Below are 56,174 nucleotides of genomic sequence, written 5' to 3' on the forward strand. Positions count from 1 at the left end.
AAACCCGAGGTTTGCGTTGCCTCTGAGGCACCGCGTTGAATGGTTTTACGAGCGCTTCGCGCCCGGACGCAGCCTCGCACTACTCGTCAGCGACTACAGAAATGGCAACGATTGGCGTGGCCGTTGCCGAAGGCGACGTCCGATGGCGAAGCGATTGTAAACCCGAGGTTTGCGATGCCTCTGAGGCACCGCGTTGAATGGTTTTACGAGCGCTTCGCGCCCGGACGCAGCCTCGCACTACTCGTCAGCGACTACAGAAATGGCAACGGTTGGTTGCCGAAGGCGACGTCCGATGGCGAAGCGCTCGTAAACCCGAGGTTTGCGTTGCCTCTGTGGCACCGCGTTGTAGGGTTTTACGAGCGCTTCGCGCCCGGACGCAGCCTCGCACTTCTCGTCAGCGACTACAGAAATGGCAACGGTTGGTTGCCGAAGGCGACGTCCGATGGCGAAGCGATTGTAAACCCGATGTTTGCGATGCCTCTGTGACACCGCGTTGAATGGTTTTACGAGCGCTTCGCGCCCGGACGCAGCCTCGCACTTCTCGTCAGCGACTACAGAAATGGCAACGGTTGGTTGCCGAAGGCGACGTCCGATGGCGAAGCGCTCGTAAACCCGAGGTTTGCGTTGCCTCTGTGGCACCGCGTTGAATGGTTTTACGAGCGCTTCGCGCCCGGACGCAGCCTCGCACTACTCGTCAGCGACTACAGAAATGGCAACGGTTGGTTGCCGAAGGCGACGTCCGATGGCGAAGCGCTCGTAAACCCGAGGTTTGCGTTGCCTCTGTGGCACCGCGTTGTATGGTTTTACGAGCGCTTCGCGCCCGGACGCAGCCTCGCACTACTCGTCAGCGACTACAGAAATGGCAACGGTTGGTTGCCGAAGGCGACGTCCGATGGCGAAGCGATTGTAAACCCGAGGTTTGCGTTGCCTGATCGGCAACTGTGTAACCACAGGTTTTACCCTGGCCGATTACACACCCGACAACCCTTCAATCAACGCCGCGTTCTGCTGCGGCGTGCCGATGCTGATACGCAGGAACTGGGCAATTCGCAGTTGTTTGAAGTGCCGCACGATCACGCCCTGCGTACGCAATTTTGCGGCCAGCGCAGCCGCATCGTGCTTCGGGTGGCGGGCAAAGATGAAGTTGGCCGCTGACGGCAACACCTCAAAACCCAATGCCTTCAACTGCTTAACCATCTGCTCACGGCTGTCGATCACCGCCTTGCAGGTTTGCTCGAAGTAGTCGCGATCTGCGAACGCAGCTGCGGCCCCGGCGATGGCCACACGGTCCAGCGGGTATGAGTTGAAGCTGTTTTTGATCCGCTCCAGCGCCTCGATCAGGTCGGGATGCCCCACCGCCAGGCCCACCCGCAAACCCGCCAGCGAACGCGACTTGGACAAGGTTTGTGTCACCAGCAGGTTCGGGTAACGATCCACCAGGCTGATGGCCGTCTCGCCACCAAAATCAACATAGGCTTCGTCCACCACCACCACCGAATCCGGGCTGGCAATAAGCAGTTGTTCGATAGCGTCCAGCGCTAGCAAACAGCCAGTGGGGGCGTTGGGGTTGGGGAAAATAATTCCGCCGTTGGGCTTGGCGTAATCCGCAGGCTGGATCTGAAACTGCTCATCCAGCGGCACCGCGTCGAATTCAATGCCATACAGGCCGCAGTACACCGGATAGAAGCTGTAGCTGATGTCTGGAAACAGCAGCGGTTTGTCGTGCTGAAACAGGCCATTGAAGACATGCGCCAGCACTTCATCGGAACCGTTGCCGAGGAAGACCTGTTGAGTCTGCACCCCGTAATACTCGGCCACCGCCTGCTTGAGCAGCTCGCTGTTGGGGTCCGGGTACAGGCGCAGGTCATCGTTGATTTCAGCGCGCATCGCCGCCAGCGCTTTAGGCGACGGGCCGTAAGGGTTTTCGTTGGTGTTGAGCTTGACCAGCCGGGTCAGTTTCGGCTGCTCGCCCGGCACATAGGGTACCAGCGCTTTAACGAATGGACTCCAGAATTTGCTCATGCTTATTGCCCCTGTTCGTCGGCGATGATCCGGTATTCAGCACTGCGAGCGTGTCCGGTCAACGACTCGCCACGGGCCAGTACCGAGGCCGTTTTGCCCAGCTCGGATGCGCCCTGCTCCGAGCAGAAAATGATCGAGGAACGTTTCTGGAAGTCATACACCCCCAGCGGTGAAGAAAACCGTGCGGTGCCCGATGTCGGCAGCACGTGGTTGGGGCCTGCGCAGTAATCGCCCAACGCTTCTGAGGTGTGACGGCCCATGAAGATGGCGCCCGCATGGCGAATCTGCGGCAACCAGGCCTGCGGGTCAGCCACCGACAACTCCAGGTGTTCCGGGGCGATACGGTTGGCCACGTCGATGGCCTGCTGCATGTCGTTCACCAGGATCAGCGCGCCACGACCATTGATCGACGTGTTGATGATCTCGGCACGTTCCATCGTCGGCAGCAACTTGGCGATACTCGCGGCCACCTTGTCGAGGAACTCGGCGTCCGGGCTGACCAGGATCGCTTGCGCGTCTTCGTCGTGCTCGGCCTGGGAGAACAGGTCCATGGCGATCCAGTCCGGATCGGTCAGACCGTCACACACCACCAGAATTTCCGAAGGCCCGGCGATCATGTCGATCCCCACCTGGCCGAAGACGTGACGCTTGGCGGTGGCGACATAAATGTTGCCCGGCCCCACCACTTTGTCGACTTTGGGCACGCTTTCGGTGCCATACGCCAGTGCGGCCACCGCTTGGGCGCCACCGATGGTGAACACCCGGTCCACGCCCGCGATGCACGCGGCCGCCAGCACCAGTTCATTGATTTCGCCGCGCGGGGTCGGTACCACCATGACCACTTCAGCCACGCCAGCCACCTTGGCCGGGATTGCGTTCATCAACACCGACGAGGGATACGACGCTTTGCCGCCTGGCACGTAAAGACCGGCGCGGTCCAGCGGTGTGACTTTTTGGCCCAGCACCGTGCCGTCAGCCTCGGTGTAGGTCCAGGAATCCTGTTTCTGTTTTTCGTGATAGCTGCGTACACGCTGCGCAGCTTTTTCCAACGCTTCACGCTGCGGTGCCGTGATGCGCGTCAATGCCAGTTCCAGACGTTCACGGGGCAGGATCAAGTCTGCCATCGAGGCCACTTGCAGCCCGTCGAAACGCTCAGTGAACTCAACCAGTGCTGCATCGCCACGCTCGCGCACGGCCTTGATGATGTCGAGCACACGCTGGTTGACCGAGTCGTCAGACACACTTTCCCAGCTCAGCAAATGATCCAGATGCTGCGCGAAGTCCGGGTCAGCAGCGTTGAGACGACGAATAGCAGTGGGAGCGGTCATAGCGAGGGCCTCGGTAATTGGCGAATGCTTAGATTTCATAATGTTACACAGCGAGCACAGCAAGACTAACAAGCCATCCGCGCGGATACCTGAGATTTCTGGCGATTACGCGGATAGAGGGGCGCGACGTTAGGGTCAGTCGCGCAGGAGAGTCAGCCGCGGTGTCGAGATTCCACTGCTTGGCGCAGGGTATCGATCAGGGCTTGAATACGGGCGTGCTGCATTTTCATCGAAGCCTTGTTAACCACCAGACGGGAGCTGATGGCGGCAATGAATTCCTGAGGTTCCAGGCCATTGGCACGCAAGGTGTTACCGGTATCGACCACGTCGATGATTTTGTCGGCCAGGCCAATCAGCGGGGCCAGTTCCATCGAGCCGTACAGCTTGATGATGTCGACCTGGCGGCCTTGTTCGGCGTAGTAACGCTTGGCCACATTGACGAACTTGGTGGCCACGCGCAAACGCCCTTTAGGCTCAACGGCACCCACAGCGCCTGCGGTCATCAGCTTGCACTGGGCGATACGCAGGTCCAGCGGCTCGTACAGGCCCTGACCACCGTACTCCATCAGCACGTCTTTGCCGGCGACACCAAGGTCGGCAGCACCGTGCTCAACGTAAGTCGGCACATCGGTGGCGCGTACGATCAGCAAACGTACGTCTGGCTGAGAGGTCGGGATGATCAGCTTGCGGCTTTTGTCCGGATTCTCGGTCGGCACAATGCCCGCTTCAGCGAGAAGCGGCAGAGTGTCGTCAAGGATACGGCCCTTGGACAATGCAATGGTCAGCATGGGAAACGTAAGTCCTTATCAGGGTACTTATGCCCGGACGCAATCGGCGCCGGACAAACATCGAGCCTGATAATCAGGCTCGATTTGAACGATTCGAAGCCAGGTAAGGTAGCGCGTACAAGGCATTACGTCACCTGGCAGCTGGGCACAGTCCGTGTGCCCATGATGCCTGACACCAAAAACTAGCCCGGAACGCGGCGAATTTTGGCACCCAGCATTTGCAGTTTTTCTTCGATGCACTCGTAGCCACGGTCTATGTGGTAGATGCGATCGATCAAGGTGTCACCTTCAGCGACAAGCGCCGAGATCACCAGGCTGGCCGATGCACGCAAGTCGGTTGCCATCACTGGCGCGCCCTTGAGTGTTTCGGTACCGGTCACGATGGCTGTGTTGCCTTCGACCTGGATCTTGGCGCCCATGCGGTGCAGTTCGTACACGTGCATGAAGCGGTTTTCGAAGATGGTCTCGATCACAGCGCCGGTGCCTTCAGCAATGGCATTCAACGAGATGAACTGCGCCTGCATGTCGGTCGGGAACGCCGGGTAGGGAGCGGTACGCACGTTAACGGCTTTAGGACGCTTGCCGTGCATGTTGAGCTCGATCCAGTTATCACCGGTGGTGATTTCTGCGCCCGCTTCCTTCAGCTTCTCCAGCACGGCTTCAAGGATAGTCGGATCGGTGTCCTTGACCTTCACGCGGCCGCCGGTCACGGCAGCAGCTACCAGGTACGTACCGGTCTCGATACGGTCGGGCATTACGCGGTAAGTCGCAGGGTGCAGCTCTTTAACACCTTCAATGGTGATGGTGTCGGTGCCAGCACCGCTGACCTTGGCGCCCATGGCGTTCAGGAAGTTGGCCAGGTCGACGACTTCAGGCTCGCGCGCCGAGTTCTTCAGTACGCTGGTGCCATTGGCCAGTGCGGCGGCCATCATGATGTTTTCAGTGCCGGTCACACTGACGGTGTCAAAGAAGAAGTCTGCACCGCGCAGGCCGCCTTCAGGCGCCTTGGCCTTGATGTAACCGCCCTCAACGTCGATCACAGCGCCCATGGCTTCAAGGCCACGGATGTGCAGGTCAACCGGACGCGAACCGATGGCGCAACCGCCCGGCAAGGCCACTTCTGCGTAGCCAAAACGCGCCACCATCGGACCCAATACCAGGATCGATGCACGCATGGTTTTAACCAGTTCGTACGGAGCGATCAGGGTTTTGATGGTGTTGGGGTTGATTTCGACGCTGAGTTTTTCATCGATCACAGGCTCGATGCCCATGCGCCCGAACAGCTCGATCATCGTGGTGATGTCGTGCAGGTGCGGCAGGTTGGCAACCGTCACCGGGCCATTGCACAGCAGGGTTGCAGCCAAAATCGGCAGGGCAGAGTTTTTTGCCCCGGAAATGCGGATCTCGCCGTCTAGACGGGCACCGCCAGTAATAATCAATTTATCCATAACAATCTCGACGCCAATGGGCTCAGGGGGCTCAGGTGCGCTCGGCCCAGGCCGCGCTGCTGAAGAATTTCATAGTGACCGCATGGATGCTGCCATCAGCGATCCACGGGTTCAAATGGGCATAGATGCTTTGCTGACGTTTCACCGGGCTCAAGGCCACCAGTTCGTCACTGATCACATTCAGCTGAAAGTTGCAGCCTTCGCCCTCAACTTCTACCTGGGTACCAGGCAGCTTTCCCTCAAGAAAGCGCTTCACTTCTACGGCCTGCATGCTCAACCTCAATCGGCGCCTAACGCGCGCGGGTCGGCCATCATACAAAAAAGCCCCGCGCCTGCGAACCCCGTAAAACAGGACTCTGACGGGGGGCTTCTCTATAAATGGCGATTAATGATGTGCCAGCAGTTCAGTCAAGCCCGAAACCTGTGCGATTTCGCGCATGTCTTCGGGCATGGCACGAATGCTCAATGGCTTGTTCAGGGCTTGTGCGTCACGCATGAAGCACAACAGGAGCGATAAACCCACGCTGCTGGACTTGGTGACGGCCGAGCAATCGACGACCAAGGATTTGGCCAGCGCCTTTTTGATCAGGGCCTGGCCTTCCTTGCGCAACTGCGGCCCGGTCTGAAAGTTGAGCACACCGCTGAGGCGCAACTCGCTTTCACCGGCCAGGGTTACGGCACCCTCACTCATTTCTCGATGGCCTTGTCAGTCTCTTTCTTGACCTTGGCCACTTCGCCTGCCCAGTTATCAATGGTTTTATCCAGGTTGTTGCCATTTTTCTGCATGGCATCAGAGAACTGATCGCGGAACAACTTACCTATGTTGATACCGTTAACGATCACGTTGCGCACTTTCCACTCACCGTTAACTTTATTGAGGGTGTAGGACAGCGGGTAAGTGGCGCCGTTATCGCCTCTAACGGTCATGTCAACGCTGGTGCGATCACCACTTTCTTCCTTGGCTGGCGCCACGGTGATGCCCTGATTTTTAAACTCTAGCAAGGCGTTACCGTAGAACTGCATCAGGCTGCGCTTGAAGTTCTCTTGAAAGCGCTGCATTTGCGCAGGCGTCGCATTTCGCGAGTACTTAACGGTCATGATGCTTTTCGAAATACCTTCAACATCTACAGCCGGCCCGACAATGCTGTTCAAGGCATCGTAAAACCTGCTCGGGTCTTGCTTGTACTGCTCTTTATTGGCTTGAAGGTCAGCCAGCAAACGGGTGGTAGTGTCTTGAACGATGTCATGGGCAGATTGCCCCGGTGCGGCATTAGCCATCAGCGGAAGGGCTGCTGCCAACATCACCAGCAGGCCACGACGTAAAAGAGAAATCATCAAAACACTCCTTATTTGGCGTCTTTACTGACGGTATTGAGCAAGAACTTGCCGATCAAGTCTTCTAGAACCAGTGACGATTGGGTGTCGTGAATAGTTCCACCGTCTTTGAGCAGGGTGTCTTCCCCGCCCACGCTGATACCGATGTATTTTTCGCCCAACAGGCCCGCCGTGAGAATAGACGCAGTCGAATCGGTCGGCAGGTTATCGACCTTCTTTTCGAGTTGCAGCGTGACGCGGGCAGTGAAGTTGTCACGGTCCAGGTCAATCGCAGTAACTTTACCGATGGTCACGCCCGCCATCGAGACCTTGGCGCGCACGGTCAGGCCGGCAATATTGTCGAAATAGGCATACAGCTTGTAGGTGTCGTTGCTGGCGGTCGGGGACAGTCCACTGACCCGAAGGGCGAGCAACAGCAAAGCCAGGATGCCAGCCAGCAGGAACAGGCCGACACCGATTTCCATGGTGCGGTTTTGCATCAGAAATCTCCAAACATCAAGGCGGTCAAAATAAAGTCCAGCCCGAGTACAGCCAAAGAGGCATACACCACGGTCTTGGTAGTGGCACGGCTGATCCCCTCTGAAGTGGGCTCACAGTCATAACCTTGAAACACGGCAATCCAGGTCACCACAAACGCAAAGACGATGCTTTTGATGATCCCGTTAAGCACGTCACCACTGAAGGTCACGCTGTTCTGCATATTGGCCCAGTAGGAACCGTCATAGACGCCCAGCCAGTCCACCGCCACCCACGAACCACCCCAGATCCCGACCACGCTGAAGATCATCGCCAGCACCGGCAGGGAAATGAACCCGGCCCACAAGCGTGGCGCGATGATGTATTTCAGTGGATCGACGCCAATCATTTCCAGGCTGGACAGTTGCTCGGTCGATTTCATGTTGCCGATTTCAGCGGTCAACGCAGACCCGGCGCGCCCAGCGAACAACAGCGCGGTTACCACCGGCCCCAACTCGCGCAGCAAGGTCAAGGCTACCATCTGCCCGACCGCCTGCTCAGAACCGTAGCTGGACAGGATACTGAAGCCTTGCAGCGCCAGGACCATGCCGATAAACACGCCCGAAACCACAATAATCACCAGCGACATGACGCCGACGGAATGCAGTTGTTTGAGCAACAGCCCAAAGCCGCCGCCGAGACCGCCACGCCCCAGCAAGGCGTGAAACAGGAAAATCGTCGAACGCCCCAGCACCGAGACAATATCGATCCCGGCCCGGCCGAACAGTGCGACACGGTCCATTATTGATTGTTTGCGCATCAGCGCTTCCCCAGAAGATCGGTTCGGTAGTCCGACGCCGGAAAGTGAAACGGTACCGGACCGTCCGGATCGCCGGTCATGAACTGACGAATGCGCGGATTATCGGCGTTCATCAGCTCTTCAGGCGTGCCCTGCCCCAGCACCTGACCATCGCCCACTACATATAAATAGTCGGCAATGCTCGCTGTTTCGGCCAAGTCGTGAGAAACCACAATACTGGTGATACCCAGCGCATCATTGAGCAGACGAATCAGACGCACCAACACGCCCATGGCAATGGGGTCCTGACCGACGAACGGTTCGTCATACATCAGGATTTGCGGGTCTAGCGCAATCGCCCGGGCCAACGCCACACGGCGTTTCATACCGCCGGACAGCTCGTCCGGCATCAAGTCGATGGCCCCACGCAAACCCACCGCCTGCAATTTAAGCAGCACGATGTCGCGGATCATTTCTTCCGGCAACTCGGTATGAACCCGTAACGGGAAGGCAACGTTTTCGAACACGTCCAGATCGGTGAACAGTGCGCCACTCTGAAACAGCACACCCATATGCTTGCGGGCGTCGAACAGGTCACTGCGCGACAACGTAGGCAAGTTCTGACCGTTAACCCACACTTCTCCGCTAGTGGGACGCAGTTGCATTCCCATCAAGCGCAACAGAGTGGTCTTGCCGCAACCGGACGGCCCCATGATCCCCGTGACTTTGCCACGCGGGATACGAATATCGACGTTATTGAAGATGCTGCGCGCACCGCGCTTGAAGGAAACTCCCTTCAGCTCGACCGCGTAGGCGTTATCGGCACTCATCTAAACTCCTTGCGATGCAGCCTCTGCCTCTAACCGGACACCAAGCTTCTTTTCAGGAAGCGCGCGTTCCTTGAGCGGGCCGAACTGGCGGCGAACTATATCACTGCTGATACTGACCGCCCAAGGCCGAAGGAGTGCCCATTCAGGTTCAAGACAGTGAAAAAATTACAAATCATCCTAAAGTCCAATGACGCTTTGTTACCAGCGACAACAAAGCATGACGATCTAACGTGAGGGAATTGCACAGAACCGCTATAATCGCCGCCTTTTCTCAGGCTACCCGACTTCAAACATGAGCCAATCCAGCGACCTGATTCAATCTGCACAACGCACCATCCGCCTCGAACTGGAAGCCGTAGAAGATTTACTGCCCCGTATCGACGCTGATTTCGTACGCGCTTGCGAGATGATTCTGGCGAGCAAGGGCCGAGTAGTCGTCGTCGGCATGGGCAAATCCGGGCACATAGGCAACAAAATAGCCGCCACGCTGGCCAGCACCGGCACCACGGCTTTTTTTGTTCATCCCGCCGAGGCCAGCCACGGTGACATGGGCATGATCACCCGCGATGACATCATCCTCGCGCTGTCCAATTCGGGCTCGACCGCCGAAATCGTCACCTTGCTGCCGCTGATCAAGCGCCTGGGCATTCAATTGATCAGCATGACCGGCAACCCTGAATCACCCCTGGCCAAAGCCGCTGACGTCAGCCTGGATGCCCGCGTGGCCCAAGAGGCTTGCCCACTGAACCTGGCGCCGACCTCCTCCACCACCGCGACGCTGGTGCTGGGTGATGCACTGGCCATTGCCTTGCTTGAAGCGCGCGGTTTTACCGCTGAAGACTTCGCTTTTTCGCACCCTGGTGGCGCCCTCGGCCGTCGCTTGCTGCTTAAAGTCGAAAACGTCATGCACGCAGGCGAAGAGCTTCCGCAAGTGTTACGCGGCACGCTGCTTCGGGACGCACTGATGGAAATGACCCACAAGGGGCTGGGCATGACCGTTGTCACCGAAGCCGATGGCCGTCTGGCCGGGATCTTCACTGACGGCGACTTGCGCCGCACGCTGGATCGGGAAATCGATATCCGCAACGCAACCATCGACACCGTCATGACCCCGCACGGCAAGACAGCGCGTGCCGACATGCTGGCCGCTGAGGCCCTCAAAATCATGGAAGACCACAAAATCAGCGCGCTGGTTGTCGTCGACAAGGATGACCGCCCTGTCGGCGCCTTGAACATGCACGATTTACTGCGCGCAGGAGTGATGTAATGAGCAGCGATTTACTCAAACGCGGCAAAGGGATCAAACTCGCCATTTTCGACGTTGATGGCGTGCTGACCGACGGCCGGCTGTACTTCCTTGAGGACGGCAGCGAATTCAAAACGTTTAACACCCTAGACGGCCAGGGCATCAAGATGCTGATGGCTGGCGGCGTGCAAACGGCAATTATCAGCGGCCGCAAAACCCCTGTGGTTGAGCGTCGTGCGCAAAACCTGGGGATCCCGTACCTGTATCAGGGGCGTGAAGACAAATTAGTGGTATTGGACGAGCTTCTCGGCCAACTCAACCTAAGCTATGAACAGGTCGCCTATTTGGGCGATGACTTACCGGACTTGCCGGTTATCCGCCGCGTAGGTCTGGGCATGGCCGTGGCCAATGCCGCCAGTTTCGTGCGCGAGCACGCTCACGGCGTGACACAAGCGCGGGGCGGTGAAGGTGCCGCCCGAGAGTTTTGTGAATTGATCCTGCGTGCCCAAGGCCGCCTTGATGCCGCTCACGCTGCCTACCTATAGAGCTTTCTATGCTGAGTAAAAAAATTCGCAACTTCCTGTTATTCGGGGTCATTGCTGCGTTGTTTGCAGCCGTTGGCTACTGGAATATCAGCCCGGAGCGCTTCCTCGACAAACCCGCCGTGGCCGTCGATGAAACCGCTATCGACTATTACGCTATCAATGCGCACAGTCTTCAGTACCTGCCGGACGGCAAGCTGCAATACGAAATGACGTCCGACAAAGTGGAGCACCTCAAGGCCAGCGAAGTGACGTTGCTGACCAACCCGGACTTGCAGATGTACCGCGGAACCACCTTCCCGTGGCACGTTCAAAGCCTGCGTGGCGAAGTCAACCCGGATGGCACTGAAGTCGAATTGATCGACTCGGTACGGGTCGCGCGTACCGACGAAAGAAACCGCGAGCTGATCATCACCAGCTCACGCATGACAGTATTCCCACAGAAGCAATATGCGCAGACCGAGCAAGCCGTTAGAATCGACGGCGCTGGCGGTGTGACCACCGCCAATGGCATGAAAGCATATTTGAAAGACGGCAGGATGGACCTGCTGTCCAACGTAAGAGGACAGTATGAGTCTCGTTAAAACCCTCCCTTTATTGCTCAGCCTGAGCGCAGCACTGGGAAGCGTGAGCGCCTGGGCTCTGCCGAACGACAACGAACAGCCTATCCGCATTCAGGCTAACGAAGCGCAGCTGGATGATAAAAAAGGCGTCGCGACCTACAAGGGCGACGTAATCATCACTCAAGGCTCGATGAAAATTACCGGTAACACGGTCACTATCACGCGCAATGCTGCGGGCGAAATTGACGTGGTCACCTCGGTCGGCAACCTGGCCTACTTTGAGCAACTGCAAAAAGCCACAGACCCTAAACCGGTTCAAGCCTACGGCGTGACCATTCAGTACCATGCGCCGCAAAACCGCATCGTATTGATCGACAAAGCCAAGGTAATCAACGACGGCAACACCACCGAAGGCGAGAAAATCGTCTACGACACGGTCAAACAAGTCGCCAATGCGGGTCGCGCCACTGGCAGCAGCGTTACTGCGCCTCGCCCTCGTATCGACATGGTGATCCAGCCGAAGAAAAAAACTGACGCGCAGAAGGCCCAGTAATGGCAACTCTGAAAGCCCAGCATTTGGCTAAAAGCTACAAAAGCCGTCAGGTAGTGCGTGACGTCAGCCTGTCGATCGACAGCGGGCAGATTGTTGGCTTGCTCGGCCCGAACGGTGCCGGCAAGACCACCTGTTTCTACATGATCGTGGGCCTGGTGCAGGCCGATCAGGGCCGCGTGCTGATTGATGACCTGGATGTCAGCCATCAGCCGATGCACGGCCGCGCACGCGCCGGTATCGGTTATCTGCCGCAAGAAGCCTCCATTTTCCGCAAATTGTCGGTCGCCGATAACATTATGGCGATCCTCGAAACGCGCAAGGAACTGGATAAAGCAGGCCGTCGCAAAGAGCTGGAAAGCCTGTTGCAGGAATTCCATATCAACCACATTCGCGACAACCTGGGCATGAGCCTGTCGGGTGGCGAGCGTCGCCGGGTAGAAATCGCCCGCGCATTGGCCACTGCACCCAAGTTCATCCTGCTCGATGAACCCTTTGCCGGTGTCGACCCGATCTCTGTGGGCGACATCAAGCAAATCATCCATCACCTCAAGGCCAAAGGCATTGGCGTGCTGATCACCGATCACAACGTCCGCGAAACGCTCGATATTTGCGAAACGGCTTACATCGTTAACGACGGACAACTGATTGCTGAAGGCGACGCTGAAACGATTCTGGCCAACAAACTGGTGAGAGAAGTGTACCTGGGCAACGAGTTCCGCTTGTAAGCCCCCCCCTGCTTCAACCTGCCTTGCAGGCGTTCTCAATTTGCCGGCCTCACTCGGGCAAATTGAAAACGCCTCTAGGCAAACGCTACGGTTTCAGGCATATAATTTGCTTATGTTTGGCGCTCACGCGCCCTTGTAGTGGATGGCGCCATGTGCGCCGGCGAATAAGGTGTTAAGCCCCTGCCATGAAACCATCGCTAGTTCTGAGAATGGGCCAGCAGCTGACAATGACACCTCAGCTGCAACAAGCCATACGCCTGCTCCAATTGTCGACCCTGGACCTGCAACAGGAAATCCAGGAGGCCCTGGAATCCAATCCGATGCTCGAACGCCAGGAAGAAGGCGAAGATTTCGACAATACGGACCCCTTGGCTGACAACATCGAGCAAAAACCCACAAACGATATCAACGAGATCCAAGAGCCCTCTTACCAAGAGTCCGCACCCACTGTGGACAACCTGGAAGACGGTGAGTGGAACGACCGTATTCCCAACGAGCTTCCTGTCGACACCGCGTGGGAAGACGTCTACCAGACCAGCGCCAGCAGCTTGCCCAGCAACGATGACGACGAATGGGACTTCACCACGCGCACATCCGCTGGCGAAAGCCTGCAAAGTCATCTGCTGTGGCAATTGAACCTGGCGCCCATGTCGGACACCGACCGATTGATCGGTGTAACCCTGATCGACTGCATCAACAATCAGGGCTATCTGGACGAAACCCTCGAAGAGATCCTCGAAGCCTTTGATCCTGAACTGGACATTGAACTCGATGAGATCGAAGCCGTCCTGCATCGCATCCAGCAATTCGAGCCTGCGGGTATCGGGGCGCGCAACCTGAGCGAGTGCCTGCTCCTGCAATTGCGTCAGCTACCGGAAAAAACGCTTTGGCTGGCTGAAGCCAAACGCTTGATCACCGACTACATCGATCTGCTGGGCGCGCGTGATTACAGCCAGCTCATGCGGCGCATGAAGCTCAAGGAAGACGAACTGCGCCAGGTCATCGAGCTGGTGCAAAGCCTGAACCCGCGTCCAGGCTCGCAAATTGAATCAAGCGAAGCCGAATACGTCGTGCCGGACGTTATCGTGCGCAAAGACAACGAACGCTGGCTGGTGGAGCTCAATCAAGAGTCCGTGCCACGTCTGCGGGTTAACGCGCAATACGCAGGTTTTGTACGCCGTGCGGACACCAGCGCCGATAACACGTTCATGCGCAATCAACTGCAAGAAGCCCGCTGGTTTATCAAAAGCCTGCAAAGCCGCAACGAAACCCTGATGAAAGTGGCGACGCAAATTGTCGAGCATCAGCGCGGCTTTCTGGAATATGGCGACGAAGCCATGAAGCCACTTGTGTTGCATGACATTGCAGAAGCCGTCGGCATGCACGAATCAACGATTTCACGGGTCACCACCCAGAAGTTCATGCATACCCCGCGGGGCATTTATGAATTGAAGTACTTTTTCTCCAGCCATGTCAGCACCTCTGAAGGCGGCGAATGCTCGTCCACAGCGATTCGCGCGATCATCAAAAAACTGGTCGCGGCTGAAAATCAGAAAAAGCCGTTGAGTGACAGCAAGATCGCTGGTTTACTGGAGGCACAAGGTATTCAGGTAGCCCGTCGTACGGTCGCCAAGTACCGCGAGTCCCTTGGGATCGCGCCTTCGAGCGAGCGTAAGCGTTTGATGTGACGGGCCTGCCACCGCGTTCCAGTGGCGGGTATTCCCACCCGCCGCTTTATGCACTGGCAACGAAGGAGAAACTGTATGCAAGTCAACATCAGTGGACACCAACTGGAAGTGACTGAACCGCTGCGCGCTTATATCGGCGAAAAACTCAAACGAATTGAGGGGCATTTCGACAAAATCACCAACGTGCAAGTCATTATGACTGTCGAAAAGCTGAAGCAGAAAATCGAAGCCACCTTGCGTATACCCGGCGGGGAAGTAGTCGCCAATGCCGAGCATTCAGATATGTATGCAGCCATTGACGACCTGACCGACAAGCTGGATCGCCAAATCAAAAAGCATAAGGAAAAGCAGCAGAGCCTCCTTCAAGGCACTGGCCGCTAACACTCCCTACCCATGATTCGACTTGAAACCATCCTGACCCCCGGCCGTTCACTCGTGAACGTGCCGGGCGGCAGTAAAAAGCGCGCCCTCGAACAAATTGCCAACCTGATCGGCCGAGAAGTGCCTGAACTGGATACGCAAGCTGTTTACGAGGCCCTGATCGCCCGTGAAAAACTGGGTTCAACCGGTTTTGGCAACGGCATCGCAATCCCCCACTGCCGCCTCAAGGGCTGCGAGACGCCTGTCAGCGCCTTGCTGCACCTGGATGCCCCCATAGATTTCGACGCCATCGATGGCGCGCCGGTCGACCTGTTGTTCGTTTTGCTGGTGCCAGAAGCGGCCACCGACGCACACCTGGAGCTGCTCCGGCAGATCGCCAGCATGCTCGATCGCAAAGAAGTTCGCGAAAAACTACGCCATGCACCCAGCAACGAAGCGTTGTATCAGGTTGTTCTGGACGAACAGAACGGTCAATAAACATGCGCTTAATCATTGTCAGCGGACGCTCCGGCTCCGGTAAAAGCACTGCCCTGGCCGTCCTCGAAGACAACGGCTTTTACTGCATCGACAACTTGCCCGCCGGTTTGCTGCCTGAGCTGGCAGAGCGAGCGCTGATTCACACTGAATTGGCGCAGCCATTGGTGGCTGTGTCGATTGATGCGCGCAATCTGCCTAGCCATCTGTCGCGCTTTCCACAGTTGCTTGAAGAAGTGCGCAACCGCCATATTCAGTGCGATGTGCTGTACCTGGACGCTGACGAGGAGACGCTGCTCAAACGCTTCTCGGAAACCCGCCGCAGGCACCCGCTGAGCAGCGCCAGCCGCTCGCTGGCCGAGGCCATTCGCGATGAGACCCAACTGCTTGGTCCTATCGCAGATCTGGCCGACCTGACAATCAACACCACCAATCTGAACCTGTATCAGCTACGCGACACCATCAAACTACGTCTGCTGAACAAGCCTGAACCGGGCACCGCCTTTCTGGTCGAGTCGTTTGGCTTCAAACGTGGCATGCCGGTAGATGCTGACCTGGTGTTTGACGTGCGCTGCCTGCCCAATCCGTATTGGAAACCCGAGTTGCGTGAGCAGTCCGGGCTGGATCAACCGGTGGCCGAGTACTTGGCGGCACAACCGGATGTCGAGGAAATGTATCAGGACATCTCCAGTTATCTGCTCAAATGGTTGCCCCGCTTTGCTGCCAGTAACCGCGCCTATGTGACCATTGGCATTGGTTGCACTGGCGGGCATCACCGCTCCGTGTACCTGACTGAGCGCTTGGGCAAATGCCTGCAAGAAACCCTGAAAAACGTTCAGGTTCGCCACCGCGACCTTACTTGAAGGACCTACCCCGCGATGCCAGCTATGGAAATCGAAATCATCAACAAGCTGGGCCTTCACGCTCGGGCATCCGCCAAGTTCGTAGGTATTGCGGGCAAGTTCCCTTGCCAGGTGCGAGCAGGTCGCACGCCTGAGACCATGGTCGACGGCAAAAGCATCATGGCAATGATGATGCTCGCCGCAGGCAAAGGGACCCGAATCCATCTAAAAACTGAAGGTGAACAAGAACAGGAAGCGCTGGATGCGCTGGTCGCCCTCATCAACAACTTCTTCGATGAAGGCGAGTAGCTACTGCGCTGCATCACTCGTAACAGCTGACGAGTGATGCCAGGCTGCGTCCGACTGCGAAGCAGCCGTCATGCCATTAACCTCGTGAGTTCAGATACACCGCTGTTATCGGTTTTACGATCGCTTCGCGCCCGATCGCAGCCTCGTGCCTCGACAACGACTACAGACCGTGAATTATCCCAACGCCGTGTCCATCACCATCATCACGCAGAACCCCACACACAACCCCAGGCTGGCCAGCTTTTCGTGACCATTACGTCGCGATTCCGGGATCACTTCCTGCGTAACCACCAATAGCATCGCCCCCGCAGCCAGGGCCAGTCCCAATGGCAACAACAACTCAGCCAGGTTCACCAGCCAGGCGCACAGCACTGCAAACACAGGCTCGACCAGACCGGACGCTGCGCCAATCAAGAACGCTCTGACCCGCGACATGCCCGCACCCGCCAGCACCAGTGCAATGACCAAGCCTTCGGGCACATCTTGCAGCGCAATGCCCATTGCCAGACTGTCGGCATCCGGCATTCCACCACCGGCAGAGACACCTACAGCCATACCCTCAGGAATGTTGTGGGCCACAATCGCAATCACGAACAACCAGATGCGCGGAGCAATAACAGGCTCTCCAGGGCGACTGACAATGACTTCAGGCCCGGCCCCCGACACTTTCAAGTCCACCAGAAACAAGCACAGGGCACCCAGCAGAATGCCGCCGCTAACCAGCCCGCTTGACGCCCACGCCGACAGTCCAAGGCTTTGCGCAGCCGCGATGCCCGGCACAATCAGGGAGAAGGCCGTGGCCGCCAACATCACCCCGGCACCAAATCCCAACAGGGTATCGCTGACCGCCACCGGCATATTACGGATCACCAACACCGGCACAGCACCCAGCGCGGTTCCCAAGGCACACAAGGCCCCGCCTTGCAGGGCCCTGAGCATCTTGGGTTCGAGATCCAGCCACACCAACCCTTTGGCCACCAACAATGCAGTGCCCGCCAACAGCAACAGCGTGCCGAGGGCATAACGAAACATTCGCACGCCGCCGACCGCCAAAATTTGCGTGCCCATATCCGCCTAATCCTTTTGTGTAGGCTTAGACCATAGCTGCTTGATAGCGACGCGCTACTTCAGGCCAGTTGATGACGCTGTAAAACGCATTGATGTATTCAGGCCGTCGGTTCTGGTAACGCAGGTAATAGGCGTGCTCCCACACATCCAGGCCCAAAATCGGCGTGTTACCGCTCATCAGCGGGCTGTCCTGATTGCCACTGCTCTCCACCACCAGGGTGTTGTGCGGGGTGACGCTCAACCAGGCCCAACCGCTGCCGAAACGCGTCAATGCCGCTTTGGTAAACGCGTCTTTGAAAGCCTCCAGTCCACCCAGTTGCTCATCAATTGCCTTGGCCAAGGCACCTTCGGGCTTGCCACCGCCTTTAGGACTCATCACTTCCCAAAACAATGAGTGGTTGGCATGCCCGCCGCCCTGATTGATCACCGCTGCGCGCAGCTTTTCGGGCAACTGATGCACGCTGGCCACCAGTTTTTCGACGGGCCACTGTGCCCACTCGGTGCCCTCGACTGCCGCGTTCAAGTTGTTGATATAGGTCTGATGATGCTTGGTGTAGTGGATCTCCATGGTTTGCGCATCGATATGTGGCTCAAGCGCGTCGTAGGCATAAGGCAAGGCAGGCAAGGTGTACGTCATATCAATGGACTCCTGGAATATGGCCACTGGTTGTGGAGAGTTCGCGACTGGATTGGGCAGCCGTGTTTTTGAGCAAGAGATCAGAGCGCGGGTATTCGCCGTGTTCACTGATGAAATTCAACAGTTCCACGTAGGTTTTACTGCTGTGACGTAACGCGGCTTCACGCAGTTCGGACTTGAATCGCAGGTTCTGCATGGTGTGTAACAAGCGTTGATGAATCGAACACAGGTACTCGACGCTTTCTTCGGGCTGATTGAGGCGTAAATGCAAGTCCGCCAGGTTGTGATGTGAAATCACGCAGGCTGCCACTGCTTCGTCGGCATCACTCCAGCGCTCGAACAACACTTGAGCCAGCGCCAGCGCCTGCAAATAGTGCTCTCGCGCATCAACCAGCTCGCCCTCAGCGAAACAGCGATTGGCTCTTTCGATCGTGCGTTTCCAGTGTTCCATGTGCGCCTCCAAAACAGTGTCAGGGGGATTAAACGCCGCCAGCCGTCAGCTTTTCGGGGTCCAGCAGCGCTTCAAGCTGGCTGCGCGGCAGGTCCGTAAACTCAAGGGCGACGTCAATCACCGGACGACCTTGCTTGTAAGCGGTCTTGGCGATTTCAGCGGCCTTTTGGTAACCAATGATCGGGTTGAGCGCCGTCACCAGGATCGGGTTACGCGACAGCGCTTCTTTGAGTTTGGCCTCGTTGACCTTGAAGCTGGCAATCGCCTTGTCAGCCAGCAATCGGCTGACGTTTGCCAGCAGCTCGATGCTGCTCAGCAGGTTCTGAGCAATGACGGGCAACATCACGTTGAGCTCGAAATTGCCCGATTGCCCCGCCACCGTGATCACCGTGTCGTTACCGATCACCTGAGCCGCAACCATCGCCGTCGCCTCCGGGATGACCGGATTGACCTTGCCCGGCATGATCGAAGAGCCAGGCTGCAAGGCTTGCAGTTCAATTTCACCCAGACCGGCCAGCGGGCCAGAGTTCATCCAGCGCAAGTCGTTGGCAATTTTCATCAGCGACACGGCTGTTGCTTTGAGCTGGCCCGAAACCGACACCGCCGTGTCTTGGGAGCCGATCAGCGCGAACAGATCCTTGCCCGGCGTGAATTCAAGCTGCGTCAACGCACTGAGTTGCTGGCTGAACAGCCCGGCGAATTTGGGATGCGCGTTAATGCCGGTGCCCACGGCCGTACCGCCCTGAGCCAGCGATTGCAGCGCGGGTTGCAGATTATGCAAATGCTCAATATTGGCCTTGAGCTGCTGCGCCCAGCCGTTGAGTACCTGACTCATGCGCACCGGCATCGCATCCATCAAGTGCGTACGGCCGGTTTTGACGTACACATGCACCTGCTCGGCCTTGCGCTCGATCACCTGCACCAGATGCGTCAGCGCTGGCAGCAGTTGCTCATGCAAGCCGAGCGCTGCACTGACGTGGATCGTGGTCGGAATGATGTCGTTGCTGCTTTGGCCGCAGTTGACGTGATCGTTGGGGTTGACCGCTTCACCCAGCACCTGCGTGGCCAGGGTGGCGATCACTTCGTTGGCATTCATGTTGGAACTGGTGCCCGAGCCGGTCTGGAAAATATCCACCGGAAAGTGCTCCATGTAATCGCCTTCCAGCAGAATCTGCGTGGCTTCAACGATGGCTTTGCCCTGCGCTTCAGTGATTTGCCCCAATTCAACGTTGGCCTTGGCCGCTGCGGCTTTCGCCAAGATCAAGGCACGAATGAATTGCGCAGGCATGCGCTGATGGCTGACGGGAAAGTTGTTCACCGCACGCTGGGTTTGGGCGCCGTACAGCGCCGACTCAGGCACGTGCAACTCGCCCATGCTGTCACGTTCGATACGGGTATTACTCATCGGGAAATCCTTGCACCAGTTCGATTAAAGAAATTGACGGTTCGAGTTCGCAGGTTGCCAATTGCCAGGCAAAGCTTTGCCAGCGCTTGAGTCGGCACCCGCACAGAGATTGCGTTTCGAGGTCGCGCAGCGGTCGCCACGCATGGTCCAGACACACATTGCGCCAATGCCAGGGCAACGCAGTGTCGGCAGCGGTATCCAGCAAAAGCCGGAACGAGGTCACGGCAATCGTCCACGGGGAGGTTGACGTACAGCAGGCCAGATATCGGCCTTCTGCTAAATAGTGCTCAATCAGGCGCGGCTCGTCGGGCGCCAGCCCACAACGGATCTGGCGGCTCATCCAGCGCCAGCTTTCCAGATAAGGCCCTTCATGCAAGGCAGAACTCATGACCCTGGCTCACTCGATAATGAGATTCATTATTAAGCGATATTGATTATCAAAACAACCCCGACCAAAGCGCTCGTTTAAAGCGCCCGGGGCTAAAGGGTGCGATCAATGACCGCAACCTTGTTTAATCAAAACGTTGCGCCCTGGTGAACAGGTCATACCCTGAAAACGAAACCCACCGGCAATGCCGTTGGCGCACTGTGCTGCACGCCTCCCAGCAGAAAAAGCAGCTTGCCCTCCGCTCTCGCGCTGCTTAATGCCAAAGCAAGTGGCGAAAGAGGATTGTGGCGAATCAACTCATCGACCGTGTCACCCAGCGCTTTGGTCAGCAAAATTCGCGGCGAGTCTATTTTATGCAGTTGCATAAAGTTCATGGTCTTGGCGCCCCGTCGACGGAAAGCCATCACAGACAAATCCGTCATGCCTGGGTAAATCTCATACCCGAGCCGCCGCAAAAGGCTTGTCATGACCTCATTGAGGGCTAAAGAGGGGTTAGTGGTGACGTTGGTCAGCAGCGTGTGTTCACTCGCCAGCAACTTGAAATCCATGCGATTAAAAATGCTCGCCCTCACCTGGGTTCCCAGCTGATAAAGCCCCTCGCCGACCCTCGTGGCTTGTGCCAACAACGCACAAGGGTCACCCAGGTGCACACTCAGCGACGACGAGTTCCCGGAGAGCCAACCATAGAGTGCTTGCTTGGTATTGAGCATGCGATTAGGGGTGATACCCGTGCTTGAGGGATCGGCAAAATGAAAGAGTCGCCGGGAAAGCTCCCGCTGGGATTGCGCGGTCATTGAGGGGAAAACATTGCTGACAATGTTGAGGATCGGCTTATAAAAGAAGGGTTCATGAATCACCCAGCGCCCACCGGTAAACTCGCCCATTCTGGGTTGCTCGTGCTTGCCGTGTTGAAGGAGCGCTTCCAATTGATCGTAGTTATTGCACGGTTTATGCGGATGCTTGAGGAAAACACGCTGGGTTTGAGCCTCATGACCCTGAGGCAATATTTCAAAGTGCAGGTCATCCAGTTTGATTGCCCGGTAAGTGCCCTGCGGGGAACTGACCTTGAAAATAGGCGGGTTAATGCTGGCCATACTGGAAAGCCCCGGATCGACTTTCTGCCCCCAGCCCTGCCACGACGTTTGGTCTGAAGCTGACGCCAAGGGAGTACTGATTGACGGTGTCGGTTGTGGTGGCCTGGCTACAGGCGGCTCTTGCGCAAGTTGCGCGGCTTTGCGCTTGTTACTCAACAATGTGCGGCTCGACGTACCGCCCGTCTGCTGCAATCTGGCTAGCCTTGCGGCTTCCAGTCCCGGTTTTAAATATTGCTGAGACCACAACGGCAACGTTTTGTGTTTAACCAGATACTCGGCCAGATCAAGTTCCAGCCCCGTTCGCAGCGTCTCGGGAAAGTTATATTGGTCCAGCAGCTTTCTGGCCTCTTCAAGGCTGAAATGGGGCAACGCTACGCGTACGCGATACGGTGCAAGGGTGGAGCGACCGCCCCCGCGCAGGCTCAATTGCGGTGTACTGACTCGCCAGAGACCGTCGCTGCCTTGACTGATGGGCGAGCGATACCACGCTTGGGGGCGACGCATATCCATCACACGCCAGACGAGTCGATCCTTGTCATATTTGATCTGATACCAGTACTTCTCTTGCTGCACAAAATATTGGGAGAAGCCGCCTTGCTTGGGCACTTTTTCATACACCCCCGCATACACGCCATCTGAGCGCAGGGTCAGATCGGTCAGGCCTTGGGAATACGCCAGCCTGGAATCAAGCGCCGCAGGTGAAGCAATTGCCCGCGTGAGCGGTACTCTGGCAACCACAACTGCGATGTCAACGCCTGCATCAACCAAATGCGCAATCATGCCCACAAAGTGCCCAAGCGCCTCTAGCTGGCTATCGCGTTTTAGCGCGTCAAACCCGTTCCAGAGCGATAGCAGGCTGCGGGCCAACGCAATTGGCGCTGTCACTTTTAAAGGCAGGACAGCCGTCACGATATCCACGGCCAACTCGATACTGTTCCAGACGCAAAGCCCGTTGAGTTCCGTCGTCGAATTACTCACCGCATCAGCATTGGCAATGGCGTGCCGGGCTTGGGCAATACACGCCTGCTCAATAAAATGCCCGGCGATGGGCAGTAATTTCACATCAGGGGCACGTAACCCCTGCTTGAACAGATGACGAATTCGCACGTGATGACCCGCACTGACTCTGCCCACCAAATAGTCAGTGAACTGCGCCTCATGCAAAAATTTACCGGCCATGTGCGAGCGATTTTCGAACTCGCGAAAGCGCTTTCCATCTGGCGCTTCGGGGGTATACACCACGATTGAGCTGACACTGAACTGTGGATGCAGGCCTGGAAGTTCAAGCTCAGAAGCCGATGACGGCACAGAGAGCGAATGGGCGCTTATGATTAACACCCCGCGCACCGTCGTCTCGCCCACCAGCAGTTGGTGCACCTTGATCGCATGCCCCTCAACCGTCGCAATGGCCTGTGGATTTTGAGCCTCGTCAAGTACCGCTTCGACCCAGCGATAACCGCGATCCAGTCGATCGGGTGAAAAATCACCGGATATTTTGGCTTCCAGTGCATCCAGGCGCATCTGCGCAATCATGAGTTGCATGGCTGTTTCGCGGCGTGAAACAGCCATGGGAGAGTCAATCAACTTATCCTGCAAAAAGGCCTGGTAGCTGTCTCCGATATTGACTGTCCGGATAATGGTCTTGACCTGCGCCGGCGATAACTGAAGTGACTGCGGGCCGCTCGCACTGCCTGTCGTCACGCGGGCCGTAAGGGCATAGTCAATATCAAATTTACTGACATTCTCCAGTGCCAGCTGGGTCATGGTGCGGGTTGTACTGACCAGCCTGATACTGGGCCCTGTGCGCGAGAGACTGTTGACGGCTGTATAAGATGATGGCGCCAGGCTACCCGCGGGAATGACCGCACCTGCGCCAGCCTCGGCCGCAGTGGTGGTGATGAACAGGGTGTCGGGGTCAATACTGAGCCCGTACTCCAACTGAATATGCTGCTGAATCTGTTCTCGAGCATACCGAAGCAGAAAGGCTTTATCGCCAAACTGATGGGACGACGGCTCACCGTCTTCATTGGCAATGAAAGCGTGAGTCTTGTAGCGCTCAACCGCCTCAAGCCAGCTTTCACGGTCCTCGGGGCTAGCACTCACCAGCCACGCGCGGGTTTTTAACGAAATCCGCTTGAACAGGCGCGCGGCAAACGCATTGGTTTGACTGAACCGATGGGCATAATCGACCACATGAGCCAGCTCATCCTCCAGTTGCGCGATGCTGGCGGCCGCTGTGTGAGACAGGAGATGGATCATGTTCTGTTGACGTTGGTCGTCGTGCACCCTGTACCAATGTTCGAAAATGGACGGGTAAATTTCGTCAAAGACCCATTCAAAAGAGGCCTGCGGCACCTTGCCTAATGCCTCGATACGCAACAAATCCGTGGGTGAGGTGAGTTCAAGCATTGATTCAAACTCGGACACCGCCCGCCAGCGGCGCTCCAGCTCGTCCTCTAAAGCCTGCAAGGTGTTAAACCCCTGTAGCCCGCCTGATGGCGTATACAACACCGTCACCCCTGCCTGCGCACGCGCATCAATCTCAACCGGCCCGTTTTTGGACGCGACAGTAAACGCCCCGAACTGATCGTAAAACCCCGACCCGTCTCGCTGCGTGATGACGAAAGCACCTGCAAAAGAAATCGGGCCAAGCCCGTCTTGGCCTTTCAACCTCAAGGCATACACGGCCGGGCGTGAGTAGACGGCCAACGCGGCCCGAGTTGCCAATGAGGGGTAGCGCACAACCAGATCAACCACGCTCACCTGTTCAGGTGTCAGCGTAGTGTCAACATTGAGCATCGCGCTCTCGGCACGTAACAACGATGCCAACTGATCCAGCAACCATTCCTTTCGCGAGCGATTGCCGGTCTGCGCGCACGACGCCAACCAAAAGTCAGTGGTCTGTAATCTGAAATAGCTCCCCAGATACCGGCGCATGTCCGCTAAAAAAAGCTCGAAGCGGGCAAGCTCCAATTCAATGTCTGTCGCCTGCCCCGCGCGGCGCAAGACAATGGTTTGAGCGGGATAGGAAGCAAAGACACCCGTGTGCAGTGTCTGCAGGACGGTATCGATCACGCTCAGTGGCAGATCAGGGGGTGATGCCTGCGCATGGCCTGGTACGGAATCATCAAGCCCTGGAACAATCAGCAAATGCTCAGGCTCAGGCACGGTTGCAAGAGCCGGGAATGTGGCTTTGAACTCATTGCCAATTACCGAAGACAAACTGGGCTGATTGATCAGTAGAAATTGAATGTCTGCATCAATTTTCAGCCAGTTACGAATACATACTTTTTCAGCCGCGGGGCTGATCTCAACCAGCTCAGAACTCAAGGCATCTGATAATTGAAAGACATCACTCATAGGGAAACACTCACACATGCTCAAGTAGCCCATTGCCCCGGCCATATGCGGGAGTCAGGGACGATAAATACAAGAGCAGTGTGTACCGGGTGAACGTCGAAACTTATCTACATATATAGGCGCTGTAACGGTGTGAGTGCTGGCATTAACGCCAGGGTTTTAGCGAGGTTGTGTCCTGGCGTATTGCGCGTGGTAACGGCGCGCCAGGACACGTCACTGCAAAAGATTAACTGCCCGCTACCATCATTCGCTCAATGAGTACCGAACCCGTACGAATGTTGCTGCGCAGTTCCAGATCATTGCCCACGGCGACTATCTGCTTGAACATGTCGCGCATGTTGCCTGCAATGGTGACCTCCTGAACCGGGAACTGGATCTCACCGTTCTCGACCCAGAAACCCGCCGCACCACGGGAATAGTCGCCGGTGACCATGTTCAAACCGCTGCCCATCAGTTCAGTCACAAACAGCCCGCGCCCCATGCGGCGGATCAATGCGGCCTGATCTTCATCGCCGTGGGTCACGAACAGGTTGTGCACCCCGCCCGCATTCGCCGTGCTTGGCATGCCCAGCTTGCGGCCGGAATAAGTGCTGAGGATGTAGGACACCAACTCGCCGTCTTTGATAAACGGTTTGGCGAAGGTGGCCAAACCGTCGTTGTCAAAGGACGAACTGCCCATCGCGCGCATCAGGTGTGGACGCTCGTCCAGGGTCAACCACTCAGGGAAGATCTGCTGCCCCATCGCATCGAGCAGAAACGATGATTTGCGGTACAGGTTGCCACCCGAAATGGCGCCCAGAAAGCTGCCGAACAAACCGCCCGCCAGCTCAGCGCTAAACAGCACCGGCACTTCACAGGTGGGCACCGGGCGAGAGCCCAGACGACGTGCCGCACGCTCTGCCGCGCGCTGGCCTATAAGGGCCGCATCCATCAGTAACTCACCCTGACAGTTAACGTCGTACCAGTAATCGCGCTGCATCTGGCCATCACCTTCGGCGATCATCACGCAGCTCAGGCTGTGCCGGGTAGACGCCGAACCGCCGATAAAGCCGTTGCTGTTGCCGTAGACGCGACAGCCCTGGTGAGTGCTCAAGGAGGTGCCGTCAGCGTTTTTGATGCGGCTGTCGGCCTCGAATGCAGCGGCTTCGCAGGCCAGGGCTTTTTCGATGGCCTGCTCCGGCGTGATGTCCCATGTGTGGAACACATCGAAATCTTTAAGCTCACGGGCCATCAGGCTTGGGTCTGCCAGGCCAGAGCTTTCATCTTCTGAGGTGTGCTTGGCAATCGCCAGCGCGGCTGCAACGGTTTCACGAATAGCATCGGGACCGGTGGCCGAGGTGCTGGCCGAGCCTTTGCGCTGGCCCACGTAAAGGGTGATACCAAACCCCTGGTCGCGGTTGAACTCGACGGTTTCGACCTCGCGCTGGCGCACCGAGGTCGACAGGCCCTGCTCCACTGACACCGCCACTTCACAGGCGCTAGCGCCCTGGCGCTTGGCTTCGGCGATGATTTGCTCGACCTGCGCTTGCAGTGCCGGCAAGGCCTGCGGGCCGACGCTTTCTACTGCACTCATGGTTTTCTCCACTCAAATTCTGTTTTCGGTAGGGCCGCCGAGCGACCGGGCCGGACAAGCGGCCCCCGACTGGTTATCATGGCGGCGTTTCTTTGCGGACTGCCACCATGGTTGATTCTTACGACGACGCCTTCGACGGCGAAAAAAGCAAATCGCAGGTCAAACGCGAGCTTCATGCTCTGGTTGATCTGGGCGAGCGCCTCACAACGCTCAAGCCTGACTTGCTGAACAAAATGCCTTTGACCGACGCCCTGCGCCGGGCCCTGGCAGATGCTCCAAAACACACGGCCAATATTGCGCGCAAGCGGCACATGATGTTCATCGGCAAGCTGATGCGCGATCAACCGATTGACGAAATCATGGCCTTGCTGGAACAGGTTGACGCCTCTTCCCGTCAGTACAACGAACGTTTCCACGGCCTCGAGCGCTGGCGTGATCGCCTGATCGAAGGCGATGACGACGTACTGGAAAAGTTTGTTACCGAGTTCCCTGAAGCCGATCGCCAGCAAATGCGTTCGATCGTGCGCCAGGCCAAACACGAACTGGCTCACAACAAGGCACCGGCTTCGAGCCGCAAATTGTTCAAGTACATTCGTGGGTTGGACGAGACTCAACGCGGCTTGCGTTAAACCTCGTACATGGCCGGGTTGCCCTGCAACCCGGCCAATCCCCCTCAACCGCCTGTACCGCCTACTGTAATCGCGTCAATCTTCAAGGTGGGCTGCCCCACGCCAACCGGCACCGACTGACCATCCTTGCCACATGTACCTACGCCACTGTCCAGCGACAGGTCATTACCCACCATCGACACTTTGCTCATCGCTTCCGGGCCGTTGCCAATCAGGGTTGCTCCTTTGACCGGACGGGTGATTTTGCCGTCTTCGATCAAATACGCTTCGCTGGTGGAAAACACGAACTTGCCACTGGTGATGTCGACCTGCCCGCCACCGAGGTTGGCGCAGTAAATGCCCTTCTTCACCGAGGCAATGATCTCAGCCGGGTCGCTTTCGCCACCCAACATGTAGGTGTTGGTCATGCGTGGCATCGGCAGATGAGCGTATGACTCACGACGACCGTTACCGGTGCGCGCCACACCCATCAGGCGGGCATTGAGCTTGTCTTGCATATAGCCTTTGAGCACGCCGTTTTCGATCAGGGTGGTGCACTCGGTCGCAGTACCCTCGTCGTCCACGCTCAGCGAACCACGACGACCGGCCAGGGTGCCGTCATCGACGATGGTGCACAGCTTGGAGGCGACCCTTTCACCCATGCGGCCGCTGTAGGCCGAACTGCCCTTGCGGTTGAAATCACCTTCCAGACCGTGGCCCACAGCTTCGTGCAGCAACACACCAGACCAACCCGAGCCCAAGACCACGGGCATGGTACCGGCCGGTGCTGGCACCGCTTCAAGGTTGACCAATGCCTGACGCAACGCCTCACGGGCATAGCCCATCGCACGGTCGTCACTCAGAAAATAACGGTAGTCGGTACGCCCACCGCCGCCATGCCCGCCCCGCTCGCGGCGGCCATTTTGCTCAACGATCACGCTGACATTGAAGCGCACCAGAGGCCGCACGTCAGCGGCCAACCCGCCATCAGTGGACGCTACCAGAATGCGCTCCCACACCCCGGCCATGCTCACGGTCACTTGCTGGATACGCGGATCAAGCGCGCGAGTGGCGGCATCGACACGCTTGAGCAGCTCGACCTTTTCGGCGCGGCTGATGACTTCCAGCGGGTTGTCTGGCGCGTACAGTTGCGCCACGTCTTGCGTGGTGAAGGCTTGCACGGTGCCGTTTTGACCAGCGCGCGAGATTGAGCGGGCAGCACGGGCGGCCAACCCCAACGCCTCAAGGGTGATGGCGTTGCTGTAGGCAAAACCGGTTTTCTCACCCGACTGGGCACGCACCCCTACGCCTTGGTCCAGGTTAAAACTGCCTTCTTTGACGATGCCGTCTTCGAGGGCCCAGGATTCAGAAATCTGGCCCTGAAAGTACAGGTCGGCGGCATCGATGCCCGGCCCGGCCAGGTCGCCCAATACGCTTTGCAGGCTTTCAATGGTGACACCGCCCGGTGCCAACAGGTGTTCGCTGACTGAGGTCAACAACTCGCTCATAGTTACTCCGTCTTGACCCCTGCTTCAGCCGCTGTGAGGGCTGAGCGCACGGGCCTGAATTAGCCTTGCGTGGCAGGTCGCTGGGCGCCCTGCGAAAAAAAACGCCGATGGTCATTCACCGGCATGCGTGCCCTGATGGCCGCTTGTTCAACACTGTCGCGTTCGGCGATCAACACCCCTTCGCCCTGTGCCTGCTCAGCCAGCACTCGCCCCCAGGGGTCGATGATGGCCGCGTGGCCGAAGGTCTCACGCGGCCCCGGATGCACACCACCCTGAGCGGCCGCCAACACGTAACATTGGGTTTCAATGGCCCGGGCACGGATCAGAATCTCCCAGTGCGCCGCCCCCGTGACGGCGGTAAACGCTGACGGTGCGCTGATCAACTCTGCGCCCGCAGCGCGTAACTCGCTGTACAACTCCGCAAAGCGCAGGTCATAACACACGCTCAAACCCAATTTACCCACCGGCGTGTCCGCCACCACCACGCGCTCACCTTGAGCATAGTCATCGGATTCACGGTAGCGCCCACGATTGTCAGACACGTCAACGTCAAACAAGTGCAGCTTGTCGTAACGCGCCACCTGCTCGCCGTCGGCATTGATCAACAGGGAACAGGCGTTGGCCTTGGCATCCGGTTGACCCGCAGGGGGCAATGGCAACGTGCCTGCAACTACCCATAACGTGAGGTCGCGGGTGACCTGTTTCAACCATGGCAGGATTGGACCTTCGCCCAATGCCTCGGCCCGGCCCAAGGCGGCGACATCACGGCGGCCCATCGCGGCGAAGTTTTCCGGAAGTACGGCCAGTCGCGCCCCACCTTCGGCCGCTTTTTCAAGCAAACGACGCGCCTGTGCCAAATTGGCCAGCACATCGCTCTGGCTGACCATTTGAATGACTGCTAGCGACATGACGTGTTCCTCAATAGCCCGCCATTATTTCTTTTCAAATGGCTTGTCGAACGTGATTTTCGGGTCTTGCCACGGCCCTTTGATGCTGTATTGCACGCTGGCAAAACGCGACACCTGATCACCAATCAGCTTGTTGATCAAGAACAGCGCACCGCCCACTGCCGGAGCACCGACCAGCAATGCCGCTATCGGCAAGTTATTGGTCACGGGCAAAGTGACCAGCAGCCTGGCGTCGACCTGATCGGTGACCATGTTCAAGGTGCCACTCAATTCAAGGTTGCTCGACGGGCCGGTCATGGTGATGGGTTTATTGGCGCTGTACACCCCGCGATCAGCCTGCAACAAGCCTTTGACCCGGTCGTAACTCAAGCCTTTGCCGAACAGGTCGGAGAAGTCCAGACGCAAACGCCGGCCAATGGAGTTGAAGTTCAGCAGGCCAAAAATACGCAGGACCTGGGCACTGCCATCAACTTCGACAAACTGGCCTTTGTTCAATGACGCATCCAATGTGCCACTGAAGCGTTTGAGGCCAATCCACGCCGGTGAACCTGGCCACTTACCCTCCACGTCCAGGCGGAAACTATCGCTGGTCACACTGGGCGCAAAGCCCCAGTTCTTCAATACGTCCGCCAGATTGCGGCCGCCCAGACGGCCCTTGTACCAACTGTTGCTGGCGCCGGCAAAACCTTCCCAGCCGCCCGCACCCTCTAGCAGTAAGCCTTTGAGCCCCAAGTTGAGGTTGTTGAGCAAAATGCCACGGCTGGTGGGGCGTATGTTGAGCGACCAGGCGCCAATCAGGTCCGGCCCCTGATAGAGCTGGCGAATGATGATGTCCAGCGCAGGAATGTTGCGCGGGTCAACCGAGGCCAACGGATCAGGCGCGTTGTCGTCCGCCACAGCCTTGGGATCAGCAGCGGGCAAGCGCACGATTTGCATCGTGATGGTGATCGGGGCGTTTTTCGCGTCCGGCAACGTGGCCGAGCCAACCGCTTGTTTGCTGTCGATTTTCAGCCCCCAGGACGCGGGGTAACGGTTCATCTGCAAGCGGACCTGATCGAGTTGCGTGCCCATCGCCGTCAGTTTGCCAATCTTGAAATCGGCGCTGCTGAGCAGTTGCTGCGCGCTGCCCCCTGCATCCTTGCCCGCGTAACGCTCGACCAATGCCTGCCAAGGTGCAACATCCAGCTCGGACAGCACGCCGCGCACACGCAGGCCCTTGGTGGTGGGTAGCGTGGCCGCGCCTGCGCCGAGGAACAATTCACCGCGCCCGGCCTCAAGCTTGCCGTCCGGGGCGGCGAAGGTCAGGCTCGCCAGGTTGGCGTAATCAAACCAGTAGCGCTTCTCGGCGCCCTGCAAGGTCATGCGGAACACGCTGTCGCGGCTTTCATTGGCCGCAAGCCCAAACGGTGCCGGCAGATCAATCACCGCACCTTTAAGGCTGGAGTTGACACGTAACTGACTGTCGGCGCCGTCCAGCGTCAATTGCAACTGGTAAGGCAAATCGCCCGAGACCGGGATCGGTTGATTGAATTTCAGCCAGTCCGTGAGTTTCTTGACCCCGACCTGACCATTAGCCACGACCCGGGTGCTGATCCTGCCGGGCCTGCCATCGGCAAAAATCTGCGCGTTGATCGGCCGGTCAAAAGCGCGGGCGGTGATGCTTTTGCCGCTTAATCCTTTTGCACTGTCAAAACGGAAGTCGCCTTTGAGCTGTGTCAGCTCGAACTCGGGTTCGCTGATTTTCAAGCGTGCTTTATCGGTTTTGAAATCCACCACGATTTTCGGTTCGACGCTGTGTTCCAGCGGGATATCGAGGTCTACCCGACCATTGAGCGAGCCTTCACCCTGCCAGCCGGCGAAGGTTTGAGCTGTGCCAATCGGCGCGTCTTGAAGGATCTTCAACCCATCACCCAGACCGCCCGCAAAGTTGCCCTGCAGTAACAGATGGCTGACTTTACCGCTCGGCACATGGGGGATGCTCACCGCAACGTCACGCACCTGGGTGTCGAGTAACTGCCCCTTGCTGGCCATGATTCGCACACCGCTGTCTTCGATAAACACATCGCCAGACACATTGCGCACATGGGGCCAGCCCGGCTGAAAGTCCAACTCTGCGCCATGCACCTTAAAGAACAGGCTGATATTGCGAGCCGCCGCGACAGCGTCATGGCTCAGCGAGCCTTGGTACTGGAAGAATCCTTCTTCAACATCGCCCTTGATAATCGCGGTACTGAGCCATTCGGTCAGCGCCGGACTCAAGACTTCTGGCAGATATTTGGGGGTAAAGCGGCCATCGCCATCGGTCAGACCGACCCGCAAGTCCATGTAGTCTTCCTGGGCGTGGTCCATGTGGATACGGATCAGGAAGTCGGCCGCGATCTTGCCCTCCTCGCCCAACACCTTGATGTAAGGCGCGATCAGGGTGAAGGTGTCCTTGCTCAGCGTCCACGTGAGCAAGGCATTGGCCTGCTGGTACTGCCACGGCTTGGCGAAAATAGGGTCCAGGTGCAGCATGAAGTCCTTGCTGTCCAGACGCAGTTCGCCTTTACCCAGATCACCACTGATCAAACCGCTGACATTGCGCGCAGCGGGCGCGCCGTGGGTGGCGTTAAAACCGACCTGTTGCAGGTTGGCGGCGAAGCTGAGTTTTTGATCGTCTGTGGCGTGCGGGCGAAAGTCGGCCAGCACATTGCGCAGCGTACCCGTGACGTTGAGCTGGTCGATGACGCTGGCCACGCTGTCGGACCAGGGTGCGAGTGAGTCCAGCAGGGGCGTAATCGGCGTCAGGTTCAGGTGGTCGGCCTGAAAATGCCAACGTTGCGGGTCGGTATCGGTGGCCTTGAATTGCTGCACCTGCGCGCGCGTCTCCCAGCGCAGGTCGCCAATACTCATGGCCAGCGAGTCCAGCACCACGTTCACGCCTTGATCACCCCGTTCAAGCCAGGCATGCAGGGCGACATTTTCAAGCGTGCTCGGTTTGCGCTGTGCATAAGCGCCGCGAAACTTCGGTGCATTCAGACGCGCCGTCGCGCTTTGTACGGTGCCGTTGCCCCAGTTGAACCAAAGTTCACCGCCAGCCTTTAACTCGGTAATGTTCCAGCCTTGGGTGAGGTTGGAGGGTAGCCACTTGGCCCAGTCGCTTTGCGGCAGGCTGACATAGGCTTGCGCTGCGCCATCGCGCCAGCGGCTGGCTTGAATCTGGCTTTTGACACTCAACGCAACCGGCTGACCATCAGGCAACGTCAAGCGCGCATCAAGGCGCTGATCAGAGGCGCCGACATCAAGGCTCAGGCCAACATAGGTCAGGGTCATCGGTGCGGCTTTATACGGCTCAAGTGTGAGCTGGCTGTCGAGCACCGACAAACGCTCGACCCGTTGCAACTGATTCAGTAACTGCTCGGGGTCCAACGGCTTGTCATCCTGGACCGGCAAACCTTCGAGGGTCCAGTGACCGTCTTTGTCCTGACGCGCACTCAGCTGCAAGCCATCGAGCTGCACGTGGCCGATGCGCACTTCACGGGCCAGCACGCTGCCCCATAGATCGGGCACCACTTGTACTTCGTCCAGGCGCAAGGCGCTGTTGCCTTCACCCACCATCACATCATGCGCCAGCAGCACCGGCGCCATGCCGCTCCAGCGGCCTTCAAGACGGCCAATGCTCAGCGGCATGCCCAAGGCTTCACGCGCCTTGCTCTGCACTTCGGCGCGATATTCAGCAATCAGTGGCGTGAGTTCGCGTCCCAGGCTGACGTACAACGCCGTCAGCACCAGCAGCAACGCACAAAGACTTAATCCCCAGCGGGTCAGCGCGGCAAAAAAGCGTGTCAGACGCTCCATGTCAGGTGGCCCCTTCAGTAATGATCGAAGGGGCTGGATTCAACCCCTTTGGTATATCCGTAAAGCGTGTGGTGCTTCAGAGCAGCACCACGTCGTATTGTTCCTGGGAGTACATGGTTTCTACTTGAAAACGAATCGTACGCCCGATAAAGCCTTCAAGCTCTGCCACATTGCCCGACTCTTCATCCAGCAAGCGGTCTACCACGCGCTGACTGGCTAACACGCGATACCCTTCGGCTTGATACGCACGCGCCTCACGCAAGATTTCGCGGAAGATTTCGTAACAGATGGTCTCAGGAGTCTTCAACTTGCCACGCCCCTGACAGCACACGCACGGCTCGCACAGCACTTGCTCAAGGCTTTCGCGGGTGCGCTTGCGGGTCATTTGCACCAGTCCCAACTCGGTAATCCCGATGATGTTGGTTTTGGCGTGGTCGCGTTCGAGCTGTTTTTCAAGGGTGCGCAGCACTTGGCGCTGATGCTCTTCATCTTCCATGTCGATGAAGTCGATGATGATGATGCCGCCCAGATTACGCAGGCGCAGCTGGCGCGCAATAGCGGTGGCCGCTTCGAGGTTGGTCTTGAAGATGGTCTCTTCAAGATTGCGATGCCCTACGAACGCGCCGGTGTTGACGTCAATGGTGGTCATGGCCTCGGCCGGGTCCACCACCAGATAGCCGCCGGACTTGAGAGGCACCTTGCGATCGAGGGCTTTCTGGATTTCACCTTCTACGCCATACAGGTCAAAAATCGGCCGCTCGCCGGGGTAATGCTCCAGACGATCCGCGATTTCCGGCATCAGTTCGGCCACAAACTGCGTGGTTTTCTGGAAGGTTTCACGTGAATCGATGCGGATTTTTTCGATCTTGGGGCTGACCAGATCGCGCAGTGTGCGCAAGGCCAGGCCCAGGTCTTCATAAATAACGGTCGGCGCACCCACGGTTTTGATTTGTGCACCGATCTGGTCCCACAGGCGACGCAGATAACGAATGTCCATCAGGATTTCATCCGCCCCGGCACCTTCGGCCGCCGTACGCAGGATAAAACCACCGGCTTCCTTGATGCCCTCCTGAGCCACGCAGTCGCTGACCACCTGCTTGAGGCGCTCACGCTCGGCTTCGTCTTCGATCTTCAGGGAAATACCGACATGCGCGGTGCGCGGCATGTACACCAGATAACGCGAAGGGATCGACAACTGCGTGGTCAGGCGCGCGCCCTTGGAGGCAATCGGGTCTTTGGTGACTTGCACCACCAGGCTCTGACCTTCATGGACCAAGGCGCTGATGCTTTCAACGGCCTGGCCTTCACGCAGGGAGATTTCGGAGGCGTGGATAAAGGCTGCGCGGTCCAGGCCGATATCAACAAAGGCGGCCTGCATGCCGGGTAATACGCGAACGATCTTGCCTTTATAGATGTTGCCAACAATGCCTCGGCGCTGGGTGCGCTCGACATGCACCTCTTGCAAAACACCGTTCTCTACCACCGCCACGCGCGATTCCATCGGCGTGATGTTGATCAGGATCTCTTCACTCATGGCTGGGTCTCGTTCAGGCGTCATCACATTAGTGCCACGTCTCGTAGGTGCGGTATTTAACGCACGGTAAGGTTTTGCCAACAGGGTATGCCGAAATGCGCCAGCACTTCTGCGGTTTCGCACACAGGCAAGCCGACGACAGCCGAATAACTGCCATTGAGCCCTGACACAAACACCGCAGCCAAGCCTTGAATAGCGTAGCCACCGGCTTTGTCCTGAGGTTCACCACTGGCCCAGTACCGCGCAGCTTCTTGTGTGCTGATGTGTCTGAAATGAACCGTGCTGCGTACAACGCGTGTCTCACAACGCTCAGCGTCCAACACGGCAACGGCGGTCAACACCTCATGCTCACGACCCGATAACGCCATGAGCATAGCCAAGGCATCGGCCTCGTCGACGGGTTTACCCAGAATTTGCCCGTCCAGCACCACGGCGGTATCGGCGCCCAGCACGCAAAAGGCGGCGTCAGGGACAGATGTGCGCAAATGCTCACGCCCGGCGCGTGCTTTTTCACACGCAAGGCGCTCGACATAGGCCGCAGGGGATTCATGGGCAAGAGGGGTTTCATCAATGCCAGCACTGACGGTGCTGAAAGGCACGCCGATTTGAGTCAGTAACTCGCGTCGGCGGGGTGAGCCTGAAGCCAGATAAAGCGAAGTCATCACGACATCTCCCTGTCAATGTGCACAAACCAGGAAATGGCTCGCGATCCGGTCAATTAATTTTGAAGCGTCGGGTCAATCCACGGAGTCCATAACTAACCCAGGGCCACAGCAACGCGCTGACCAAGGCTGGCAGCACCAGCGCCAGCGTGGGCTGGCGGTTGCCGGTCAAGGCACTGAGCCACAACTGCGCCAACTGCGCCAGGCCGAAGATCACCAACAGCACCAGGCTTTGCTGCCACATCGGGAACATGCGCAACCGCTGTTGCAGGGACAGCACCAAGAATGTGATGAGGGTCAGAATCAATGCGTTCTGCCCCAGCAACGTGCCGTACAGCACGTCTTCGGTCAGGCCCAGACACCATGCGGTGACCATGCCCACCTTGTGCGGCATGTACAGCGCCCAAAAAGCCAGTAGCAAGGCCAGCCACAGCGGGCGAAAGACTTCCATGAACTGCGGCATCGGCGAAACGCTGAGCAGCAGGCCAATGGCAAACGTCAGCCAGATCATCCAGCCATTGTGCGAACGGATACCCGCCATTATTGCCTCTCCCGAGTGGTGGCCGGCGCAGCGGCTGGCGGCGTGGCGGCGGCAGGGGTTACAACTGGAGCCGGTTTTTTAACCGCGCCGCTAGCGGGCGTTGGCGCCACAGGCTGGGTTGCCGTAGGCGCTGGTGTCGCCGTTGGGGCAACAGCAGGCACAGCAACCGGTTTGGGCACGGTGGCGGGAATGATGGGTAGCGGTTCGCCGTTTTTCTCGGCTTCTTGCGCTTGAGCCGCGTCATTGGCCCGCTCTTCAGGGCTGCGGCTGTCACTGAACACCAACAACAGATAGCGGCTGCGGTTCAACGCCGCCGTCGGCACCGCACGCACGATGGCAAACGGCTGACCGGAATCGTGAATCACTTCCTTGACGGTTGCCACCGGGTAACCGGCCGGGAATCGCTGGCCCAAACCCGAACTGACCAGCAGATCGCCTTCTTTGATGTCGGCGGTGTCTGCCACATGGCGCAACTCCAGACGCTCGGGGTTACCCGTGCCGCTGGCTATTGCCCGCAAGCCATTGCGGTTGACCTGCACTGGAATGCTGTGGGTGGTGTCTGTCAGCAACAGTACCCGCGAGGTGTAGGGCATCAACTCGACCACTTGCCCCATCAGCCCACGCGCATCGAGCACTGGCTGACCGAGCACCACCCCGTCGCGCTCACCCTTGTTGATGATGATGCGATGGGTAAAGGGATTAGGGTCCATGCCAATCAACTCGGCCACTTCAACCTTTTCGTTGACCAGTGCCGAGGAGTTCAACAACTCGCGCAGGCGAACGTTCTGCTCGGTCAAGGCGGCCAGTTTTTGCATGCGGCCTTGCAGCAGAAGGTTTTCGGTTTTTAGTTTCTCGTTTTCAGCGACCAGTTCCGTACGGCTGCCAAACTGACTCGCGACACCCTGAAACAGGCGCTGCGGCAAGTCGGTAATCCAGTAGGTCTGCATCAGCACCAGTGACATTTGACTGCGCACCGGCTTGAGCAACGTGAAACGGGCATCGACCACCATCAGTGCGACCGATAGCACGACCAACACCAATAGGCGTACGCCCAAAGAGGGGCCTTTGGAAAAGAGCGGTTTAATAAGCCGCTCCTCCGGGGCAAGTGTTCAATGTATTCATACGGCTTCAAGCGGCCTGGATGAAGATTGACAAAAGATAAACGCCAAAAGGCAGCACTGCAAAGTGCTACCTTCTGGTGATAACCATCGAACTGCGACCACCGATCTTATTCGCTGGAGAGCAGGTCCATCGTGTGTTTATCCATCATTTCCAGCGCACGGCCACCGCCACGCGCAACACAGGTCAACGGGTCTTCGGCAACAATTACCGGCAGACCGGTTTCCTGCGCCAGCAACTTGTCGAGGTCACGCAGCAAGGCGCCACCACCGGTCAGCACCAGACCGCGCTCGGCGATGTCTGAAGCCAGCTCTGGCGGGGACTGCTCCAGCGCGCTCTTCACGGCCTGAACGATGGTGGCCAGCGACTCTTGCAGCGCCTCCAGCACTTCATTGGAGTTCAGGGTGAAAGCACGAGGTACGCCCTCAGCCAGGTTACGGCCGCGTACGTCAACCTCACGCACTTCTCCGCCCGGATAGGCTGTGCCGATTTCCTGCTTGATGCGCTCAGCCGTCGATTCGCCGATCAAGCTGCCGTAGTTACGGCGCACGTAGGTGATGATCGCTTCGTCGAAGCGGTCGCCGCCAACCCGTACGGACTCGGCGTAAACCACGCCGTTCAGGGAGATCAGCGCGATTTCAGTGGTACCACCACCGATATCGACGACCATCGAACCGCGCGCTTCCTCTACCGGCAAGCCGGCACCGATGGCGGCGGCCATTGGCTCTTCAATCAGGAAGACTTCACGGGCGCCGGCACCCAGTGCCGACTCACGAATGGCGCGACGCTCAACCTGAGTCGATTTGCACGGTACGCAAATCAGTACCCGAGGGCTTGGTTGCAGAAAGCTGTTTTCGTGAACCTTGTTGATAAAGTACTGCAGCATTTTTTCGCACACGCTGAAATCGGCAATAACGCCGTCTTTCATCGGACGAATGGCTGCAATGTTGCCCGGTGTACGGCCCAGCATGCGCTTGGCCTCGGTGCCGACGGCAACGACACTTTTCTGGTTACCGTGTGTCCGAATAGCCACAACCGATGGCTCATTCAGGACAATACCGCGCTCGCGCACGTAAATAAGGGTGTTGGCAGTGCCCAGGTCGATGGAAAGATCGCTGGAAAACATGCCACGCAGTTTCTTGAACATGGGAAAGGGACCCTAGGCAACGCGTGGGTAAAAAAGTGCGGCAAACTCTAACAACGACAGGGATTTTGGGCAAGGCGCCAATATGTTAAATTGGCCGCTTTTCCGAGCACCAGCCCCCACAATCGCGGCCATATGACCGTAGAAATGCGGTAGTGTTCCGACAATCTAACACACGGATAGCATCCGTCTTGTTTTCCACTGGAGAATCCCATGGCGCTTGAACGCTCCGACGTGGAAAAAATCGCTCATTTGGCCCGCCTGGGTTTGAATGATGCCGATCTGCCACGCACCACCGAAGCCCTTAATAGCATTCTGGGGCTGATTGACCAGATGCAGGCTGTCGACACCACCGGTATCGAGCCGCTGGCCCACCCACTGGAAGCCAGCCAGCGCCTGCGTGCAGACGTCGTGACTGAAACCAATCACCGCGAGGCTTACCAAGCCATCGCGCCAGCGGTCGAGAACGGCCTCTATCTGGTTCCCAAGGTCATCGAGTAAAAGGAAGAGCCTGCATGCATCAATTGACTCTGGCCGAGATCGCCCGCGGACTCGCCGATAAAAAGTTTTCGTCTGAAGAGCTGACCAAAACCCTGCTGGCGCGTATCGCCCAGCTCGATCCTCAGCTCAACAGCTTCATCACCCTCACCGAAGACCTCGCTGTAGAGCAGGCCAAGGCCGCCGACGCACGTCGCGCCAACGGTGAAACCGGCGCCCTGCTGGGTGCGCCAATTGGTCACAAGGACTTGTTCTGCACCTTGGGTGTACGCACCAGCTGCGGCTCCAGGATGCTCGACAACTTCAAGGCCCCGTACGATGCCACCGTGGTGTCGAAACTGGCCGCTGCGGGCGCTGTGAGCCTGGGCAAGACCAACATGGACGAGTTCGCGATGGGCTCGGCCAACGAGTCGAGCTACTACGGCCCGGTCAAAAACCCGTGGAACCTTGATCACGTGCCCGGCGGTTCGTCGGGTGGCTCGGCCGCAGCCGTTGCCGCTCGTCTGTTACCGGCTGCCACTGGCACCGACACCGGCGGCTCGATTCGCCAGCCCGCCGCACTGACCAACCTCACAGGCCTGAAACCGACCTACGGTCGTGTGTCGCGCTGGGGCATGATTGCTTACGCGTCCAGCCTCGATCAGGGTGGCCCGCTTGCGCGCACCGCCGAAGACTGCGCCATCCTGCTGCAAGGCATGGCCGGTTTCGACCCGCAAGACTCCACCAGCATCGACGAACCCGTGCCGGACTACAGCGCCAACCTCAATGGTTCGCTGCAAGGCCTGCGCATCGGCGTGCCAAAAGAGTTCTTCAGCGAAGGCCTCGATCCACGTATCGCCGAGCTGATCCACACCAGCATCAAAGAACTTGAAAAGCTCGGTGCCGTGATCAAGCCCATCAGCCTGCCCAACATGCAGCACGCGATTCCTGCGTACTACGTGATCGCGCCAGCAGAAGCCTCCTCCAACCTGTCGCGTTTTGACGGTGTGCGCTTCGGTCATCGCTGCGAAGACCCCAAAGACCTCACCGACCTGTACAAGCGCTCGCGCGCCGAAGGTTTTGGCCCGGAAGTACAACGCCGGATTCTGGTCGGCGCCTACGCACTGTCGGCGGGTTACTACGACGCGTATTACCTGCAGGCGCAAAAAATCCGTCGCCTGATCAAAAACGACTTCATGACGGCTTTCAATGAAGTCGACATCATCCTCGGCCCAACCACGCCTAACCCGGCCTGGAAAATCGGCGCTAAAAACAGCGACCCGGTTTCTGCCTATCTGGAAGACGTGTACACCATCACCGCCAACCTCGCGGGCCTGCCGGGCCTGTCGATGCCAGCCGGTTTTGTCGATGGCCTGCCTGTAGGCGTGCAGCTGCTGGCTCCGTACTTCCAGGAAGGTCGCCTGCTCAACGTTGCTCACCAGTATCAGCTCAACACTGACTGGCACACGCGCTCACCTGCCGGCTTCTGAGGAGAAACATATGCAATGGGAAGTTGTGATCGGGCTGGAAATTCACTCCCAGCTCGCCACCCAATCGAAGATTTTCTCCGGTAGCGCCACCACCTTTGGCTCGCAGCCGAACACTCAGGCCAGCCTGGTTGACCTGGGCATGCCGGGCGTGTTGCCGGTGCTCAACGAAGAAGCCGTGCGCATGGCCGTGATGTTCGGCCTGGCCGTTGATGCCGAGATCGTTCAGCACAACGTCTTTGCGCGCAAAAACTACTTCTACCCGGACCTGCCCAAGGGTTACCAGATCAGCCAGATGGAGTTGCCGATTGTCGGCAAGGGCCACCTGGACATCACCCTTGAAGACGGCACGGTCAAACGCGTCGGCATTACCCGCGCACACTTGGAAGAAGACGCAGGCAAAAGCCTGCACGAAGATTTCAGCGGCGCCACCGGCATCGACCTGAACCGTGCGGGCACGCCGTTGCTGGAAATCGTCTCCGAGCCGGACATGCGCAGCGCCAAAGAAGCCGTGGCCTACGTAAAAGCCATGCACGCCCTCGTGCGCTACCTGGGCATTTGCGACGGCAACATGGCCGAAGGTTCGCTGCGTTGCGACTGCAACGTGTCGATTCGCAGATTTGGTGAGGCTGAATTCGGCACCCGCTGCGAGATCAAGAACGTCAACTCGTTCCGCTTCATCGAAAAAGCGATCAACAGCGAAGTTCAGCGCCAGATCGAACTGATCGAAGACGGCGGCAAGGTCATTCAACAGACCCGTCTGTACGACCCGAACAAAGACGAAACCCGCGCCATGCGCAGCAAAGAGGAAGCCAACGACTACCGTTACTTCCCCGACCCGGACCTGCTGCCCGTCGTCATCGAAGACACGTTCATCGAAGACGTGCGCGCGACCCTGCCCGAACTGCCACCGCAAAAGCGCGAGCGTTTCCAGTCACAGTTCGGCCTGTCCGCCTACGACGCCAGCGTGCTGGCTTCGAGCCGCGAGCAAGCGGACTACTTTGAAAAAGTGGTCAGCATCAGCGGCGACGCCAAGCTGGCGGCCAACTGGGTCATGGTTGAGCTGGGCAGCCTGCTCAACAAGCAGGGCCTGGACATCGACCAGTCACCCGTCACCGCCGAGCAACTGGGCGGCATGTTGCAGCGCATCAAGGACAACACCATTTCCGGCAAAATTGCCAAAGTGGTGCTTGAAGCCATGGCCAATGGCGAAGGCAGCGCTGACGAGATCATCGAAAAACGCGGCCTCAAGCAGGTGACTGACAGCGGCGCGATTGAAAAAGTGCTGGATGAAGTGCTGGCCGCCAACGCCGAGCAAGTTGAGCAGTACCGCGCGGCTGACGAAGCCAAGCGCGGCAAAATGTTCGGCTTCTTTGTCGGCCAGGCAATGAAAGCGTCCAAAGGCAAAGCCAACCCGCAACAGGTCAACGAACTGCTCAAAAGCAAGCTCGAAGGCTAGGTTTCAGGCGAGCCCCGTAGCCGCTGCCTGCGGCTGCGGGGCGTTTTTCTGAGTTCTATAAGGATCCCCCATGAAGCGGCTACTCGGCGCTTGCGCCCTGCTCAGCTTGCTCGCTGGCTGCGCCAGCCACGACATAGACCCACGCGGCTATGACGAAACCGGCGTCGCCTCTTATTACGGCGCTCGTCACCACGGTAAACGCACCGCCAGTGGCGAACCCTTCGACCAGCACGCGCTCAGCGCCGCCCATCGCCAACTGGCCTTCGGCAGCCGGGTTTTGGTCACCAATCTAAGTAACAACCAGAGCGTTGTGGTGCGCATCAATGATCGCGGCCCGCACACCCGTGGGCGCCTGATCGATCTTTCACGCCAAGCGGCCCAACAGTTGGGTATGCTGCGCAGCGGCACCGCAAAAGTCCGCATCCAGGGCTTGAGCGACTAAATCAGGGAGCGGCTGCAATCTTGGGCTTGAACGCGTTATCGACATGGAACCTGCTGCAATTGCTGTGCGGCCTCGGGCTGCTAATCGCAGGTGCCGAACTGTTGGTGCGCTGCGCGGTGAGCATGGCGGCAAAAATGAAAGTTCGCCCCTTGCTGATCGGTTTGACCGTGGTCGCACTCGGCAGCAGCGCGCCGCAAATGACCGTCAGCCTGCAAGCGGCCTTCAATGACACTTCAGACATTGCCGTGGGCAGCGTGATCGGTAGCAACATCTTTAACGTTCTGGTCACCCTCGGGCTGTCTGCCCTGATCATCCCGCTGCGCGTATCCCGCCAGTTGGTGCGCCTCGATATTCCGCTGATGATCCTCGCCAGCGCACTGGTCTACGGGCTGGCCTTGAGCAAGGATCTCGACCGACTGGACGGCGTTGTGTTGCTCTGTGCCCTGGCGGTCTATCTGGGCATGCTGCTGCGCCAGTCACGCCACAGCAACCACCATCACGCCAGCCACGACCAGCCGCAACACACGTGGCCACGCAATGTACTGATGATGCTCTGCGCCTTGCTCCTGCTCGGCCTGGCCGGTCATCTTTTGCTGGCTGCCGCCGTCGACGTCGCGACCCAGCTGGGGCTGTCGGAACGCATCATCGGCCTGACCATCATTGCGGTGAGCACCTCCCTGCCCGAGCTGGCCACCTCGCTGATCGCCGCTTTTCGCGGCCAACGTGAGATTGCAGTGGGCAACGTGATCGGCAGCAACGTCTTCAACCTGCTCGGTGTGCTGGGTTTCACCGCTTTGCTGGCACCCGCGCCGCTGTCCGTCTCGCCCAATGCCCTGGCGTTCGACCTGCCGGTGATGCTGGGCGTTGCCGTACTGTGCCTGCCCGTGTTCTACACCGGCTACCGCGTGACACGGGTTGAAGGGCTGCTGTTTCTGGGGTTGTATCTGGCGTATGGCCTGCACGTAGTGTCGTTCACCACCGGTATGCCACTGGCCGGCAAGCTCGAGCACCTGATGCTGTTTTACCTCTTGCCGGCACTGTTGGTGTTTCTGCTGTTCAGCACTCTGCGCGCCTGGCGTCGACAACACTGAGGGGCCGTGCGAGGCGCACTCCATACCAAAACGTGCGCAGGGTTTTGCACGCCCCAGGCTTAAATCCAGCCACCCCACTGCAACACAAAGATCCCGATATTGGTGGTGATGGCGGCCATCAGTGTGGTGATCACGATAATCGCGGCGGCCAATTCATGATTGCCATTGGCGGCGCGGGCCATCACAAAACTGGCGGCGGCGGTCGGGCTGGCAAAGTACAAAAACAGCGTGCCCAGCTCAGGCCCACGAAAGCCGCACAACCATGCGCCCAACGTGGTGATGATCGGCAAGCTGATCATTTTGACCAGACTCGCACTGAGGGCCAGATCGCCACTTTTGCGTAAGGCGGCCAATGACAGGGTGCCGCCGATGCAGATCAACGCCAATGGCAACGTCATCGCCGCCAGGTATTCGCCGCTGGCTTGCAGCCAGTTGGGCAGCGCAATCTTGAACGCTGCAAACGGCACCGCGGCCAGCACGCTGATAATCAGCGGGTTTTTGAACACACTTTTGCAGATACTCCACGGATCGGACTTGATCACCGGGCTGTACACCGCCAGTACGATGGTCGACAACGTGTTGTAAAGCAGGATGACCAGCGCCGCGAGCACAGCCCCCAAAGAGATGCCGTAGTCGCCGTACATGCTGGCAGCCAGTGCCAGGCCAATGACCGCGTTGTTACCGCGAAACGCGCCCTGGGTATAGATGCCACGGTCTTCACGCGGGCAGCGCCAGATCGACCATGTCCACGCCAGTGAAAAGCTGAGCAAGGTGGCCGCGCTAAAGTACCCCAGGACTTTGGGTTGTAATGCGGTGCTCAAATCCGCATGCAAAATACCCAGAAACAACAACGCCGGCATGGTGACGTTAAACACCAGAGCCGACGCCGTGTGGATAAAACTGTCGTTGATCCAGCCAACGCGCTTAAGCACGACGCCCAGAAACAACATGGCAAATACTGGAGCGGTGATGGTGAGCGTCTGAAGGAAAATAGCCAGCATGCCAAGCAATTCCGATTGCAATCGTTAGGCGGCTAATCTTATGTCAGCCACTGAGCCACTGCCTAGCCACTGAACACGCGCTGTCGTCGCTGGCGAAGGCCGCGATTTGTAGCGCCCGATTCAAGGGGCTCGCCGCTTGCGGCAGCAACGACAGGCAATGATCAAGCAAACTGCGCGCGCATCCAGCTGTGGTACTCGGCCACGCCGGGATCACCTTCACGCGGAGCCCAATGGGCCAGTTCGCCCTCACCCACAGGCCGATACGGCCCTGCTTTGCATTCGAACATCAAACTGTCGGCTTCAAGCACCACCAAACCATGAAACACCCCCGGTGGCAGGTCGACCCCAAGGCATTCGCCTCCCGCAACCAGCACCCGTTTGTCGAGCAACTGACCGTCCTGATCAAATATCAGCACGCCCAACTTACCCTTGAGCACCAACAAGGTTTCAGCCTTGTCACTGCTCAAGTGCCGGTGCGGCGGCACGTAGGTGTCAGGTTGCAGCCCCACCACCATGCGATGGCACGGCTCCTCCATCTGATGCAGGTTGTGGTGCTGACGACCACGGGGGTTACCGGCCGCTTTCTCAGCCAGTTCGTTAAACAACGTTTGATCGAGAAAGCTTGGGGTAATCATGGTTTCAACGTCCTTGTTTACATACCTTTAACGGCATAAATGCCGGCGGCGTTACGCCAGTAGCCTTTGTAGTCCATGCCATAACCGAAGACATAACGGTCCACGCACGGCAGGCCCTCATAGTTGGCTTTCAGGCCGGGACTGGCTTTGCGGTCATGGTCTTTATCAATCAGCACGGCAGTGTGCACTTGACGCGCGCCCGCATGGTGACAGAAATCAACGATAGCGCTCAGGGTGTGACCTTCATCCAGAATGTCGTCGATGATCAATACATGACGGTCCATGAACGACACTTCAGGCTTGGCCTTCCAGAACAGATCGCCACCGCTGGTTTGGTTGCGATAACGCGTGGCGTGCAAGTAAGACGACTCAAGCGGGAATTTCAGATGGGTGAGCAGCTTACCGGCAAAAATCAGCCCGCCGTTCATCACACAAAAAACCACTGGATTCATCTCGGCCATGTCGGCCGTGATTTGCGCGCCAACGCGGGCAATGGCCGCCTCGACTTCAGCTTCGGTGTACAGGCAGTCAGCCTCTCGCATGATTTGACGGATATGCTCGAGATCAGCAGACATGACGCTCTCCAGGGGGGGTTGCTCAAGAAAAGCGGGCAAAGGTACGCATCCGCATGGCTCAGATCAAGCGTTTATGGACTAACGTGCACTAATGTCTGTAGGACATCACCCCGGATTAGATTAATCTAGGCCGGTTTTTTTGCCTGCCCCCGGAGTTTTTCCCTATGCCCATCCGTGAGATCCGACATCCACTGATCCGTCACAAACTTGGCCTGATGCGCCGCGCCGACATTAGCACGAAGAACTTCCGCGAGCTTGCTCAGGAAGTCGGCGCGTTGCTGACCTATGAAGCCACCAGCGACCTGACCCTCGAAACCTACGAGATTGAAGGCTGGAGCGGGCCTGTTCAAGTTGAAAAAATCGCCGGTAAGAAAATTACCGTGGTGCCTATCCTGCGCGCCGGTATCGGCATGCTTGAAGGCGTACTGAGCCTGATCCCGGGCGCCAAAGTCAGCGCTGTCGGCGTGGCCCGTAACGAAGAAACCTTGCAGGCGCACACCTACCTGGAAAAACTCGTACCGGAAATCGACGAACGCCTGGCGATGATCATCGACCCAATGCTGGCCACAGGCTCCTCGATGGTTGCCACCATTGACCTGTTGAAGAAAGCCGGCTGCAAAGAAATCCGCGCCATGGTGCTGGTAGCTGCCCCAGAAGGCATTGCCGCCGTTCAAGCCGCTCACCCGGACGTGACCATCTACACCGCGTCGATCGATAACCGTCTGGACGAACACGGCTACATCATTCCGGGCTTGGGCGATGCCGGCGACAAGATCTTCGGCACCAAGCAAAAGGACGCATAACATGCAGGACGAGTTCAACGACCCGCTCTGGCGCCAGATTATTTCTGGCGCGCAGATGCTCTTCGTGGCCTTTGGCGCGTTGGTGTTGATGCCTTTGATTACAGGCCTGGACCCTAACGTCGCGCTGTTCACGGCGGGTCTCGGGACTCTGCTGTTCCAGATCGTTACCCGGCGCCAGGTGCCGGTCTTTCTGGCTTCGAGTTTCGCCTTCATTACCCCGATCATTCTCGCCAAGGGCCAGTTCGGCCTCGCCGCGACCATGGGCGGCGTAATGGCAGCCGGTTTCGTGTACACCTTTCTTGGCTTCGCCGTAAAAATTAAGGGCACCGGTTTCATTGATCGCCTGCTGCCACCGGTGGTGATTGGCCCGGTGATTATTTCGATCGGTCTGGCAATGGCCCCGATTGCCGCACACATGGCAATGGGCCGGGCAGAAGACGGCACCGAACTGATCCACTACCAAACCGCCATGCTGATCTCGATGCCAGCGTTGCTGACCACACTGATCGTGGCGGTCTTCGGTAAAGGGATTTTCCGTCTGGTGCCGATCATTGCCGGCGTCTTGGTAGGTTTCGCGTTGGCGTTCTACTTTGGCGTCGTCGACACCGCCAAGATCGCTGCGGCCCCCTGGTTTGCCCTGCCGCACTTCACGGCACCGGAGTTCAACTGGCAGGCGATTCTGTTTATCGTCCCCGTGGCCCTGGCCCCAGCCATTGAACATATCGGCGGCGTTATCGCTGTAGGCAGCGTGACTGGGCGTGACTACCTGAAAAAGCCGGGGCTGCATCGCACGCTGTTCGGTGACGGCATTGCCACCACCGCCGCAGGCCTGCTGGGCGGCCCACCCAATACCACCTACGCCGAAGTGACGGGCGCCGTGATGCTGACCAAGAACTACAACCCGAAAATCATGACCTGGGCGGCGATCTTCGCTATCAGCCTGGCATTTGTCGGTAAGTTCGGCGCACTGCTGCAAAGCATCCCAGTGCCTGTCATGGGCGGGATTCTCTGCCTGCTGTTCGGCTCGATTGCCGCCGTGGGGATGAACACCCTGATTCGCCATCAGGTAGACCTGAGCGAAGCGCGCAATCTGGTGATCGTCTCGGTGACCCTGGTATTCGGGATCGGCGGCGTACTGATCGGTACGGGGATGGGGCCTGAAGACTTCGGTCTTAAAGGCATCGCGCTGTGCGCCATTGTGGCGATAGCGTTGAACCTGATCCTGCCGGGCAATGACGCCTGGAAAAAGAAGAAAGGTGACGAGCCGATTCTCTAAAACCCTGTAGGCGCGAGCTTGGCGTTGCCGTTGCAGAAGGCGACGTCCGATTGCGAAGCGCTCGTAAAGCTGATGACTGCGGTGTCTGTGAGACACCGCGCTCAAGGGTTTTACGAGCGCTTCGCGCGCGGACGCAGCCTCGCGTTACTCGTCAGCGGCTACAGGTTTTGCGTGCGCTACAGCTCCAACGGCGCTCTTTCACACAACGTATTCAATGCTGCCGCCCACTGCGGGCTGTCATTGAGACACGGCACCAGCACCAACTCTTCGCCCCCCGCCTCAATAAATTGCTCACGTCCGCGATCGCCAATTTCTTCCAGCGTTTCGATGCAGTCGGCCACAAACGCCGGGCACATGACCAATATCTTCTTCACGCCCTCTTTGGCCAACGCATCCAGCCGAGCCTCGGTGTAGGGTTCGATCCATTTCGCTCGTCCCAAGCGCGACTGGAACGCTACCGACCATTTACCGTCTGGCAAGCCCATGCGCTGGGCAAACGCTTGAGCGGTGCGCAAACACTGCGCGCGATAGCAGGTGGCCAATACGGCAGGTGAGGCGTTTTGGCAGCAGTCTTCACGTTTAAAACAGTGATTGCCGGTAGGGTCGAGCTTGTGCAAATGGCGCTCGGGCAAGCCGTGAAAACTCAGCAACAGGTGATCGTAATCCTGCTCCAGGTGCGGCTTGGCACTGGCCACCAAGGCATCCAGGTACTCGGGCTGGTCGTAAAACGGCTGCACAATCGAGAACTGAATCGGTAGTTTCTTGACCTTGACCACGCGCCTGGCTTCCTCAATCACCGTGGTCACGGTGCTGTCGGCAAACTGTGGATAAAGCGGCGCCAAGGTGACCTTTTTAATGCCTTGAGCGGCCAACCGGGTAAGCACGGTTTCAATCGACGGCTCGCCATAGCGCATGGCCAGCTCCACCGGCCCCTGCGTCCACTCCTGGGTCATGGCCTGCTGCAAGCGACGGCTGAGCACCACCAAAGGCGAGCCTTCATCCCACCAGATAGACGCGTAGGCATGTGCCGATTGCTCAGGGCGTTTGATCAGGATCAGCGACACCAGCAAACGCCTGACAGGCCACGGCAAGTCGATGACGTAGGGGTCCATCAAAAATTGGTTCAGGTAACTGCGTACATCCGCTACCGAGGTAGACGCCGGCGAACCCAGGTTAACCAGCAACAGCGCGTGGTCGGTCATGCAACATCCTATTTCAGAGGCGGGCGGACACATCATCAAGTGCCGCACGCAAATCGGTGAACTGAAAAGTGAAACCGGCTTCCAGCAATCTGGCAGGTGTTGCGCGCTGGCCACCCAATAATAATTGCGACATCTCGCCCAACAGCACACGCAATACAAACGCCGGCATGGGCATAAAGGCCGGGCGATGCAGCACACGGCCCAAGGTCTTGGCGAACTCTGCGTTACGTACCGGGTGCGGCGCGCAGGCATTATAAGGACCCGTCGCGGCATTCTCATGCACAAGAAAATCAATCAGGGCAATTTGGTCATTGATATGAATCCACGGCATCCACTGCCGACCATTGCCTATTGGCCCACCCAAGCCCAGCTTGAAGGGCAGCCGTAAACGCGACAAAAAGCCGCCATCGGCCGATAACACCAAACCCGTTCGCACCAGCACCACACGGATGCCCAGAGCCTGCGCCCGTTGCGCGGTCTCTTCCCATGCGATGCACAAATGGCTGGCGAAATCTTCGTTCACCGTAGGCGAGTCCTCGGTCAACTCGCGCTCAGCGCCGTCCCCATACCATCCCACGGCAGAGCCAGAGACCAAGACCGAAGGCTTGTATTCGCGGCTTTCGAGCCAGGTCAGAAGGGTTTCTGTGAGCGTGATCCGGCTGCTCCAAAGCAACATTTTGCGTTTACGCGTCCACGGCCTGTCGGCGATGGGCGCGCCCGCCAAATTGATCACCGCATCCACCGGTTCCTGCCCAAGCGCATCGAGACGGGCGATACCTCTTACACCCGTGCCGCACAGTTCACTCACCTGCTCCGGTCGCCGGCTCCATACCGTCAAACGATGACCTTGCGCCAACCAGTGACGACACAGTTGGCGGCCTATCAAGCCCGTACCGCCTGTCAGCAATATGTGCATCAGTTCAACCTCGCAGGGAGTTTTATCGCAAGCACTGGTCTATTTTTAAACAAAGACCCATTTCATCGGTCTGCTGGCTTGCATGAAGAATAGGCCAAATGACCCCGGCGAGCACGCAGAAACCTATACTAATAAATAGATTTGTACAGGTATTATCGACAACGTCGTCTGTGCAAACAGGAATCGAGGCCAATATGACTGTACCTATCGCAATAATCGGCACCGGAATTGCCGGGCTTTCGGCTGCACATGCCCTGCACAAGGCAGGGCACGCCGTGCACCTGTTCGATAAAAGCCGCGGCAGCGGCGGGCGCATGTCGAGCACACGCAGCGAGGCCGGTGCGCTCGATCTGGGTGCGCAGTACTTCACAGCCCGCGACCGGCGTTTTGTCGATGAGGTTCAACACTGGCAAGCCAAAGGCTGGGCTAGCGAGTGGGAACCCCACCTGTATAACCACAAAAATGGCCAACTGACGCCCTCTCCCGACGAGCAAATTCGCTGGGTCGGCAGCCCGCGCATGAGCGCCATTACCCGGGGCCTGCTGGAGCACCTGACAGTGACCTTTACTTGCCGCATTACAGACTTGATTCGCGGCGAAAAACATTGGCACCTGCAAGATGCAGACGGCAAGGATCACGGACCGTTCAGCCATGTGATCGTGGCCACCCCCGCCCCCCAAGCCACGGCGCTGCTGGCCAGCGCGCCGAAACTGGCCAGCGCCGCAGCCGGGGTCAAGATGGACCCGACCTGGGCGGTGGCGCTGGCATTCGAAACCGCCCTCGACACCAAAATGGATGGCTGCTTTGTACAAGACAGCCCGCTGGACTGGCTCGCGCGAAACAGCAGTAAACCCCTGCGTGACAGCCAGCCCGACACCTGGGTGCTGCATGCCACCAGCGCCTGGAGCCGGCAAAACCTCGACCTGAGCAAAGAGGCCGTGATTGAACAGCTGCACGGCGCATTTGCCGAGCTGATGCACGTCGCGATTCCGGCGCCTATTTTCACTCAGGCCCACCGCTGGCTGTATGCCCGGCCCGCAGCAGCCCACGAATGGGGCGCTTTGGCTGACGCCGACCTGGGCCTTTATGCCTGCGGCGACTGGTGCTTGTCCGGCCGGGTCGAAGGCGCATGGCTCAGCGGCCAGGAGGCAGCACGCCGCCTACTTGAGCATTTGGAATGAATGGCCGGCGATTGAGGCCACTGCCGAGCAGTGCACGATAATACCTATACAAGAAGTTTGACTTGTACAATATCAAGCCTATGATGACCTCAAGTTGTACATCAATAAAAAGATGTACAAGAAATTCTTGGAGGTTCATCCCATGGCCTGCATCGCCACTACCGGACACAAACCGAAAATAGCCATCAGCGCCTGCTTGCTGGGCGCTGAAGTGCGCTTCAACGGTGGGCACAAAGAATCGCGCCTGTGCAGCCAGGCCTTAAGTGAACATTTCGAATTTGTACCGCTGTGCCCCGAGGTGGCCATCGGCCTGGGTATTCCGCGTCAACCCATCCGTTTGATAGGTGATCCTGCGCAGCCTCTCGCGGTAGGCAGTGTCGACAGTGCGCTGGACGTGACCCGGCCCCTGCACGATTACGGTGTGGCAATGGCGGCTTCCCACACGGATATTTGTGGCTACATCTTTATGCAAAAGTCGCCTTCGTGTGGCCTTGAGCGGGTCAAGGTGTATCAGGACGGGGGGCGACCTGCCGAGTTGAGCGGGCGCGGCATCTACGCCCATGCGTTCTGCGCGGCTCACCCCGACTTGCCGGTCGAAGAAGACGGCCGCCTGAATGACCCGGTGCTGCGCGAAAACTTCATGACCCGGGTGTACGCCTACAGCGCCTGGCAGGCCCTGCTCAAGCAGGGCATCACCCGCCGCACCCTCACCGAGTTCCACGCGCGCTACAAATACCAACTGATGGCCCATCACCCGGTGCAGTACAAAACCCTGGGCAATTTACTCGGCAGCCTCGGCAAGCAAGACCCGCGAGAGATTGCGCCGCAGTACTTCAGCGAGCTGATGAAGGCCCTTAAAAAATGCGCCACCCGCCGCACCCATACCAACGTGTTGCAGCACCTGAGCGGCTACCTCAAACAGTCCATCAGCCCCGCTGACAAACGCGAAATGCAGCACCTGATTGGCCAATACCTGCAAGGCATCGTGCCATTAGTGGTGCCGCTGACCTTACTCAAGCATCACTTTCGCCTACACCCCGACCCTTACATCTCGCGTCAGGTTTACCTGCAACCGCATCCGGAAAATCTCAGCCTGCGAAATGCTATCTGACCATGAATGATGACTTGATCATGTCCAATACCCCTCACACCGACTACAGCCAGGCACTGGTTGAAGGCTGGCTGCCCATTCGTGACGTGTCACGCATCACGGGGGTGAACGCCGTGACCTTACGCGCCTGGGAACGCCGCTATGGCCTGATCGTGCCGCAGCGCACGGCCAAGGGCCATCGCCTGTTCTCGAATGAACATATCCAGCGTATCCAGCACATATTGCTTTGGCTCAATCGCGGGGTTGCCGTCAGCCAAATCAAACCCCTGCTCGATGCCCCCGCCGCGCCTGACGACTCACTCGCAAATGACTGGCAGGTCTGGCGGCAAACCCTGATTCAAGCCATCAGTGAATTGGCCGAGCGCAAGCTGGATGACTGCTTCAACCAAGTGATGTCGCTCTACCCGGCACGCGCCTTGTGCGAGCAATTATTGATTCCGTTGCTCAAAGAGCTGGAACAACGCTGGCAAGGCCAGTTTGGCGCCCAACTGGAACGCGTGTTCTTCCACTCCTGGTTACGCAGCAAATTGGGCGCACGGATTTATCACAACAACCGCTCGCTCAGCGGCGACCCGGTGTTGTTGATCAATCATTCTGATCTGGCGCTCGAACCTCATCTGTGGCTCAGCGCCTTGCTCATCAGCAACAGCCACTGCCCGGTTGAAATGTTTGATGCCCCGCTGCCGGTCGGAGAACTGGGGCTGGCAGTTGAGCGCTTAAAACCACGCGCCGTGGTGCTGTACTCCAGCAAAACGCTGAACACCCACCAACTGCCAAAACTCTTGAACGGCATCGAGTGCCCCATCGTGATTGCCGGACCAACGGTATGCATCCATTACGACGTGTTGTCCGTAAGTACGACTGAGATCGCTGGACTGTGTCTGGCCAACGACCCCATTGAGGCCCACCAACGCCTCTTTCAACTCGGGCTGGTGTAGCACCGCGCTATTGCTCAAGGAACTGACATGCAACTTATCTGGCTACGAAGCGACCTGCGCCATCTCGACAACACCGCCCTGAGTGCTGCCACTCACCGCGGCCCCACCACAGCCGTGTACCTGATCAGCCCGCAACAATGGCTGGCCCATGACGACGCACCGTGCAAAGTCGATTTTTGGTTGCGTAACCTGCGCACGCTGAGTGACAGCCTGCAACAGCTCAATATCCCGCTGCTGATTCGCACCTGCCCGACGTGGGATCAAGCGCCCGCGGTGCTGGTGCAGTTATGCCAACAACTGGGCGTGCAAGCGCTGCACACCAATCAGGAATACGGCATCAACGAGACCCGACGCGATGAGGCGGTGGCTCACACCCTTGAAGCCCTGGGCATCGCGTTCCACTCTTACTTGGACCAACTGTTGTTTCAGCCGGGCAGCATCTTGACGCAATCGGGCTCCTACTTTCAGGTCTTCAGCCAGTTTCGCAAAATTTGCTACAACCGCTTGCACATGGCCATGCCACAAACCGTCGCACCGCCCAAAGCCCAGGCGCCGCTCAATATTGAGCGCGATGCCGTGCCGGACTCCGTGCAAGGTTTTGCATCACCCAGCGCATCAATTCGTGCGCTCTGGCCTGCCGGCGAAGAGGAGGCACAGCAACGTTTGGCGCGCTTTGCCGATCAACAGATTCACTATTACCAGGACGAACGCGACTTACCTGCCAAGCCCGGCACCAGCCAGCTTTCAGCTTATTTGGCCGCCGGGGTCATCTCGCCTCGCCAATGCCTGCACGCCGCCTTGCAAAGCAATAACGGCGAGTTCGAAAGCGGCAGCCCCGGTGCGTTTACCTGGATCACCGAACTGCTGTGGCGCGAATTCTACAAACACATAGTGGTCGGTTACCCACGCGTCTCTCGCCATCGTGCCTTTCGACTTGAAACCGAGTATTTGCCGTGGCGCGATGCCCCCCAAGACTTGGCCGCCTGGAAAGAAGGCCGCACCGGCTTCCCGATCATTGATGCCGCCATTCGCCAATTGCTGGACACCGGCTGGATGCACAACCGCCTGCGCATGGTAGTGGCCATGTTCCTCACCAAAAACCTGTTGATCGACTGGCGTGAAGGCGAGCGTTTCTTTATGCAGCACCTGATCGACGGCGACCTGGCCGCCAACAACGGTGGCTGGCAATGGAGTTCGTCTACCGGCACCGATTCGGTCCCCTATTTCAGAATTTTCAATCCCCTGAGCCAGTCCGAACGCTTCGACCCCGACGGGGTTTACATCAAACACTGGCTGCCCGAACTGGCGGATCTGAACAAAAAACAGGTGCATAACCCGGCCTCGGCAGGCGGGTTGTTTGGGGTAGCAGATTACCCGGCCCCCATCGTCAACTTGAGCCAAAGCCGCGAACGGGCCCTGAGCGCCTTCAAAAACTTACCCTCCAAACAAATGCTCGAGGTGAGCCATGGCTGACGGGCGACGGATTTGGCTCACAGGCGCCAGCAGTGGCATGGGCGTACACATGGCCGAGGAGCTGCTAAAAAGCGGCGCCCGCCTCGCATTGACCGCCCGCACACTGGCGCCGCTCAAAGCCTTGTCCGATCGCTACCCAGGCCAAGTACTCCTCGTGCCGGGAGATTTGACCGACCACCCGCAGGTGCGTGAAATCGGCAACCGCATCACCCAACTCTGGGGCGCTCTGGACACGGTGATCCTCAACGCAGGCACCTGCGAATACGTGGACGTGCGCCATTTTGACGCCACGGTGATTGAGCGCGTGGTGCGCACCAACTTGCTGGCCACCAGTTATTGCCTTGAGAGCGCGTTGCCTTTACTGCGCGCCGGTTCGCGCCCGCATGTGGTGGGCGTGGTCAGTTCGGTCACCTATTGGGCACTGCCACGCGCCGAAGCCTATGGCGCATCCAAAGCCGGCCTGCGCTACTTGCTCCAATCCCTGCGTATCGATCTGGCCCAGGAAGGGATTGACGTCACCCTTGTCAGCCCGGGTTTTGTCGACACCCCGCTGACAGAAAAAAATGACTTTCCGATGCCCATGCGCTGGCCTGCGCACAAAGCCGCCCGGCATATTTGCCAGCGCCTGCAAAAACGCCCGCTGGAGATCGCCTTCCCGACCCTGTTCATTGCCACATTGCGACTGTTGGCGAGCCTGCCAAAACGCCTCCAAGTGGCGTTGGGCAGACGCTTGGCGCGCACCTCTGACGGAAAACCATCATGAAAATCGCGATCATTGGCAGCGGCATCTCAGGGCTGACCTGCGGTTACTTACTGCACAAAGCGCACGACATCAGTGTGTTCGAAGCCAGTGACTGGATCGGGGGGCATACGCACACCGTCGAGGTCAATGTAAACGGCCAGACCCATGCCGTGGACACCGGCTTCATTGTGTTCAATGACTGGACCTACCCCAATTTCATCACGCTGATGACGCAACTGGGCGTGCGCTCCAAGGCCACAGAAATGAGCTTTTCTGTGCACGACACCCACAGCTCGCTCGAATACAACGGCAATACCCTCAATAGTTTGTTTGCCCAGCGCAGCAACCTGTTGTCGCCCAGGTTCTGGGGCATGTTGCGCGATATCGTGCGATTCAACCGCGAAGCCATTCGCGATTTGGAGGAGCAACGTATTGCCAGTGACACCCAGCTGGGCGACTACCTGCAGCAGCGCGGCTATGGCACACGCTTTATCGAGCACTACATCGTACCGATGGGCGCCGCAATCTGGTCCATGTCACTGGACGACATGCTGCGCTTTCCGCTGCAATTCTTTGTGCGTTTTTTCAAAAATCACGGTTTGCTCAGCGTCAGCAATCGCCCGCAATGGCGTGTGATTGAAGGCGGCTCCAGTGCCTATATCAAACCGTTGAGCGCAGGTTTTGCCGACAACATCCACCTTAAGTGCCCGGTCACCCAGGTCGAACGTTACGAACAAGGTGTACTGATACACAGCGGCGCAGGCACTGAACGTTTCGACAAAGTCATTTTTGCCTGCCACAGCGATCAAGCCCTCAAGCTGCTGGCCGCCCCGTCAGCCGCCGAGCAACACATCCTCGGCGCGCTGCCCTATGCCGACAACGATGTGGTGTTGCACACCGATACCCGCCTGTTACCTGATCGAAAACTGGCGTGGGCCAGCTGGAACTATCGTTTGGGCAACGCAGGACAAAAACGTGCAGCTGTGACCTATGACATGAACATCCTGCAAGGCATCCAGAGCGAGACCACTTTTTGCGTCAGCCTCAACCAAACCTCAGCGATTGATCCGCGCAAAGTACTGGCCAGCTACACCTACGCTCACCCGCAATACAGTTTGGCTGGCGTAGCGGCTCAAGCCCGCTGGCAAGAGCTGCTGGGGCCTCAGCACAGTTATTTTTGTGGCGCCTATTGGGCCAAT

At 58.1% G+C, this 56,174-nt stretch carries 55 protein-coding genes (1 of these 55 only partly in view); 25 read left to right on the plus strand and 30 right to left on the minus strand.

Translation table 11 applies throughout. From position 1 onward, the window contains the following. Nucleotides 1-111 precede the first annotated feature (111 nt). Nucleotides 112-486: a hypothetical protein gene (locus ACP7A4_RS17300; RefSeq protein ID WP_426247855.1), complete on the plus strand. Its 375-nt coding sequence runs from the start codon at nt 112-114 to the stop codon at nt 484-486. A 483-nt stretch (nt 487-969) separates the two neighbouring features. On the opposite strand, the gene hisC is transcribed toward ACP7A4_RS17300, so the two are convergent. The 10 genes from hisC to ACP7A4_RS17350 form a co-directional block, all read right to left on the minus strand. Further along, the gene (hisC, locus tag ACP7A4_RS17305) at nt 970-2,022 is read right to left on the minus strand and encodes a histidinol-phosphate transaminase (protein ID WP_426247856.1); all 1,053 of its coding nucleotides are present in this window, start codon (nt 2,020-2,022) and stop codon (nt 970-972) included. 2 nt (nt 2,023-2,024) lie between these two features. Beyond that, on the minus strand, nt 2,025-3,350 hold the full coding sequence (hisD, locus tag ACP7A4_RS17310) for a histidinol dehydrogenase (protein WP_048363167.1): 1,326 nt from the start codon (nt 3,348-3,350) through the stop codon (nt 2,025-2,027). Between the two features lie 152 nt (nt 3,351-3,502). Next, nucleotides 3,503-4,138, minus strand: coding sequence for an ATP phosphoribosyltransferase (gene hisG, locus ACP7A4_RS17315; protein WP_048363166.1), 636 nt, complete (start codon nt 4,136-4,138; stop codon nt 3,503-3,505). Nucleotides 4,139-4,320: 182 nt separating this feature from the next. Then, entirely contained in the window at nt 4,321-5,586 is a 1,266-nt protein-coding gene (murA, locus tag ACP7A4_RS17320) for a UDP-N-acetylglucosamine 1-carboxyvinyltransferase (protein ID WP_059762503.1), read from the minus strand. 31 nt (nt 5,587-5,617) lie between these two features. Beyond that, nucleotides 5,618-5,857 (minus strand): BolA family protein, encoded by a 240-nt coding sequence (locus ACP7A4_RS17325; protein ID WP_203303656.1) that lies wholly within the window; start codon nt 5,855-5,857, stop codon nt 5,618-5,620. Nucleotides 5,858-5,971: 114 nt separating this feature from the next. Beyond that, entirely contained in the window at nt 5,972-6,277 is a 306-nt protein-coding gene (locus ACP7A4_RS17330) for an STAS domain-containing protein (protein WP_059762500.1), read from the minus strand. Beyond that, nucleotides 6,274-6,921 (minus strand): MlaC/ttg2D family ABC transporter substrate-binding protein, encoded by a 648-nt coding sequence (locus ACP7A4_RS17335; RefSeq protein WP_426247857.1) that lies wholly within the window; start codon nt 6,919-6,921, stop codon nt 6,274-6,276. The genes ACP7A4_RS17330 and ACP7A4_RS17335 overlap by 4 nt, the downstream gene beginning before the upstream one ends. A gap of 11 nt (nt 6,922-6,932) precedes the next feature. Then, entirely contained in the window at nt 6,933-7,400 is a 468-nt protein-coding gene (gene mlaD, locus ACP7A4_RS17340) for an outer membrane lipid asymmetry maintenance protein MlaD (protein WP_048363161.1), read from the minus strand. Then, nucleotides 7,400-8,197, minus strand: coding sequence for a lipid asymmetry maintenance ABC transporter permease subunit MlaE (gene mlaE, locus ACP7A4_RS17345; RefSeq protein ID WP_048363160.1), 798 nt, complete (start codon nt 8,195-8,197; stop codon nt 7,400-7,402). The genes mlaD and mlaE overlap by 1 nt, the downstream gene beginning before the upstream one ends. Next, a complete protein-coding gene (locus ACP7A4_RS17350; RefSeq protein WP_059762496.1) occupies nt 8,197-9,006 on the minus strand; it encodes an ATP-binding cassette domain-containing protein in 810 nt (269 codons plus the stop codon). Before ACP7A4_RS17350 ends, mlaE begins: the two co-directional genes overlap by 1 nt. 292 nt (nt 9,007-9,298) lie before the next feature. Between ACP7A4_RS17350 and ACP7A4_RS17355 the strand changes: the two genes are divergently transcribed. The 10 genes from ACP7A4_RS17355 (at nt 9,299) to ACP7A4_RS17400 (ending at nt 16,329) form a co-directional block, all read left to right on the plus strand. Continuing rightward, a complete protein-coding gene (locus ACP7A4_RS17355; protein WP_203303658.1) occupies nt 9,299-10,273 on the plus strand; it encodes a KpsF/GutQ family sugar-phosphate isomerase in 975 nt (324 codons plus the stop codon). Beyond that, nucleotides 10,273-10,797 (plus strand): KdsC family phosphatase, encoded by a 525-nt coding sequence (locus tag ACP7A4_RS17360; RefSeq protein WP_048363157.1) that lies wholly within the window; start codon nt 10,273-10,275, stop codon nt 10,795-10,797. The genes ACP7A4_RS17355 and ACP7A4_RS17360 overlap by 1 nt, the downstream gene beginning before the upstream one ends. A gap of 8 nt (nt 10,798-10,805) precedes the next feature. Next, nucleotides 10,806-11,378 carry an LPS export ABC transporter periplasmic protein LptC gene (gene lptC, locus ACP7A4_RS17365; protein ID WP_048363156.1) on the plus strand — a complete coding sequence of 191 codons (573 nt, stop codon included), beginning with the start codon at nt 10,806-10,808 and terminating at the stop codon, nt 11,376-11,378. Beyond that, complete coding sequence (gene lptA / locus ACP7A4_RS17370; RefSeq protein ID WP_048363155.1) at nt 11,365-11,910, plus strand: lipopolysaccharide transport periplasmic protein LptA; 546 nt, start codon at nt 11,365-11,367, stop codon at nt 11,908-11,910. The genes lptC and lptA overlap by 14 nt, the downstream gene beginning before the upstream one ends. Next, nucleotides 11,910-12,635, plus strand: coding sequence for an LPS export ABC transporter ATP-binding protein (gene lptB / locus ACP7A4_RS17375; protein ID WP_047273366.1), 726 nt, complete (start codon nt 11,910-11,912; stop codon nt 12,633-12,635). The genes lptA and lptB overlap by 1 nt, the downstream gene beginning before the upstream one ends. Before the next feature lie 185 nt (nt 12,636-12,820). Continuing rightward, nucleotides 12,821-14,323, plus strand: a complete 1,503-nt coding sequence (locus tag ACP7A4_RS17380) for an RNA polymerase factor sigma-54 (protein ID WP_048363153.1) — start codon at nt 12,821-12,823, stop codon at nt 14,321-14,323. A 75-nt stretch (nt 14,324-14,398) separates the two neighbouring features. Next, complete coding sequence (gene hpf, locus ACP7A4_RS17385) at nt 14,399-14,704, plus strand: ribosome hibernation-promoting factor, HPF/YfiA family (protein WP_010170586.1); 306 nt, start codon at nt 14,399-14,401, stop codon at nt 14,702-14,704. A 12-nt stretch (nt 14,705-14,716) separates the two neighbouring features. Continuing rightward, on the plus strand, nt 14,717-15,181 hold the full coding sequence (ptsN, locus tag ACP7A4_RS17390) for a PTS IIA-like nitrogen regulatory protein PtsN (RefSeq protein WP_059762495.1): 465 nt from the start codon (nt 14,717-14,719) through the stop codon (nt 15,179-15,181). Between the two features lie 2 nt (nt 15,182-15,183). Then, nucleotides 15,184-16,041 (plus strand): RNase adapter RapZ, encoded by an 858-nt coding sequence (gene rapZ, locus ACP7A4_RS17395; RefSeq protein WP_048363151.1) that lies wholly within the window; start codon nt 15,184-15,186, stop codon nt 16,039-16,041. 15 nt (nt 16,042-16,056) lie between these two features. Next, nucleotides 16,057-16,329: an HPr family phosphocarrier protein gene (locus tag ACP7A4_RS17400; protein WP_059762493.1), complete on the plus strand. Its 273-nt coding sequence runs from the start codon at nt 16,057-16,059 to the stop codon at nt 16,327-16,329. Between the two features lie 174 nt (nt 16,330-16,503). On the opposite strand, the gene ACP7A4_RS17405 is transcribed toward ACP7A4_RS17400, so the two are convergent. The 7 genes from ACP7A4_RS17405 to pmbA form a co-directional block, all read right to left on the minus strand. Then, nucleotides 16,504-17,397, minus strand: coding sequence for a ZIP family metal transporter (locus ACP7A4_RS17405; RefSeq protein ID WP_048363149.1), 894 nt, complete (start codon nt 17,395-17,397; stop codon nt 16,504-16,506). 25 nt (nt 17,398-17,422) lie between these two features. After that, the gene (locus ACP7A4_RS17410) at nt 17,423-18,034 is read right to left on the minus strand and encodes a superoxide dismutase (protein WP_059762489.1); all 612 of its coding nucleotides are present in this window, start codon (nt 18,032-18,034) and stop codon (nt 17,423-17,425) included. A 1-nt stretch (nt 18,035) separates the two neighbouring features. Beyond that, the gene (locus ACP7A4_RS17415; protein ID WP_203303660.1) at nt 18,036-18,485 is read right to left on the minus strand and encodes a hypothetical protein; all 450 of its coding nucleotides are present in this window, start codon (nt 18,483-18,485) and stop codon (nt 18,036-18,038) included. A 28-nt stretch (nt 18,486-18,513) separates the two neighbouring features. Continuing rightward, the gene (locus ACP7A4_RS17420; RefSeq protein WP_048400236.1) at nt 18,514-19,890 is read right to left on the minus strand and encodes a class II fumarate hydratase; all 1,377 of its coding nucleotides are present in this window, start codon (nt 19,888-19,890) and stop codon (nt 18,514-18,516) included. Next, on the minus strand, nt 19,883-20,278 hold the full coding sequence (locus tag ACP7A4_RS17425; protein ID WP_059762486.1) for a hypothetical protein: 396 nt from the start codon (nt 20,276-20,278) through the stop codon (nt 19,883-19,885). Before ACP7A4_RS17425 ends, ACP7A4_RS17420 begins: the two co-directional genes overlap by 8 nt. Before the next feature lie 155 nt (nt 20,279-20,433). Then, nucleotides 20,434-24,765, minus strand: a complete 4,332-nt coding sequence (locus ACP7A4_RS17430; RefSeq protein WP_426247858.1) for a dermonecrotic toxin domain-containing protein — start codon at nt 24,763-24,765, stop codon at nt 20,434-20,436. A gap of 193 nt (nt 24,766-24,958) precedes the next feature. Further along, nucleotides 24,959-26,305: a metalloprotease PmbA gene (pmbA, locus tag ACP7A4_RS17435; protein ID WP_059762481.1), complete on the minus strand. Its 1,347-nt coding sequence runs from the start codon at nt 26,303-26,305 to the stop codon at nt 24,959-24,961. Between the two features lie 107 nt (nt 26,306-26,412). On the opposite strand from pmbA, the gene yjgA reads away from it, so the two are divergent. Next, nucleotides 26,413-26,934 carry a ribosome biogenesis factor YjgA gene (yjgA, locus tag ACP7A4_RS17440; protein ID WP_048363143.1) on the plus strand — a complete coding sequence of 174 codons (522 nt, stop codon included), beginning with the start codon at nt 26,413-26,415 and terminating at the stop codon, nt 26,932-26,934. 44 nt (nt 26,935-26,978) lie between these two features. Here the strand turns inward: yjgA and tldD are convergent, their stop codons facing one another. From tldD to mreB, 8 genes are all read right to left on the minus strand, one after another. Next, on the minus strand, nt 26,979-28,421 hold the full coding sequence (gene tldD, locus ACP7A4_RS17445) for a metalloprotease TldD (RefSeq protein WP_059762479.1): 1,443 nt from the start codon (nt 28,419-28,421) through the stop codon (nt 26,979-26,981). 59 nt (nt 28,422-28,480) lie between these two features. Next, the gene (locus tag ACP7A4_RS17450) at nt 28,481-29,329 is read right to left on the minus strand and encodes a carbon-nitrogen hydrolase family protein (protein ID WP_426247859.1); all 849 of its coding nucleotides are present in this window, start codon (nt 29,327-29,329) and stop codon (nt 28,481-28,483) included. A gap of 24 nt (nt 29,330-29,353) precedes the next feature. After that, on the minus strand, nt 29,354-33,166 hold the full coding sequence (locus ACP7A4_RS17455; RefSeq protein WP_426247860.1) for a YhdP family protein: 3,813 nt from the start codon (nt 33,164-33,166) through the stop codon (nt 29,354-29,356). A 76-nt stretch (nt 33,167-33,242) separates the two neighbouring features. Beyond that, nucleotides 33,243-34,700, minus strand: a complete 1,458-nt coding sequence (gene rng / locus ACP7A4_RS17460; RefSeq protein ID WP_048363139.1) for a ribonuclease G — start codon at nt 34,698-34,700, stop codon at nt 33,243-33,245. Between the two features lie 56 nt (nt 34,701-34,756). After that, nucleotides 34,757-35,362 (minus strand): Maf family protein, encoded by a 606-nt coding sequence (locus ACP7A4_RS17465; RefSeq protein WP_059762471.1) that lies wholly within the window; start codon nt 35,360-35,362, stop codon nt 34,757-34,759. Between the two features lie 52 nt (nt 35,363-35,414). Beyond that, the gene (gene mreD, locus ACP7A4_RS17470; protein ID WP_048363137.1) at nt 35,415-35,903 is read right to left on the minus strand and encodes a rod shape-determining protein MreD; all 489 of its coding nucleotides are present in this window, start codon (nt 35,901-35,903) and stop codon (nt 35,415-35,417) included. After that, nucleotides 35,903-36,958 (minus strand): rod shape-determining protein MreC, encoded by a 1,056-nt coding sequence (gene mreC / locus ACP7A4_RS17475; protein ID WP_426247861.1) that lies wholly within the window; start codon nt 36,956-36,958, stop codon nt 35,903-35,905. Before mreC ends, mreD begins: the two co-directional genes overlap by 1 nt. A gap of 173 nt (nt 36,959-37,131) precedes the next feature. Then, nucleotides 37,132-38,169, minus strand: a complete 1,038-nt coding sequence (gene mreB / locus ACP7A4_RS17480; RefSeq protein ID WP_002555108.1) for a rod shape-determining protein MreB — start codon at nt 38,167-38,169, stop codon at nt 37,132-37,134. 210 nt (nt 38,170-38,379) lie between these two features. Between mreB and gatC the strand changes: the two genes are divergently transcribed. The 5 genes from gatC to ACP7A4_RS17505 all read left to right on the plus strand — a co-directional run bounded on the left by gatC (nt 38,380) and on the right by ACP7A4_RS17505 (nt 43,122). Continuing rightward, a complete protein-coding gene (gene gatC, locus ACP7A4_RS17485) occupies nt 38,380-38,667 on the plus strand; it encodes an Asp-tRNA(Asn)/Glu-tRNA(Gln) amidotransferase subunit GatC (RefSeq protein WP_048363135.1) in 288 nt (95 codons plus the stop codon). 14 nt (nt 38,668-38,681) lie between these two features. After that, complete coding sequence (gene gatA, locus ACP7A4_RS17490; RefSeq protein ID WP_048363134.1) at nt 38,682-40,133, plus strand: Asp-tRNA(Asn)/Glu-tRNA(Gln) amidotransferase subunit GatA; 1,452 nt, start codon at nt 38,682-38,684, stop codon at nt 40,131-40,133. A gap of 10 nt (nt 40,134-40,143) precedes the next feature. Then, the gene (gene gatB / locus ACP7A4_RS17495; protein WP_426247862.1) at nt 40,144-41,589 is read left to right on the plus strand and encodes an Asp-tRNA(Asn)/Glu-tRNA(Gln) amidotransferase subunit GatB; all 1,446 of its coding nucleotides are present in this window, start codon (nt 40,144-40,146) and stop codon (nt 41,587-41,589) included. Between the two features lie 70 nt (nt 41,590-41,659). Beyond that, nucleotides 41,660-42,031, plus strand: coding sequence for a septal ring lytic transglycosylase RlpA family protein (locus tag ACP7A4_RS17500; RefSeq protein ID WP_059762467.1), 372 nt, complete (start codon nt 41,660-41,662; stop codon nt 42,029-42,031). A 50-nt stretch (nt 42,032-42,081) separates the two neighbouring features. Then, the gene (locus ACP7A4_RS17505; RefSeq protein WP_059762516.1) at nt 42,082-43,122 is read left to right on the plus strand and encodes a calcium/sodium antiporter; all 1,041 of its coding nucleotides are present in this window, start codon (nt 42,082-42,084) and stop codon (nt 43,120-43,122) included. Between the two features lie 59 nt (nt 43,123-43,181). Here the strand turns inward: ACP7A4_RS17505 and ACP7A4_RS17510 are convergent, their stop codons facing one another. From ACP7A4_RS17510 to ACP7A4_RS17520, 3 genes are all read right to left on the minus strand, one after another. Then, the gene (locus tag ACP7A4_RS17510) at nt 43,182-44,123 is read right to left on the minus strand and encodes an AEC family transporter (protein ID WP_203303665.1); all 942 of its coding nucleotides are present in this window, start codon (nt 44,121-44,123) and stop codon (nt 43,182-43,184) included. 161 nt (nt 44,124-44,284) lie between these two features. Next, nucleotides 44,285-44,758 (minus strand): WbuC family cupin fold metalloprotein, encoded by a 474-nt coding sequence (locus ACP7A4_RS17515; RefSeq protein WP_426247863.1) that lies wholly within the window; start codon nt 44,756-44,758, stop codon nt 44,285-44,287. A 17-nt stretch (nt 44,759-44,775) separates the two neighbouring features. Beyond that, nucleotides 44,776-45,333, minus strand: a complete 558-nt coding sequence (locus ACP7A4_RS17520) for a hypoxanthine-guanine phosphoribosyltransferase (RefSeq protein WP_048363129.1) — start codon at nt 45,331-45,333, stop codon at nt 44,776-44,778. Between the two features lie 164 nt (nt 45,334-45,497). On the opposite strand from ACP7A4_RS17520, the gene upp reads away from it, so the two are divergent. Both upp and ACP7A4_RS17530 read left to right on the plus strand, forming a co-directional pair. Then, on the plus strand, nt 45,498-46,136 hold the full coding sequence (upp, locus tag ACP7A4_RS17525) for a uracil phosphoribosyltransferase (protein WP_048363128.1): 639 nt from the start codon (nt 45,498-45,500) through the stop codon (nt 46,134-46,136). Between the two features lies 1 nt (nt 46,137). Beyond that, on the plus strand, nt 46,138-47,412 hold the full coding sequence (locus ACP7A4_RS17530; RefSeq protein ID WP_048400254.1) for a uracil-xanthine permease family protein: 1,275 nt from the start codon (nt 46,138-46,140) through the stop codon (nt 47,410-47,412). Nucleotides 47,413-47,588: 176 nt separating this feature from the next. On the opposite strand, the gene hemH is transcribed toward ACP7A4_RS17530, so the two are convergent. Further along, nucleotides 47,589-48,614, minus strand: a complete 1,026-nt coding sequence (hemH, locus tag ACP7A4_RS17535) for a ferrochelatase (RefSeq protein ID WP_426247864.1) — start codon at nt 48,612-48,614, stop codon at nt 47,589-47,591. Nucleotides 48,615-48,627: 13 nt separating this feature from the next. Further along, the gene (locus ACP7A4_RS17540) at nt 48,628-49,530 is read right to left on the minus strand and encodes a TIGR01777 family oxidoreductase (protein WP_059762459.1); all 903 of its coding nucleotides are present in this window, start codon (nt 49,528-49,530) and stop codon (nt 48,628-48,630) included. Between the two features lie 194 nt (nt 49,531-49,724). Here ACP7A4_RS17540 and ACP7A4_RS17545 point away from each other — a divergent pair, with 194 nt between their 5' ends. The 6 genes from ACP7A4_RS17545 to ACP7A4_RS17570 all read left to right on the plus strand — a co-directional run. Continuing rightward, the gene (locus ACP7A4_RS17545; RefSeq protein WP_059762456.1) at nt 49,725-50,711 is read left to right on the plus strand and encodes an NAD(P)/FAD-dependent oxidoreductase; all 987 of its coding nucleotides are present in this window, start codon (nt 49,725-49,727) and stop codon (nt 50,709-50,711) included. A gap of 142 nt (nt 50,712-50,853) precedes the next feature. After that, entirely contained in the window at nt 50,854-51,822 is a 969-nt protein-coding gene (locus tag ACP7A4_RS17550; protein ID WP_203303668.1) for a YbgA family protein, read from the plus strand. A gap of 2 nt (nt 51,823-51,824) precedes the next feature. Continuing rightward, nucleotides 51,825-52,760, plus strand: coding sequence for a MerR family transcriptional regulator (locus ACP7A4_RS17555; protein WP_426247865.1), 936 nt, complete (start codon nt 51,825-51,827; stop codon nt 52,758-52,760). A gap of 27 nt (nt 52,761-52,787) precedes the next feature. After that, nucleotides 52,788-54,233 (plus strand): deoxyribodipyrimidine photo-lyase, encoded by a 1,446-nt coding sequence (gene phrB, locus ACP7A4_RS17560; RefSeq protein WP_426247866.1) that lies wholly within the window; start codon nt 52,788-52,790, stop codon nt 54,231-54,233. Then, nucleotides 54,226-54,996: an SDR family NAD(P)-dependent oxidoreductase gene (locus ACP7A4_RS17565; RefSeq protein ID WP_426247867.1), complete on the plus strand. Its 771-nt coding sequence runs from the start codon at nt 54,226-54,228 to the stop codon at nt 54,994-54,996. Before phrB ends, ACP7A4_RS17565 begins: the two co-directional genes overlap by 8 nt. Further along, on the plus strand, nt 54,993-56,174 hold the 5' portion of the coding sequence (locus tag ACP7A4_RS17570) for an NAD(P)/FAD-dependent oxidoreductase (protein ID WP_059762447.1). It continues 66 nt past the right edge of the window; only the first 1,182 of its 1,248 coding nucleotides appear in the window; its start codon is at nt 54,993-54,995; its stop codon lies beyond the right edge, outside the window. Before ACP7A4_RS17565 ends, ACP7A4_RS17570 begins: the two co-directional genes overlap by 4 nt.

The organism is Pseudomonas sp. TWR3-1-1 (assembly GCF_049896545.1).
Lineage (GTDB): Bacteria > Pseudomonadota > Gammaproteobacteria > Pseudomonadales > Pseudomonadaceae > Aquipseudomonas > Aquipseudomonas weihenstephanensis.

What these genes read in the sequence shown, in the direction of transcription:
- upp (WP_048363128.1), top strand. Translation starts at nt 45,498, where the DNA reads ATGCCCATCCGTGAGATCCGACATCCACTGATCCGTCACAAACTTGGC.
- ACP7A4_RS17515 (WP_426247863.1), bottom strand. Translation starts at nt 44,758, where the DNA reads ATGATTACCCCAAGCTTTCTCGATCAAACGTTGTTTAACGAACTGGCT.
- ACP7A4_RS17355 (WP_203303658.1), top strand. Translation starts at nt 9,299, where the DNA reads ATGAGCCAATCCAGCGACCTGATTCAATCTGCACAACGCACCATCCGC.
- gatA (WP_048363134.1), top strand. Translation starts at nt 38,682, where the DNA reads ATGCATCAATTGACTCTGGCCGAGATCGCCCGCGGACTCGCCGATAAA.
- ACP7A4_RS17565 (WP_426247867.1), top strand. Translation starts at nt 54,226, where the DNA reads ATGGCTGACGGGCGACGGATTTGGCTCACAGGCGCCAGCAGTGGCATG.
- ACP7A4_RS17425 (WP_059762486.1), bottom strand. Translation starts at nt 20,278, where the DNA reads ATGAGTTCTGCCTTGCATGAAGGGCCTTATCTGGAAAGCTGGCGCTGG.
- lptC (WP_048363156.1), top strand. Translation starts at nt 10,806, where the DNA reads ATGCTGAGTAAAAAAATTCGCAACTTCCTGTTATTCGGGGTCATTGCT.
- ACP7A4_RS17400 (WP_059762493.1), top strand. Translation starts at nt 16,057, where the DNA reads ATGCCAGCTATGGAAATCGAAATCATCAACAAGCTGGGCCTTCACGCT.
- ACP7A4_RS17380 (WP_048363153.1), top strand. Translation starts at nt 12,821, where the DNA reads ATGAAACCATCGCTAGTTCTGAGAATGGGCCAGCAGCTGACAATGACA.
- lptB (WP_047273366.1), top strand. Translation starts at nt 11,910, where the DNA reads ATGGCAACTCTGAAAGCCCAGCATTTGGCTAAAAGCTACAAAAGCCGT.
- ACP7A4_RS17330 (WP_059762500.1), bottom strand. Translation starts at nt 6,277, where the DNA reads ATGAGTGAGGGTGCCGTAACCCTGGCCGGTGAAAGCGAGTTGCGCCTC.
- yjgA (WP_048363143.1), top strand. Translation starts at nt 26,413, where the DNA reads ATGGTTGATTCTTACGACGACGCCTTCGACGGCGAAAAAAGCAAATCG.
- rng (WP_048363139.1), bottom strand. Translation starts at nt 34,700, where the DNA reads ATGAGTGAAGAGATCCTGATCAACATCACGCCGATGGAATCGCGCGTG.
- gatC (WP_048363135.1), top strand. Translation starts at nt 38,380, where the DNA reads ATGGCGCTTGAACGCTCCGACGTGGAAAAAATCGCTCATTTGGCCCGC.
- ACP7A4_RS17410 (WP_059762489.1), bottom strand. Translation starts at nt 18,034, where the DNA reads ATGACGTACACCTTGCCTGCCTTGCCTTATGCCTACGACGCGCTTGAG.
- mlaE (WP_048363160.1), bottom strand. Translation starts at nt 8,197, where the DNA reads ATGCGCAAACAATCAATAATGGACCGTGTCGCACTGTTCGGCCGGGCC.
- ACP7A4_RS17455 (WP_426247860.1), bottom strand. Translation starts at nt 33,166, where the DNA reads ATGGAGCGTCTGACACGCTTTTTTGCCGCGCTGACCCGCTGGGGATTA.
- ACP7A4_RS17555 (WP_426247865.1), top strand. Translation starts at nt 51,825, where the DNA reads ATGAATGATGACTTGATCATGTCCAATACCCCTCACACCGACTACAGC.
- ACP7A4_RS17500 (WP_059762467.1), top strand. Translation starts at nt 41,660, where the DNA reads ATGAAGCGGCTACTCGGCGCTTGCGCCCTGCTCAGCTTGCTCGCTGGC.
- ACP7A4_RS17405 (WP_048363149.1), bottom strand. Translation starts at nt 17,397, where the DNA reads ATGGGCACGCAAATTTTGGCGGTCGGCGGCGTGCGAATGTTTCGTTAT.
- ACP7A4_RS17545 (WP_059762456.1), top strand. Translation starts at nt 49,725, where the DNA reads ATGACTGTACCTATCGCAATAATCGGCACCGGAATTGCCGGGCTTTCG.
- ACP7A4_RS17430 (WP_426247858.1), bottom strand. Translation starts at nt 24,765, where the DNA reads ATGGGCTACTTGAGCATGTGTGAGTGTTTCCCTATGAGTGATGTCTTT.
- rapZ (WP_048363151.1), top strand. Translation starts at nt 15,184, where the DNA reads ATGCGCTTAATCATTGTCAGCGGACGCTCCGGCTCCGGTAAAAGCACT.
- ACP7A4_RS17360 (WP_048363157.1), top strand. Translation starts at nt 10,273, where the DNA reads ATGAGCAGCGATTTACTCAAACGCGGCAAAGGGATCAAACTCGCCATT.
- tldD (WP_059762479.1), bottom strand. Translation starts at nt 28,421, where the DNA reads ATGAGCGAGTTGTTGACCTCAGTCAGCGAACACCTGTTGGCACCGGGC.
- ACP7A4_RS17510 (WP_203303665.1), bottom strand. Translation starts at nt 44,123, where the DNA reads ATGCTGGCTATTTTCCTTCAGACGCTCACCATCACCGCTCCAGTATTT.
- ACP7A4_RS17350 (WP_059762496.1), bottom strand. Translation starts at nt 9,006, where the DNA reads ATGAGTGCCGATAACGCCTACGCGGTCGAGCTGAAGGGAGTTTCCTTC.
- ACP7A4_RS17520 (WP_048363129.1), bottom strand. Translation starts at nt 45,333, where the DNA reads ATGTCTGCTGATCTCGAGCATATCCGTCAAATCATGCGAGAGGCTGAC.
- ACP7A4_RS17335 (WP_426247857.1), bottom strand. Translation starts at nt 6,921, where the DNA reads ATGATTTCTCTTTTACGTCGTGGCCTGCTGGTGATGTTGGCAGCAGCC.
- hemH (WP_426247864.1), bottom strand. Translation starts at nt 48,614, where the DNA reads ATGACCGACCACGCGCTGTTGCTGGTTAACCTGGGTTCGCCGGCGTCT.
- ACP7A4_RS17530 (WP_048400254.1), top strand. Translation starts at nt 46,138, where the DNA reads ATGCAGGACGAGTTCAACGACCCGCTCTGGCGCCAGATTATTTCTGGC.
- ptsN (WP_059762495.1), top strand. Translation starts at nt 14,717, where the DNA reads ATGATTCGACTTGAAACCATCCTGACCCCCGGCCGTTCACTCGTGAAC.
- hpf (WP_010170586.1), top strand. Translation starts at nt 14,399, where the DNA reads ATGCAAGTCAACATCAGTGGACACCAACTGGAAGTGACTGAACCGCTG.
- hisC (WP_426247856.1), bottom strand. Translation starts at nt 2,022, where the DNA reads ATGAGCAAATTCTGGAGTCCATTCGTTAAAGCGCTGGTACCCTATGTG.
- hisG (WP_048363166.1), bottom strand. Translation starts at nt 4,138, where the DNA reads ATGCTGACCATTGCATTGTCCAAGGGCCGTATCCTTGACGACACTCTG.
- phrB (WP_426247866.1), top strand. Translation starts at nt 52,788, where the DNA reads ATGCAACTTATCTGGCTACGAAGCGACCTGCGCCATCTCGACAACACC.
- ACP7A4_RS17420 (WP_048400236.1), bottom strand. Translation starts at nt 19,890, where the DNA reads ATGAGTAATACCCGTATCGAACGTGACAGCATGGGCGAGTTGCACGTG.
- ACP7A4_RS17540 (WP_059762459.1), bottom strand. Translation starts at nt 49,530, where the DNA reads ATGCACATATTGCTGACAGGCGGTACGGGCTTGATAGGCCGCCAACTG.
- ACP7A4_RS17450 (WP_426247859.1), bottom strand. Translation starts at nt 29,329, where the DNA reads ATGTCGCTAGCAGTCATTCAAATGGTCAGCCAGAGCGATGTGCTGGCC.
- mreD (WP_048363137.1), bottom strand. Translation starts at nt 35,903, where the DNA reads ATGGCGGGTATCCGTTCGCACAATGGCTGGATGATCTGGCTGACGTTT.
- ACP7A4_RS17465 (WP_059762471.1), bottom strand. Translation starts at nt 35,362, where the DNA reads ATGACTTCGCTTTATCTGGCTTCAGGCTCACCCCGCCGACGCGAGTTA.
- ACP7A4_RS17550 (WP_203303668.1), top strand. Translation starts at nt 50,854, where the DNA reads ATGGCCTGCATCGCCACTACCGGACACAAACCGAAAATAGCCATCAGC.
- murA (WP_059762503.1), bottom strand. Translation starts at nt 5,586, where the DNA reads ATGGATAAATTGATTATTACTGGCGGTGCCCGTCTAGACGGCGAGATC.
- ACP7A4_RS17325 (WP_203303656.1), bottom strand. Translation starts at nt 5,857, where the DNA reads ATGCAGGCCGTAGAAGTGAAGCGCTTTCTTGAGGGAAAGCTGCCTGGT.
- mlaD (WP_048363161.1), bottom strand. Translation starts at nt 7,400, where the DNA reads ATGCAAAACCGCACCATGGAAATCGGTGTCGGCCTGTTCCTGCTGGCT.
- lptA (WP_048363155.1), top strand. Translation starts at nt 11,365, where the DNA reads ATGAGTCTCGTTAAAACCCTCCCTTTATTGCTCAGCCTGAGCGCAGCA.
- pmbA (WP_059762481.1), bottom strand. Translation starts at nt 26,305, where the DNA reads ATGAGTGCAGTAGAAAGCGTCGGCCCGCAGGCCTTGCCGGCACTGCAA.
- gatB (WP_426247862.1), top strand. Translation starts at nt 40,144, where the DNA reads ATGCAATGGGAAGTTGTGATCGGGCTGGAAATTCACTCCCAGCTCGCC.
- mreB (WP_002555108.1), bottom strand. Translation starts at nt 38,169, where the DNA reads ATGTTCAAGAAACTGCGTGGCATGTTTTCCAGCGATCTTTCCATCGAC.
- ACP7A4_RS17415 (WP_203303660.1), bottom strand. Translation starts at nt 18,485, where the DNA reads ATGGAACACTGGAAACGCACGATCGAAAGAGCCAATCGCTGTTTCGCT.
- hisD (WP_048363167.1), bottom strand. Translation starts at nt 3,350, where the DNA reads ATGACCGCTCCCACTGCTATTCGTCGTCTCAACGCTGCTGACCCGGAC.